At 41.1% G+C, this 56,353-nt stretch carries 61 protein-coding genes, 1 tRNA gene and 3 pseudogenes (2 of these 65 only partly in view); 33 read left to right on the top strand and 32 right to left on the bottom strand.

All coding sequences use genetic code 11. The annotated features are described in order from the left end of the window. Positions 1 to 237: the 5' end (the start) of a threonine--tRNA ligase gene (thrS, locus tag HWQ40_RS33660; protein ID WP_292786581.1), read on the bottom strand. 1,599 nt of this gene lie to the left of the window's left edge; the window shows 237 of its 1,836 coding nt (coding positions 1-237); the start codon lies at positions 235 to 237; its stop codon lies beyond the left edge, outside the window. Positions 238 to 850: 613 nt separating this feature from the next. Between thrS and HWQ40_RS33655 the strand changes: the two genes are divergently transcribed. From HWQ40_RS33655 to HWQ40_RS33645, 3 genes and pseudogenes are all read left to right on the top strand, one after another. Further along, on the top strand, positions 851 to 1,168 hold the full coding sequence (locus HWQ40_RS33655; protein ID WP_292786558.1) for a DUF2605 domain-containing protein: 318 nt from the start codon (positions 851 to 853) through the stop codon (positions 1,166 to 1,168). Between the two features lie 306 nt (positions 1,169 to 1,474). After that, the gene (locus tag HWQ40_RS33650) at positions 1,475 to 1,804 is read left to right on the top strand and encodes a DUF2973 domain-containing protein (RefSeq protein ID WP_229494151.1); all 330 of its coding nucleotides are present in this window, start codon (positions 1,475 to 1,477) and stop codon (positions 1,802 to 1,804) included. A 153-nt stretch (positions 1,805 to 1,957) separates the two neighbouring features. Continuing rightward, positions 1,958 to 2,155: pseudogene (locus tag HWQ40_RS33645) on the top strand (hypothetical protein); the annotation flags it as partial. A 2-nt stretch (positions 2,156 to 2,157) separates the two neighbouring features. Here HWQ40_RS33645 and HWQ40_RS33640 read toward each other — a convergent pair. The 4 genes from HWQ40_RS33640 to HWQ40_RS33625 form a co-directional block, all read right to left on the bottom strand. Then, a complete protein-coding gene (locus HWQ40_RS33640; RefSeq protein ID WP_292786578.1) occupies positions 2,158 to 2,403 on the bottom strand; it encodes a hypothetical protein in 246 nt (81 codons plus the stop codon). Positions 2,404 to 2,449: 46 nt separating this feature from the next. Further along, positions 2,450 to 2,725, bottom strand: a complete 276-nt coding sequence (locus tag HWQ40_RS33635) for a hypothetical protein (RefSeq protein WP_229455123.1) — start codon at positions 2,723 to 2,725, stop codon at positions 2,450 to 2,452. A 458-nt stretch (positions 2,726 to 3,183) separates the two neighbouring features. Next, on the bottom strand, positions 3,184 to 4,707 hold the full coding sequence (locus tag HWQ40_RS33630; protein WP_292786550.1) for a chlorophyll a/b binding light-harvesting protein: 1,524 nt from the start codon (positions 4,705 to 4,707) through the stop codon (positions 3,184 to 3,186). 83 nt (positions 4,708 to 4,790) lie between these two features. After that, complete coding sequence (locus HWQ40_RS33625; protein WP_292786548.1) at positions 4,791 to 5,849, bottom strand: chlorophyll a/b binding light-harvesting protein; 1,059 nt, start codon at positions 5,847 to 5,849, stop codon at positions 4,791 to 4,793. A gap of 388 nt (positions 5,850 to 6,237) precedes the next feature. Between HWQ40_RS33625 and HWQ40_RS33620 the strand changes: the two genes are divergently transcribed. The 4 genes from HWQ40_RS33620 to HWQ40_RS33605 all read left to right on the top strand — a co-directional run bounded on the left by HWQ40_RS33620 (position 6,238) and on the right by HWQ40_RS33605 (position 7,613). Then, complete coding sequence (locus HWQ40_RS33620; RefSeq protein WP_292786546.1) at positions 6,238 to 6,534, top strand: BrnT family toxin; 297 nt, start codon at positions 6,238 to 6,240, stop codon at positions 6,532 to 6,534. Continuing rightward, positions 6,524 to 6,808, top strand: a complete 285-nt coding sequence (locus HWQ40_RS33615; protein ID WP_292786544.1) for a hypothetical protein — start codon at positions 6,524 to 6,526, stop codon at positions 6,806 to 6,808. Before HWQ40_RS33620 ends, HWQ40_RS33615 begins: the two co-directional genes overlap by 11 nt. Positions 6,809 to 6,941: 133 nt before the next feature. Continuing rightward, entirely contained in the window at positions 6,942 to 7,253 is a 312-nt protein-coding gene (locus HWQ40_RS33610) for a hypothetical protein (RefSeq protein WP_292786541.1), read from the top strand. A gap of 18 nt (positions 7,254 to 7,271) precedes the next feature. After that, positions 7,272 to 7,613 (top strand): DUF1877 family protein, encoded by a 342-nt coding sequence (locus tag HWQ40_RS33605; protein WP_292786539.1) that lies wholly within the window; start codon positions 7,272 to 7,274, stop codon positions 7,611 to 7,613. 181 nt (positions 7,614 to 7,794) lie between these two features. Here the strand turns inward: HWQ40_RS33605 and HWQ40_RS33600 are convergent, their stop codons facing one another. Further along, on the bottom strand, positions 7,795 to 10,086 hold the full coding sequence (locus HWQ40_RS33600; RefSeq protein WP_292786538.1) for an amylo-alpha-1,6-glucosidase: 2,292 nt from the start codon (positions 10,084 to 10,086) through the stop codon (positions 7,795 to 7,797). A gap of 1,229 nt (positions 10,087 to 11,315) precedes the next feature. On the opposite strand from HWQ40_RS33600, the gene HWQ40_RS33595 reads away from it, so the two are divergent. From HWQ40_RS33595 to trpE, 3 genes are all read left to right on the top strand, one after another. Then, complete coding sequence (locus HWQ40_RS33595) at positions 11,316 to 13,325, top strand: DICT sensory domain-containing protein (RefSeq protein WP_292786535.1); 2,010 nt, start codon at positions 11,316 to 11,318, stop codon at positions 13,323 to 13,325. Between the two features lie 152 nt (positions 13,326 to 13,477). Beyond that, on the top strand, positions 13,478 to 13,903 hold the full coding sequence (locus HWQ40_RS33590; protein WP_292786532.1) for a photosystem I reaction center subunit II PsaD: 426 nt from the start codon (positions 13,478 to 13,480) through the stop codon (positions 13,901 to 13,903). Positions 13,904 to 13,998: 95 nt separating this feature from the next. Next, on the top strand, positions 13,999 to 15,528 hold the full coding sequence (trpE, locus tag HWQ40_RS33585) for an anthranilate synthase component I (RefSeq protein WP_292786530.1): 1,530 nt from the start codon (positions 13,999 to 14,001) through the stop codon (positions 15,526 to 15,528). Positions 15,529 to 16,003: 475 nt separating this feature from the next. On the opposite strand, the gene HWQ40_RS33580 is transcribed toward trpE, so the two are convergent. Together HWQ40_RS33580 and HWQ40_RS33575 are read right to left on the bottom strand one after the other, a co-directional pair. Further along, a complete protein-coding gene (locus tag HWQ40_RS33580; RefSeq protein ID WP_292786528.1) occupies positions 16,004 to 16,243 on the bottom strand; it encodes a hypothetical protein in 240 nt (79 codons plus the stop codon). A gap of 69 nt (positions 16,244 to 16,312) precedes the next feature. Further along, on the bottom strand, positions 16,313 to 16,525 hold the full coding sequence (locus HWQ40_RS33575; protein WP_292786525.1) for a chlorophyll a/b-binding protein: 213 nt from the start codon (positions 16,523 to 16,525) through the stop codon (positions 16,313 to 16,315). 666 nt (positions 16,526 to 17,191) lie between these two features. Here HWQ40_RS33575 and HWQ40_RS33570 point away from each other — a divergent pair. Beyond that, entirely contained in the window at positions 17,192 to 18,154 is a 963-nt protein-coding gene (locus HWQ40_RS33570) for an orange carotenoid protein N-terminal domain-containing protein (protein ID WP_292786522.1), read from the top strand. A 611-nt stretch (positions 18,155 to 18,765) separates the two neighbouring features. On the opposite strand, the gene HWQ40_RS33565 is transcribed toward HWQ40_RS33570, so the two are convergent. Together HWQ40_RS33565 and HWQ40_RS33560 are read right to left on the bottom strand one after the other, a co-directional pair. Continuing rightward, positions 18,766 to 19,221, bottom strand: a complete 456-nt coding sequence (locus HWQ40_RS33565; RefSeq protein ID WP_292786520.1) for a nuclear transport factor 2 family protein — start codon at positions 19,219 to 19,221, stop codon at positions 18,766 to 18,768. 34 nt (positions 19,222 to 19,255) lie between these two features. Beyond that, positions 19,256 to 19,387: a hypothetical protein gene (locus HWQ40_RS33560; protein ID WP_292786517.1), complete on the bottom strand. Its 132-nt coding sequence runs from the start codon at positions 19,385 to 19,387 to the stop codon at positions 19,256 to 19,258. Positions 19,388 to 19,458: 71 nt separating this feature from the next. Here HWQ40_RS33560 and HWQ40_RS33555 point away from each other — a divergent pair, with 71 nt between their 5' ends. Beyond that, entirely contained in the window at positions 19,459 to 20,046 is a 588-nt protein-coding gene (locus HWQ40_RS33555; RefSeq protein ID WP_292786514.1) for a Uma2 family endonuclease, read from the top strand. 2 nt (positions 20,047 to 20,048) lie between these two features. Here HWQ40_RS33555 and HWQ40_RS33550 read toward each other — a convergent pair whose 3' ends face one another. The 4 genes from HWQ40_RS33550 to HWQ40_RS33535 form a co-directional block, all read right to left on the bottom strand. Further along, a complete protein-coding gene (locus HWQ40_RS33550; RefSeq protein WP_292786511.1) occupies positions 20,049 to 21,983 on the bottom strand; it encodes a type I restriction enzyme HsdR N-terminal domain-containing protein in 1,935 nt (644 codons plus the stop codon). A 339-nt stretch (positions 21,984 to 22,322) separates the two neighbouring features. Then, complete coding sequence (locus HWQ40_RS33545; RefSeq protein WP_292786509.1) at positions 22,323 to 22,727, bottom strand: biopolymer transporter ExbD; 405 nt, start codon at positions 22,725 to 22,727, stop codon at positions 22,323 to 22,325. A 442-nt stretch (positions 22,728 to 23,169) separates the two neighbouring features. Next, the gene (locus tag HWQ40_RS33540) at positions 23,170 to 23,574 is read right to left on the bottom strand and encodes a biopolymer transporter ExbD (protein WP_292786507.1); all 405 of its coding nucleotides are present in this window, start codon (positions 23,572 to 23,574) and stop codon (positions 23,170 to 23,172) included. Next, complete coding sequence (locus HWQ40_RS33535; protein ID WP_292786505.1) at positions 23,561 to 24,229, bottom strand: MotA/TolQ/ExbB proton channel family protein; 669 nt, start codon at positions 24,227 to 24,229, stop codon at positions 23,561 to 23,563. The genes HWQ40_RS33540 and HWQ40_RS33535 overlap by 14 nt, the downstream gene beginning before the upstream one ends. Before the next feature lie 349 nt (positions 24,230 to 24,578). On the opposite strand from HWQ40_RS33535, the gene HWQ40_RS33530 reads away from it, so the two are divergent. Then, a complete protein-coding gene (locus HWQ40_RS33530; RefSeq protein WP_292786503.1) occupies positions 24,579 to 26,105 on the top strand; it encodes an energy transducer TonB in 1,527 nt (508 codons plus the stop codon). 192 nt (positions 26,106 to 26,297) lie between these two features. Here the strand turns inward: HWQ40_RS33530 and HWQ40_RS33525 are convergent, their stop codons facing one another. Then, on the bottom strand, positions 26,298 to 26,456 hold the full coding sequence (locus HWQ40_RS33525; RefSeq protein ID WP_292786500.1) for a hypothetical protein: 159 nt from the start codon (positions 26,454 to 26,456) through the stop codon (positions 26,298 to 26,300). 250 nt (positions 26,457 to 26,706) lie between these two features. Here HWQ40_RS33525 and HWQ40_RS33520 point away from each other — a divergent pair, with 250 nt between their 5' ends. After that, a complete protein-coding gene (locus HWQ40_RS33520; protein WP_099099597.1) occupies positions 26,707 to 26,952 on the top strand; it encodes a hypothetical protein in 246 nt (81 codons plus the stop codon). Between the two features lie 10 nt (positions 26,953 to 26,962). Then, entirely contained in the window at positions 26,963 to 28,003 is a 1,041-nt protein-coding gene (locus HWQ40_RS33515; protein ID WP_292786497.1) for a hypothetical protein, read from the top strand. A gap of 121 nt (positions 28,004 to 28,124) precedes the next feature. On the opposite strand, the gene ilvA is transcribed toward HWQ40_RS33515, so the two are convergent. Next, positions 28,125 to 29,636 (bottom strand): threonine ammonia-lyase, biosynthetic, encoded by a 1,512-nt coding sequence (gene ilvA / locus HWQ40_RS33510; RefSeq protein ID WP_292786494.1) that lies wholly within the window; start codon positions 29,634 to 29,636, stop codon positions 28,125 to 28,127. A 404-nt stretch (positions 29,637 to 30,040) separates the two neighbouring features. On the opposite strand from ilvA, the gene HWQ40_RS33505 reads away from it, so the two are divergent. From HWQ40_RS33505 to HWQ40_RS33495, 3 genes are all read left to right on the top strand, one after another. Continuing rightward, on the top strand, positions 30,041 to 30,346 hold the full coding sequence (locus HWQ40_RS33505) for an RNA-binding protein (protein WP_104905435.1): 306 nt from the start codon (positions 30,041 to 30,043) through the stop codon (positions 30,344 to 30,346). A 185-nt stretch (positions 30,347 to 30,531) separates the two neighbouring features. After that, a complete protein-coding gene (locus HWQ40_RS33500; RefSeq protein WP_292786489.1) occupies positions 30,532 to 31,056 on the top strand; it encodes a hypothetical protein in 525 nt (174 codons plus the stop codon). A 259-nt stretch (positions 31,057 to 31,315) separates the two neighbouring features. Continuing rightward, positions 31,316 to 32,344 (top strand): aldo/keto reductase, encoded by a 1,029-nt coding sequence (locus HWQ40_RS33495; RefSeq protein WP_292786487.1) that lies wholly within the window; start codon positions 31,316 to 31,318, stop codon positions 32,342 to 32,344. 134 nt (positions 32,345 to 32,478) lie between these two features. Here the strand turns inward: HWQ40_RS33495 and HWQ40_RS33490 are convergent, their stop codons facing one another. Beyond that, the gene (locus HWQ40_RS33490; RefSeq protein WP_292786484.1) at positions 32,479 to 32,874 is read right to left on the bottom strand and encodes a hypothetical protein; all 396 of its coding nucleotides are present in this window, start codon (positions 32,872 to 32,874) and stop codon (positions 32,479 to 32,481) included. 538 nt (positions 32,875 to 33,412) lie between these two features. On the opposite strand from HWQ40_RS33490, the gene HWQ40_RS33485 reads away from it, so the two are divergent. The 7 genes from HWQ40_RS33485 (at position 33,413) to HWQ40_RS33455 (ending at position 36,204) form a co-directional block, all read left to right on the top strand. Then, positions 33,413 to 33,847, top strand: coding sequence for a hypothetical protein (locus tag HWQ40_RS33485; protein WP_292786482.1), 435 nt, complete (start codon positions 33,413 to 33,415; stop codon positions 33,845 to 33,847). 99 nt (positions 33,848 to 33,946) lie between these two features. Next, positions 33,947 to 34,189, top strand: a complete 243-nt coding sequence (locus tag HWQ40_RS33480; protein ID WP_292786480.1) for a hypothetical protein — start codon at positions 33,947 to 33,949, stop codon at positions 34,187 to 34,189. 46 nt (positions 34,190 to 34,235) lie between these two features. Continuing rightward, on the top strand, positions 34,236 to 34,547 hold the full coding sequence (locus HWQ40_RS33475; protein WP_292786576.1) for a tetratricopeptide repeat protein: 312 nt from the start codon (positions 34,236 to 34,238) through the stop codon (positions 34,545 to 34,547). A gap of 103 nt (positions 34,548 to 34,650) precedes the next feature. After that, positions 34,651 to 35,013, top strand: coding sequence for a hypothetical protein (locus HWQ40_RS33470; RefSeq protein WP_292786479.1), 363 nt, complete (start codon positions 34,651 to 34,653; stop codon positions 35,011 to 35,013). After that, a complete protein-coding gene (locus HWQ40_RS33465) occupies positions 35,013 to 35,447 on the top strand; it encodes a PIN domain-containing protein (protein ID WP_292786477.1) in 435 nt (144 codons plus the stop codon). The genes HWQ40_RS33470 and HWQ40_RS33465 overlap by 1 nt, the downstream gene beginning before the upstream one ends. Before the next feature lie 185 nt (positions 35,448 to 35,632). Next, complete coding sequence (locus HWQ40_RS33460) at positions 35,633 to 35,887, top strand: type II toxin-antitoxin system ParD family antitoxin (RefSeq protein ID WP_292786474.1); 255 nt, start codon at positions 35,633 to 35,635, stop codon at positions 35,885 to 35,887. Next, on the top strand, positions 35,887 to 36,204 hold the full coding sequence (locus HWQ40_RS33455; protein ID WP_292786471.1) for a type II toxin-antitoxin system RelE/ParE family toxin: 318 nt from the start codon (positions 35,887 to 35,889) through the stop codon (positions 36,202 to 36,204). The genes HWQ40_RS33460 and HWQ40_RS33455 overlap by 1 nt, the downstream gene beginning before the upstream one ends. A gap of 64 nt (positions 36,205 to 36,268) precedes the next feature. On the opposite strand, the gene HWQ40_RS33450 is transcribed toward HWQ40_RS33455, so the two are convergent. Both HWQ40_RS33450 and HWQ40_RS33445 read right to left on the bottom strand, forming a co-directional pair. Then, positions 36,269 to 37,069: a Uma2 family endonuclease gene (locus tag HWQ40_RS33450; RefSeq protein ID WP_292786469.1), complete on the bottom strand. Its 801-nt coding sequence runs from the start codon at positions 37,067 to 37,069 to the stop codon at positions 36,269 to 36,271. 64 nt (positions 37,070 to 37,133) lie between these two features. Continuing rightward, the gene (locus HWQ40_RS33445) at positions 37,134 to 38,360 is read right to left on the bottom strand and encodes a hypothetical protein (protein WP_292786467.1); all 1,227 of its coding nucleotides are present in this window, start codon (positions 38,358 to 38,360) and stop codon (positions 37,134 to 37,136) included. A 357-nt stretch (positions 38,361 to 38,717) separates the two neighbouring features. On the opposite strand from HWQ40_RS33445, the gene HWQ40_RS33440 reads away from it, so the two are divergent. The 4 genes and pseudogenes from HWQ40_RS33440 to HWQ40_RS33425 all read left to right on the top strand — a co-directional run bounded on the left by HWQ40_RS33440 (position 38,718) and on the right by HWQ40_RS33425 (position 41,085). Continuing rightward, entirely contained in the window at positions 38,718 to 39,308 is a 591-nt protein-coding gene (locus HWQ40_RS33440; protein WP_292786464.1) for a chromophore lyase CpcT/CpeT, read from the top strand. A gap of 236 nt (positions 39,309 to 39,544) precedes the next feature. Next, positions 39,545 to 39,615 (top strand) — tRNA-Cys (locus HWQ40_RS33435). Positions 39,616 to 39,922: 307 nt separating this feature from the next. Continuing rightward, a pseudogene (locus HWQ40_RS33430) lies at positions 39,923 to 40,045 on the top strand (hypothetical protein); the annotation flags it as partial. 122 nt (positions 40,046 to 40,167) lie between these two features. Beyond that, positions 40,168 to 41,085, top strand: a complete 918-nt coding sequence (locus tag HWQ40_RS33425; RefSeq protein ID WP_292786461.1) for a site-specific integrase — start codon at positions 40,168 to 40,170, stop codon at positions 41,083 to 41,085. 299 nt (positions 41,086 to 41,384) lie between these two features. Here HWQ40_RS33425 and HWQ40_RS33420 read toward each other — a convergent pair whose 3' ends face one another. The 11 genes and pseudogenes from HWQ40_RS33420 to HWQ40_RS33370 all read right to left on the bottom strand — a co-directional run bounded on the left by HWQ40_RS33420 (position 41,385) and on the right by HWQ40_RS33370 (position 50,265). Then, on the bottom strand, positions 41,385 to 44,555 hold the full coding sequence (locus tag HWQ40_RS33420) for a type I restriction endonuclease subunit R (protein WP_292786459.1): 3,171 nt from the start codon (positions 44,553 to 44,555) through the stop codon (positions 41,385 to 41,387). 866 nt (positions 44,556 to 45,421) lie between these two features. Beyond that, on the bottom strand, positions 45,422 to 45,652 hold the full coding sequence (locus HWQ40_RS33415) for a DUF433 domain-containing protein (RefSeq protein ID WP_292786456.1): 231 nt from the start codon (positions 45,650 to 45,652) through the stop codon (positions 45,422 to 45,424). 7 nt (positions 45,653 to 45,659) lie between these two features. Beyond that, positions 45,660 to 45,914 (bottom strand): DUF4926 domain-containing protein, encoded by a 255-nt coding sequence (locus tag HWQ40_RS33410; protein ID WP_292786454.1) that lies wholly within the window; start codon positions 45,912 to 45,914, stop codon positions 45,660 to 45,662. Beyond that, positions 45,914 to 46,123, bottom strand: a pseudogene (locus tag HWQ40_RS33405) (DUF6883 domain-containing protein); the annotation flags it as partial. The pseudogene HWQ40_RS33405 and the gene HWQ40_RS33410, both read right to left, overlap by 1 nt. Before the next feature lie 149 nt (positions 46,124 to 46,272). Beyond that, positions 46,273 to 47,466 (bottom strand): restriction endonuclease subunit S, encoded by a 1,194-nt coding sequence (locus HWQ40_RS33400; RefSeq protein WP_292786449.1) that lies wholly within the window; start codon positions 47,464 to 47,466, stop codon positions 46,273 to 46,275. Continuing rightward, positions 47,456 to 47,755, bottom strand: a complete 300-nt coding sequence (locus tag HWQ40_RS33395) for a type II toxin-antitoxin system RelE/ParE family toxin (RefSeq protein WP_292786446.1) — start codon at positions 47,753 to 47,755, stop codon at positions 47,456 to 47,458. Before HWQ40_RS33395 ends, HWQ40_RS33400 begins: the two co-directional genes overlap by 11 nt. Next, entirely contained in the window at positions 47,752 to 48,018 is a 267-nt protein-coding gene (locus HWQ40_RS33390) for a type II toxin-antitoxin system ParD family antitoxin (RefSeq protein ID WP_292786443.1), read from the bottom strand. Before HWQ40_RS33390 ends, HWQ40_RS33395 begins: the two co-directional genes overlap by 4 nt. A gap of 107 nt (positions 48,019 to 48,125) precedes the next feature. Continuing rightward, a complete protein-coding gene (locus tag HWQ40_RS33385) occupies positions 48,126 to 48,419 on the bottom strand; it encodes a type II toxin-antitoxin system RelE/ParE family toxin (protein WP_292786440.1) in 294 nt (97 codons plus the stop codon). Beyond that, the gene (locus tag HWQ40_RS33380) at positions 48,416 to 48,673 is read right to left on the bottom strand and encodes a type II toxin-antitoxin system ParD family antitoxin (RefSeq protein WP_292786437.1); all 258 of its coding nucleotides are present in this window, start codon (positions 48,671 to 48,673) and stop codon (positions 48,416 to 48,418) included. The genes HWQ40_RS33385 and HWQ40_RS33380 overlap by 4 nt, the downstream gene beginning before the upstream one ends. Positions 48,674 to 48,704: 31 nt before the next feature. Then, entirely contained in the window at positions 48,705 to 49,697 is a 993-nt protein-coding gene (locus HWQ40_RS33375) for an N-6 DNA methylase (RefSeq protein ID WP_292786434.1), read from the bottom strand. Continuing rightward, the gene (locus HWQ40_RS33370; RefSeq protein ID WP_292786431.1) at positions 49,681 to 50,265 is read right to left on the bottom strand and encodes a type I restriction-modification system subunit M N-terminal domain-containing protein; all 585 of its coding nucleotides are present in this window, start codon (positions 50,263 to 50,265) and stop codon (positions 49,681 to 49,683) included. The genes HWQ40_RS33375 and HWQ40_RS33370 overlap by 17 nt, the downstream gene beginning before the upstream one ends. Positions 50,266 to 50,327: 62 nt before the next feature. On the opposite strand from HWQ40_RS33370, the gene HWQ40_RS33365 reads away from it, so the two are divergent. From HWQ40_RS33365 to HWQ40_RS33350, 4 genes are all read left to right on the top strand, one after another. Further along, positions 50,328 to 50,474, top strand: a complete 147-nt coding sequence (locus HWQ40_RS33365) for a hypothetical protein (RefSeq protein ID WP_292786428.1) — start codon at positions 50,328 to 50,330, stop codon at positions 50,472 to 50,474. Positions 50,475 to 50,595: 121 nt separating this feature from the next. Further along, entirely contained in the window at positions 50,596 to 50,925 is a 330-nt protein-coding gene (locus HWQ40_RS33360; protein ID WP_292786425.1) for a hypothetical protein, read from the top strand. Between the two features lie 87 nt (positions 50,926 to 51,012). Beyond that, on the top strand, positions 51,013 to 51,180 hold the full coding sequence (locus HWQ40_RS33355; protein WP_292786422.1) for a hypothetical protein: 168 nt from the start codon (positions 51,013 to 51,015) through the stop codon (positions 51,178 to 51,180). Positions 51,181 to 51,563: 383 nt separating this feature from the next. After that, positions 51,564 to 52,403 carry a DUF928 domain-containing protein gene (locus HWQ40_RS33350; protein WP_292786420.1) on the top strand — a complete coding sequence of 280 codons (840 nt, stop codon included), beginning with the start codon at positions 51,564 to 51,566 and terminating at the stop codon, positions 52,401 to 52,403. 39 nt (positions 52,404 to 52,442) lie between these two features. Here HWQ40_RS33350 and HWQ40_RS33345 read toward each other — a convergent pair whose 3' ends face one another. Both HWQ40_RS33345 and HWQ40_RS33340 read right to left on the bottom strand, forming a co-directional pair. Further along, entirely contained in the window at positions 52,443 to 55,067 is a 2,625-nt protein-coding gene (locus tag HWQ40_RS33345) for a CHAT domain-containing protein (RefSeq protein WP_292786417.1), read from the bottom strand. Continuing rightward, positions 55,033 to 56,353: the 3' end of a filamentous hemagglutinin N-terminal domain-containing protein gene (locus tag HWQ40_RS33340; protein ID WP_292786414.1), read on the bottom strand. The gene runs 3,833 nt beyond the window's last position; the window shows 1,321 of its 5,154 coding nt (coding positions 3,834-5,154); its start codon lies beyond the right edge, outside the window; its stop codon occupies positions 55,033 to 55,035. The genes HWQ40_RS33345 and HWQ40_RS33340 overlap by 35 nt, the downstream gene beginning before the upstream one ends.

The following is a 56,353-nucleotide window of genomic DNA, read 5'->3' as shown; positions in this document are numbered from 1 at the left end:
TTTGAGATCGTTTTCGCTAAATGGTTCTGGATTATCGAAGTCGTAGTAAAAACCGTTTTCAATCCAAGGACCGATTGTAACTTGTGCCTTGGGAAACAGCTTTTGTACTGCCATTGCCATTACATGGGAAGCAGTGTGGCGAATCTTTTTTAAGTTCTCTGATTCGCTGGTACGCGGTAAATAAATTTTTTCAACTTGTTCTGACTGTTGTGACTGATTTGATAAATTTGGCGACATTGGCTGCTGAACCGTTGGCGAAGTGATTACAAAAGGTGATTTATCTGAATCTGTAGGCTTATTCAACTATAACGACTTTGATTAACTAGTCATTGGTCATTTGTCATTGGTGCATACCCCGTCCCTTGCAATGCCATGAGTAGTTCGACAAAGCTCACGTAAACTTGCTTTCACGGTGGGCAGAAAAACTTTGTCTTTCATCGGATTAATTCAAACTATGTTAAAGAGTGGGCGTGCTTTCTCTTGGACTAATGACTAATGACTAATAACTAATGACTTTGCGTAGCGGTTTGATTCTGAGTCCTGAATTTTGACTCCTGAATTCTTCTTCAATCCAAAGATAAAGATAAATTTTTGATTTGTTATCTGAGTGTCAAATTCAGGATTGCCCGTGATCGCTAAATTATCTTATGAATTGCAACTTGATGTCATATATACCTATAGATGCCTGTCCAAAGGCACTGTACAAACCAGATATCAAGACTATATAATAAATTCTGTACCCTCTGTTACAAAATTTTATATCAAGAAATTATGAGAAAAACCGAAAAAGTATTAAGAAACGTAAATAACGTTAATATTAGTAAGCAAGTTTGAAATATGCCTCTCATTTATGTCAGACTCAAATTTACCAGGGACTGAGTTGCTGAAAACGGTTTTAGATCCGCTGCTGGAAGATTTTCAGCATTGGTTTACGCGATCGCGCCATTTACTCGAAACTGAGGAACTATCATTTATGACTCACCAAGAGCAATCTGACTTGCTCTTGCGGGTTAAGCAAGCACAGGATGAACTAAATACGGCAAAGATGCTATTTAATGCAACTGATAAACAAGTCGGAATTGATATGGCAACATTAATGCCTTGGCATGAATTAGTAACAGAATGCTGGAATGTCGCAATGCGCTTTCGTCAAGGACGTGAAGTCTAAGCGCTAAATTTCGGCAGACTATTTAGCGATGTCTCTTGAATTACCAAGGAAGCGTCTACGCAAGATGGTAAATCAGTCGTTAAAAAGATAGTAGAAAATTCTTAACAATTTCTTAACATTAACGAGATTAGCAAAATAATGTATCATATGCTACCGTAAGTGGAATAACGGTTGACAAATAGCTCCATATAAATGTAAGCGCATGAAAAGTGCGTAGAATACTCGTCTTAAGTGTGAGTACAGTATCGGCGAAACAAAGCGTTACAAAATAAAGTTTTAAAAATTGCTGTTCTGGAGGAAAATCCAATGTTACATCTGCTTTACATTCTTGCTTTTACAATCCTTGCATTTATAGCTGTTGGCAACTTAATTCGTAACTTGATTATGTTCAGTTTTGATCGGGAGCGAACTTACCCGACGAATTCCTCGCCAATGAATAATCAAGGCAACTATGGTTATTATTCATCGAAAAAACAGTTTGTACCCCATCCAGAGTTATTAGATAACGCGGGAAACTTAATTAAAGAGCCACTTTTGGTAATGCGTTCAATTAACGTTGAAGATGCGCGTCAACATCTCGATGCACTTTACGAAGCATCCCCAGGACATAAAAGAGAAAATTCAGAAGAAGCATAAAAGTTAGGAGTAGAGACGCGATTAATCGCGTCTGTTAGGAGTTTGGGTGTAAATTATTGTTGTTTTTACATCGTTAACCCTTTTCTTAGCAGAAATTTATTCCCATATCAATCCAGTGAATGTAGCTTTTTTGCATTTTGTTAAAAATACTCAATTGGTGGACGACCAAACTCATCGTTGCAAGGACTGCGCTCGCAGGCGGATACAATTTTCATTGCTGAAGATGTGATTGAGGATTTGAAACGAGTAGCACTGTTGTTAGGATTTTCTGCTTATCAGCCATTAGTTCGTGCTTATATCGAACAAAGACTTAGAGATGATCTTGAGCCACTTGACGGTAGTACTGTTTCTATTTAGAGAATTTCCAATTCTTTTTTGGCACTTTTCAACTGTCTCCAGAGGATGTGAATTTGTTTGTAAGCCTCTTCTGGGGAAAGTTTACCACTAGTTTGGAGGCTACAAATGTAGTTTACCCGTTGAGAAAAATCTTGAAGATTAGCGTTAAATACTAGATACTCTGGTTTAAATTGCCCATAATATGGACTACGAGGATATAGAAAATCACATAGTTCGGATAGCAAATCAGATTGTCGGTTTATAAGTATTTAGAGTGTTACGGATTAGAAATTATCTAATTGAAAAATTTTAACAAAGCTTTCGCCGACCCTTTTGACAAGCATTACAGAAAGAAGTTTGAGGTTCAAAGTCAAGACAGCCGAACGCTTCCTCAGAACAAGCTTTAATTGGATGTACAGTACACTTAAGGCGATAGTCGTTAGTGAAATATTCACAAGCATGACAAGGAATTTGATGTAGCTTTTTTAAATGATTTATCCCTTGTTTGAAGGTAAACCAGATACTCAAAATAAAGAAAATCAAAGTGGCCCAAGCAAATGAAGCACAAAAAATTGTAGCCAGCATAAGTTATCCTCCTAAAGATTAGAAAAAAGTGCCCGCGGTCAACTGCTTTTAACCGCAGGCATGAAATATTATTTAGCTGGTGTTGAGTGAAACTAAATTAACTAAGTCAGTAGGTAGACATGAATCAATATGTCATTGCCTAAGCAATCTAATTATTAACTTGATGCAATGAGCGCCAAGAATGCCAAACTTAATCTGTGAACGCCAATACACCAAGGAAGAACTTAGCTCAGATTCATAATAGCGATCGCCTTCCATTAAATAAGGTCGCCATCCTTGCAGAACCTCGCGTTCTTAAAGGTAAAGTTACAGGATAGATTGGCACGTGTAGCCGTTTAAACAAGGAGTGAGGCCAGAGCGAGCAATCTAAATCTTGCTCTAAGATACTTACTAGATACTTTATTGTAAAGACGTAGAATGCTACGTCTTTACATCATGGGTACTAAATCACTAGATGATTAAATCGAGTTAATTGCGATCGCACCGAATAAAGCAACACTAGTCAATAGCAGATAAGCGAAGATTGCTCCACCAATTCCACCAATCAAAAAGCCCTCAGTAAATTGACTCCATTCAGCAACAGTATTGATGCTCTGTGGCACTTTGGCAACTATTGCAACCGAAACCGGTCGTGAATAGATTTCCTGTTGTCTTTCGTAGCTAGTAGTGCCATAAAGCGAAAAACCAATTGTCAGGATGATAATCAAACTGCCTGTGGCTAGTAAACCAACTAAGTTGCCCACATTAGAATTGCGTAATAAACCTAATGAACCTAATGTTGCAAAGGGGCCAACTAGCCAGTAACCATGAGCCATGCCAATTTCTAATCCCCGCCACAAAGCAGATATACCAGGGCGGTAAAGTGGCAAGTATTTGAGAAACTTCAGCGTCAGATCAGAAGAATTGACTACGGTTACTTGATTACTCCTTTGGCGCTCTACACGTGGAGGCTGAACCATATCACCATTTTTAAAATCAAATCCGCCTGCGATCGCACGAGCGCGAAGAGCGTGCCAAATGTGACCTAACAGAAATATGAGCGCTAGGACAAAATGGAAAGTTACCAACCAACCACGAGCAGAAACTATACCAGCAGAAGTTTCTATAGCTTTAACTGGGCCATAAAAAACTTCGGGATAGACGGTGTTATTGACTGAAGCAAAGTATGCTGCTAAAAAGCCCATGTATGCTACAGCACCAATGCTGTAAGATAAATACGCTTCCCCTGAGTAAATCAAAACTCGGCGTGCCCAAGCAAATGGCTTAGTCAAGATGTGGAAAATACCACCGCCAATTAACATCAAACCAACCCAGATGTGACCACCGACAACATCTTCCAAGTTATCGACAGCTGCCATTCCGTCTGGTCCCCAAGCCCCAAATAGGTAGCCAAAGATGCGGAACGGGTTAAGTGTCGGATGATTAATTACCCTGACATCTCCACCGCCAGCAGCCCAAGGGTCAAACAGTCCACCCCAAAACACCGCCTTGGCAACTAAAGTCAAAGCACCCAAACCTAAAAGCGTTAGGTGAATGCCCAAGATGGTAGTCATCTTGTCCTTATCTTTCCAGTCATAGCCAAAAAAGCCAGCCCAAGTGGGATTATCTTGTAACACCTCTGGCCCCAACAGAGAGTGGTAAATACCACCAGCTGCGAGAATCACTGAAGGTATCAGATGTAAGACGCTGATTACAAAGTAGGGATACGTGCTAATAACTTGCCCACCAGCACCGACACCCAAACCCAGAGTTGCTAGATGAGGCAGTATAATTAACCCTTGCTCATACATTGGCTCATTAGGGTTGAAGCGCGACAATTCAAACAGCGTCATCCCTCCAGCCCATAACAAAATCAATGCAGAATGGGCAATATGAGCGCCTAGTAATTTTCCCGATAAATTAGTGAGACGAAAGTTACCAGCCCACCAACCAACATCAGGTATTTGTTGCTTATATGGGCTATCTTCAATTACTGCTGTCATTTTCAAAACTCCTTGAGAATATTTAGCAATATTGTTGAGCTTATGCTTCCAGGCAATTGCAAATCCATTGCATTAAATTGAATTTAGCTAATTGGTTGCGGAATTACCGCCTCCTGACTCACCCTACCTTTGCGAAAATCGAACCCACGCGCCCGCAAGGCGTGCCATATATGACCTTGGAGAAAGAAAAAAGCTAACCAAAAATGGGCATTAGCTAACCAAGTCCGGGCAGTTACAAGGTCAGGGTCAAGTGATGAAAAGTACGGCACGATATTCTGTCTAACTACAAGCGCCGGCCCATAAAAAACTTCAGGATAAACAGTGGTGTTTACCGATACAAACAGAGTTGCAATAAAACCCATCAGTGCCAAAGCGCCCAGACTGTAAGAAAGGTAAGCTTCTCCAGACCAAACAAATAGTGGATGCGTCCAGGTAAAGGGCTTAGTAGCTATGTGGAAAAGTCCACCGAAAATCAATATCGCACCAACCCAAATATGTCCACCAACCACATCTTCAAGGTTGTCAACGCCAGCAATCCAAAATTTCCTAATTGCGCCAAACAGATAACCAAAAATGACGGCTGGATTTAATGTCGGATTTGTAATCACCCGCACATTTTCAACATTTGGGTCGTACAAACCCCCAAAGTACATTGCTTTGGCGACTAACAAGAATGCACCACAACCCAGTAAAACCAGATGTATACCAAGGATTGTGGTCATTTTACTGGTGTCTGACCAGTCATAGCCAAAGAAAGAAACTCTACCTTCCAATTTTTCCGGGCCACGCAGGGAATGAAAGATTCCTCCGAAACCCAAAAAGGCTGAGGAAATTAGATGCAAAGCTCCAATTACAAAGTAGGGATAAGTATCCACGACTGCACCATTTACGCCAACACCCCAACCTTCAGTAGCTAGATGAGGTAGCAAAATTAAGCCTTGCGAGTACATCGGTTCTGCTGGATTAAAGTGGGCTAGCTCAAATAAAGTCATAGCTCCTGCCCAGAAAACGATCAGACCAGAATGAGCGACGTGAGCGCCGAGTAATTTGCCTGATAAGCTGGTGAGTCTGGCGTTACCAGCCCACCAAGGCGAGTCAGTAAGGTCTTGCTCCACCGACAGCGGACTTGTAGAAGTTGTCATTTTACATCTACCTTCTATTGAGAATATTATTCAATAAATCTTAAAAAAGAGTCTACACTAAAATCTCAATAAATGAAAGAAACTCTCATTAATAATTTTGAATGCAAATGAGAAATTACTTACATCTCAATACGTTTGGTGTTGGTGATATTTGACTCTGGGAGATTCCCCTAACCCTATCAGTAATACTTAACATCATGGATAATTTGTCAATAAGTAATAGTGCTTAAACTGCCTATCGTATTATTTATTGGGTTGAGGAAGACAAGAAACAGGTAAGCATTGCAAGGCTCTGGCACACATCAAGATTCAGTCTTGAATTGTAATTGTAAACTTTTACAAAAAAGCGTATTGACAACGTAAATACATCTTGCCTAGACTATGAGGTATGGATGTTTTTTTCGTGCTTAATGGTGTCACCTTCCTTTGGAACGAGGAGAAAGCTCGGATTAATCCTAGTAATCATGACGGCATTACATTTCAGCAAGCCGTAGAAGCTTTCTTCGATCCGTTTCTAGTGGTGGTTGACGCAAGCCGCAATGATGAGGAGCGAGATGCTGTAATTGGCTTGGACAGACGATGGAATCTTCTTTACGTCGTCTACATTGAGCGTGAAAACGACATGATTAGGATCATTTCGGCTCGGAAAGCGACGCCCAAGGAACGTGAATACTATGAAAGCTGAATTCTTAAAAAAGCGACTCGATAAAAATCGTCCAATGACGACAGTGACAATTCGCATTCCCGAGGATGTGATTGAGGATTTGAAGCGAGTAGCACCATTGTTAGGGTTTTCTGGTTATCAGCCATTAGTTCGTGCTTACATCGGACAAGGACTCCGATCTGATCTTGAGCGACTTGAGGGTGATACTGTTTCTACATTGATTGCCAGCCTGAAACGGCATGGTGTGAGTGATGAGATAATTCGTGAAGCACTCAGCGAAGCGACTGGGGGGTAGTTTTAAATTCTCTGTTCGCGGTCAGCAGTTAAACAAGACAAGGTTCTGGCACACATCAAGATTTAGGTCTGAATTATAACTGTATGACATTTCATTTGAGCAGATATAGAAAATATCCTGGAGCAGATAAGGTATGGGAATAGAGGGAAACTTCAAACAAATACCCGCACCTCTTTTAGAGATAGCGAAACAAGATTTGTATGTATTGGACTTGTATCTTCATGCAAAAGAAGCTTTAGAAACCGGAGCAGTTCAACATCTGCCTGCCTACTTAAAAAAACTACTTAAAAAAAAAGGAATTAATCATAACCAGGACGCTCTTATTGCTGAGGAGCAATGGAGAATTGGAAGACTAGAGATTGATTCTTGGCACGCAATCCACTACTTGCTAACTGAGGATATATCTTCGTGGGAAGAATGTCAGATACCTTTTATTGTTGCCTGAAAAAAGGAAAACAACCGATTGCTAATCAATGCAGTGATGGGCACAACCTCAATTGAAGGAACAAAAGGTAGTTTTAAAGATTTCGGCCCTGTAAAATATCTTGTTCCCTCAGAAACTCAGCAAATCTCCGAAGCGCTGCTTCAAATTTCAGAAAAAGAGTTTACTAAGAGATATGAAGAAGCTTGTGTGCTGAATCCAGATGTTTACAGAACATTATGGGATGAGGAAGTAGATGAATATTGGTATATATTTCAGTGTATTTCAGAGTATTACAGGATAGCTGCTGAAGAAACCAGAGGTATGCTGCTCTACCTCGGTTGTTTTTACGGGGTTGATTTCATGTGGGAAATGCAAGAGTAATGTCGCAGGCTGCTAACAATTCGGTTGAAACGGACTGAAGGAAACCCCTGGAGTTGATGCAAAAGTTATCTGCGGCGGCTCAATTTTGACATTATGCCACCGAGCGATGTCTACGACGGGCGTAAGTGCCTCACTAAGCATAAAATAGGGAGTGGTGAATTTCCTACTCCCTACTCCCTTCCTATGCTTCGATAACTACCCTTAGATTGCCCCGTTTTTTTGCAACACGACAAGCAGTCGTAGTCCCAGAACGCTCGAATTCTAAATCGAGGATGGTGGGGCCGACTCGCAAATTATGAAATGACAGGCGATTAATCGATTCTGGCAAAGCCGGGTCGATTATTCGCAAGCAGTTATTTTGAGCGTCAGGCACCAAGTTGACCATCATTTGCAGTAGTTGGAAAATACTACCAGTAGCCCAAGCTTGGGGAGTGCAGGCAACTGGATACTGCACAGGGGCATTATCACCGTTCCGTTCGTAGCCGCAGAAAAGTTCTGGAGGACGTTGATAGGGTTGCTGCTGAGTCATATCGAATAAACCTTGGAATATTTCTAGGGCTTGATCGATAAGACCGAGCGATCGCAATCCCATTGCAATCAGAGCGTTATCATGGGGCCAAACCGAACCAATGTGATAACCCATCGGATTATAAGCCGGTGACAAACTACTTAGAGTCCGAATGCCCCAACCATTAAACATATCTGGTGCCCGCAACCGTTCTGCTACACTATGAGCTTTTTCGTCTGTGAAGAGTCCCAAATGCAGACAATGACCAGGATTTGAGGTAATACTGTCTACTGGCTTACCTTCTCCATCCAAAGCCAGGGCGCAGAAATCTTGGTCTTCCACCCAAAAATCTCGATTAAACCGAACCTTAAGATTTCTCGCCTCTTCTTGCCAACGATCTGCCAAATCAAGCCGCTTTTTCATCCTAGCTATTTCTGCTAGGCGCATTTTTGCAGCATAGACGTAAGCTTGCACCTCACACAGGGCAATTGGGCCGTTGGCTAATTCTCCCTTGCGGTCTACAATACAGTCGCCAGAATCTTTCCAACCTTGGTTAGCAAGACCGCGTTTCGATGTACGGAAGTAGCTGAGGTAACTGGTTTGTTTAGTATTGCGATCGATCCACTCCATTGCAGCTAGAGCATTCGGCCAAAGTTGCTCTAGGAGTTCTTGATCGTGAGTCCAAGCATAATGTTCGGCATAGAGCAGCAGCCACAAGGGAGTAGCATCAACTGTACCGTAGTAGGGTGTATGGGGAATTTCTTGACAACGAGCCATTTCTCCCAAACGTAACTCGTGCAAGATCTTACCCGGTTCTTCTTCGCGCCATTCGTCGTCAATTCTACCTTGGTATGTCGCCAGTAATATTAGAGTTTCCTTAGCGATTTGCGAGTTTAACATTAGGCTTTGAGAAGCTGTAATCAGCGAATCTCGCCCAAATAGTGTCGAAAACCAGGGTACTCCAGCGGAAACAGTCTTATGCTTCCCAAAAGACTGGCGCAACAAATACATATCTTGTTCAGCCCGTTCAATCACTCGATTGAAGGTACTCTTATCTGAGCTAATGCGAGTAATTTGTTGTACCCAGTGTTGCTCCTCCATCCACTCAGCAGCTTTTGCCTGTCCTAAGGTAGTGGCGGCGCTCACGGTTGAACTAGACTGGTTGTTCCTCAACATATTCACTCGGTAGCCCAGCTTTTGAGTTTCGTGAGAAGCCAACTCTAGCTGCCAAACCGCAGTGTAACCCTTGAAATAGTCTGGTTGCCGATGCTGGAATAAAATCCGGGATTCCATCACTGAGCCGTCCAGACCTTGATAGGCGAGTGTTAAAGATTCTTCTCTAGAGGCAGATGGCTCTTTAGGTACTGGTGCAACACCATCGACGTGAGAAAATGTTCCTTCCTCAGTCGTCGGTTCTACTAGGCGTAAAAGCCGACCTCGTTTTTCTCTGTCATAGCCCCGGACTTCAAATAAATCAACAAAATCCGCATCAAAGCTGATGGTTAGTTCAAAATTGACAGTAGTTGTGCTGTAGTTAGATACTTCTATTTCTTCAAATAGTGCCCCATTCAGCACGATTTCTCGGCGAATTCCGATAGTCTCGGCTTTTAGACGTTCGTCGATTCTGGGGGTGGTACACAAAACTGAGAGTGAAAAACCTTTCTCAGCAGTACTACTGAGGAGTACAGGCGATCGCCCTTCAATTTGTAACTCCAAGCGATTGAGAAATCTCGTATCACAACAAAACAGTCCCATACTGGGATTACCATCGTTGAGGGAACAGCCAGAAATATTCCCGATAGTATCTGTCACAAAAAATAAATCATCATCTTTAACCGTTAGTGTCGGTTGCGATCTTTCAGCCACAACACAAGGCCACTCCGGAATCGGTAATTGTTCGGCAGGAATAAAAGTTTTTCCATCCAGAAAAATTTTTTCTGGGGTCATTAGCGTATCCGGTGTCATTAGACAAAGTTCCGTGTACAGGTCTATATTTTTGTGGTCTTTTGAGTAGAAGTCTCTTACCCAAGAGGCAGAGGGAAAGAATAAATACCCTTTTGCTTTGAGACAGAGCGTCGCAAAAAGAAAGATTTGTGTCGAGACACGTAGTTTAAACAAAGGACAGCGTATCGTAGAGAGAGAGAAAGTGCGGAGTCAGATCAGCAATCTTGCCCTGCTTTTACAGCGCTTTTCAAGTAATTGAACTACACTACTCCCTACTCCTTGTCTTAGTTTTGGTCTAAATACCTGAAAACCTCTGTAAATATACGGTTTTCTCTTTGCCCCATCCTCTCTGCTTCTTGTTCATCCTCACAACTTCCGAAAAAAGACGCTCTTTAAAACTCGTTTGAGCTATTCGAGCCAAAATAATCCTGACATATTGCTGACAAAATGGCAGCACTCATATCCATATAAGCATAAGCAAATCTTCTTGAACGAGGCAGGAGGCACACTGCCCTCAGCAATAACTGCCTTTGTCGATAAATTTATATTTTATAAGTTTGAGGTCAAGACTGAAAACTGAGAATTTTGAGATAATTTATTAGTCGTTGAACTTTCAAAGACACAAGGTATCTAGTATACTCTGTGAAAATGTGAAGCTGACGGTTTTTGTTGGACATAGAGAAAATTGATTCTTTACTAGTATACGATTTTGTCTTAAATATCTTTGGTATTTGATTAGACTAATTTATGATAATTAATTAATTAATTAATTGATTAAGTTTAATCACTAATTATTGATTAAGTTATGTGAATGTCACAGTCATGATTTTTGGGTAAGAAAATTTCTTTAGCAAGCATAAATCAACGTCGGCAAAGTAGGCGATGTCTACGACAGGCTATTTTGCCGATGCATGGACTGTAAATCGATCGTCTGTGGTTATTAGCGAATACAGTAGTTAAAACCATACAATAATTAATGTTTTAGTACTTATTCCTGAAAGATTTTACCTGTGCAAGCAAAAGCATCAGTTGTCGAGAATGTATATTGGGCGTAATAGGTTGTCAATCAAGAAATCAAGTGTACCCACGCCCTTTAGTTGGTAACAAAGTGTTGCGACTGCTTTGGCGAAAAGCGCTTTTTAGCGTTCTTTACATATTGCAGCTGTCTATTTAACTTGAGAGTCCCTTGGAATTTGTACAATGCAGCTGTGACGTGGATCTGATCGAGGTTGAGCGTTTAACAATAATTCATGAGCATTTCGACTTCTGTGCTGAGTGATCTGCTAAAGTCCCTACCCTACTTGCGGCCCCAGCTATATTTTAAGGCTTCACTAACGGCGCTCTCCCACGCGATGGAAGATCAAGTTTTGGCTGCGACTTTAGCACAACCCCTTGTAATTGCTAGTTTCCAGCGAGAGCGATTCTACCGCCAAGAAGCTCATCGCTACCTGCGACTAGCCTTGCGGAGTAACCAAATATACGTATTATCTGCTCCAGAAACGGATTTCACCAACAGTTCGGAAGACTACGAAAAAGTGGCTTTTGAGCCAACGGATGGCTTAAGTCAGGAGTGGCATTTGGTAGTGATCGCTGACAATTATGCTACTTGTCTAGTTTGCCGAGAAAACCTTGGTTCTCTTGCCAAAAACAAGCAACTACCGGAACTAAGCCCTAATCTGGATATAGACACAGCCCGAAGATTTGAGGGAATTTGGACATCAGAAAGGGGAGTTAGCCTCAAAGCAGCCGAATTGCTGTTAGATAGGGTTTTGGTTTACAGACCAGAACTAGCAAATAAAATTCAACAGGCACGTCAGAGGTTTGGCATCGGGGAGCCGCGAAACCACTCGGGAGCCGAACAGGTAAACGAGTATGCCTGTGACATTGATACAGATCCCTTTGTGCAGCGCTTAGTAACTTATTTGCAAGCTAGTCAATACAAATTGCACAAAGCTTACCGTTCTATTGCTGCCCAAGCACGAAAAGAACGATTAGTCAACTCAATTAGTACTGCCATTCGGCGATCGCTCGATCCTCACGAAGTTCTCCAGGTGGCGGCACAAGAATTAGGGCAACACCTAGAAGCTTGTCGCTGTTTAATTTACCGCGCTCAAGCCACAGATAGCCAAGCGATAATTGAACACGAGTTTTTGACTCCCGGTGTTTTATCTGTTTGTGGGCAAACATGGGAGTTAGAGAAAAATTCTCTATTTCGGGACATCGTGGAACAAGGCGAAGGTGTTTGTGTAAGCGATACGCTGAGTGACCCTCGCGTTACCAAATCGCCAGGACTTTCCACGATCGCCAAAAAGTTTGCCATTCGTTCTTGGCTGATGGAACCAGTATTCTATCAGGGGCGATTATTGGGGATTGTGGAGTTACATTACTGCCAGATGCCACCGCACGAGTGCCAACCTGGAGAATTGGATTTGGTAGAAGCGATCGCTACCCAAGTAGGAGCAGCTCTTATCCAAGCGGAAGCTTACGCTAACCTAGAAGAACTTAACCAGCAGCTAGAAGCCCTAGACCGCACCCGCAGCAACCTCATAGCCATCACCGGACACGAACTGCGTACCCCCCTATCCACAATTCAAGTGTGCCTGGAAAGTCTCGCTAGCGAACCGGATATGCCCTTAGAGTTGCAGCAGGTCATGCTCAACACCGCTCTTTCCGACTCAGAGCGGATGCGAAAACTGGTACAAGATTTCCTCACACTTTCCAACTTGGAAAGCGGCCGGGTGGAATGGCATCCAGAATCCCTCACCTTACAAGAATGTGTGGATTTAGCACTCAGCCGAAATCGCACGCGTTCCTCAATGGAAAAGCCGCCCCAAATCAAGACTCAAATTGCCGAAAACCTACCTTTAGTAAGAGCTGACGGTGACTGGCTAGTAGAGGTACTGGCAAAACTCATGGACAATGCTTTGAAATTTACGCCACCTCAAGGAGAAATCACGATTAAAGCGATTTACAACAGCCGTCAAATGGTCGAGGTAACTGTGGCTGACACTGGACGCGGCATTGAACCGAATCGTTTAGAAGTAGTTTTTGACCGCTTCTATCAAGAAGAGGGAGCGCTGCGCCGCACCACTGGCGGGACTGGACTTGGTTTAGCAATTTGCCGTCAAATTGTTAATGGCTGGGGTGGGGAAATTTGGGCAGAGTCAACTGGCAAAGACCAGGGTAGTCAGTTTCACTTCACTATCCCGATTGTTCGGAGTAGCCAAGAGGAAAAGCGGACAAAAGTCAAGAGTAAATAGGTATTGAGCATGGGGCATTGGGGATGGGGCATTGATTTTTGACAAATGACTAATGACAAATGACTAAAAACTGTTACAGTCTATGACGCGATCGCAATATGATCCTGGTTGCAGTGTTAGGATTCCCTAAAAACGTTGAGAGAATCATCTTTATGGCAGAAACACTCTCTGGACAAACCCCGCTATTTGCTGGCAGCACTGGTGGTTTGCTCAATAAAGCAGAAGTTGAAGAAAAGTACGCTATCACTTGGACTAGCCCGAAAGAGCAAGTATTTGAATTGCCTACAGGTGGTGCTGCTACTATGCGGAAAGGTGAAAACCTGCTGTATATAGCTCGTAAAGAATATGGCATCTTTTTGGGCGGTCAGCAACTTCGTAAACTCAAAATCACAGATTATAAAATTTACCGGATTTTACCCAACGGAGAAACTACTTTAATTCACCCAGCTGATGGTGTCTTCCCCGAAAAGGTAACTGAAGGTCGTGACAAAGTGCGTTATGTAGACCGTCGTATCGGACAAAACCCCAGTCCCTCTAAAGTTAAGTTTAGCGGTGTTTATACCTACGACGCTCCATAACTAGCTGTTAGTAGCTAATGGGTAATTAGTAATGGGTAAATGGTAAGTGAATTACCCATTACCCATTACCAATTACCAATTATCTTTGAAAAATAATGATGTTTCCGGATTTCTCCCAGTTTTGCACCCTAGCGCAACAAGGCAACTTCGTCCCGGTATATCAAGAATGGGTAGCGGACTTAGATACGCCCGTATCTGCTTGGTATAAAGTTTGTGCAGGTCAGCCCTATAGCTTTTTGTTGGAATCCATAGAAGGCGGGGAAAAGCTGGGACGCTATAGTTTAGTGGGCTGCGATCCGGTGTGGGTTTTGGAAGCAAGGGGCGATCGCACGACTCAAAAAAACCGCGATGGTTCGCAGGTTGTTTTTGCTGGCGACCCTTTTACAGCTTTAGCCGAATGTTTAGCACCTTATCACCCAGTGAAATTACCAGAGCTACCGCCAGGAATTGGCGGTTTATTTGGGTTTTGGGGCTATGAATTGATTCAGTGGATTGAGCCGCGTGTGCCCATTTATCCACCAGATGAGCGGAATATACCTGATGGATTGTGGATGCAGGTAGACCACTTGTTGATTTTTGACCAGGTGAAGCGGAAAATTTGGGCGATCGCTTATGCTGATTTACGTGACCCGAATGTAGATTTCAAAGCAGCATATCAACAAGCTAGCGATCGCGTCACCCAAATGCTCGAAAAGCTATCTTTACCCCTATCGCCGGAAAAAACTCGATTGGAATGGAAACCGCCAGGGAGCAGGGGAGCAGGGGAGCAGGGGAGCAGAGGAGCAGAGGAGCAGAGGAGTAATTTTACTCGCCCTGATTTTTGTGCCAGCGTTGAAAAGGCGAAAGATTACATTAAAGCAGGTGATATTTTCCAAGTAGTAATTTCTCAGCGACTATCAACACCATACACAGGCGACCCTTTTGCCCTTTATCGGTCGCTACGTCAGATAAATCCTTCGCCTTACATGGCTTACTTTAACTTCCAAGATTGGCAAATCATCGGTTCCAGTCCCGAAGTGATGGTGAAAGCCGAAACCGATTCAGATGGTGGAGTAATAGCGACGGTACGCCCAATTGCTGGGACGCGTCCGCGAGGTAAAACCACTAAGGAAGATGCGGCCTTTGCTCAAGATTTACTCCAAGACCCCAAGGAAATTGCCGAACACGTGATGCTTGTGGATTTAGGGCGGAATGATTTGGGGCGTGTTTGTCAAAGTGGTAGCGTCAAAGTTGATGAATTAATGGTAGTTGAGCGCTACTCCCATGTAATGCACATTGTTAGCAATGTTGTGGGGAAATTAGCACTTGGTAAAACAGCATGGGATTTACTGAAAGCTTCCTTCCCAGCAGGTACGGTAAGTGGCGCACCCAAGATTAGGGCGATGGAAATTATCCATGAGTTAGAGTCTAGCCGTCGGGGTGTTTATTCCGGTGTATATGGATATTACGATTTTGAAGGACAATTAAATACTGCGATCGCAATTCGCACAATGGTAGTGCATGATAGTACGGTCAGCGTACAAGCAGGTGCAGGTTTGGTAGCTGATTCTGAGCCAGAGAAAGAATACGAAGAGACGCTAAATAAAGCTAGAGGTCTATTAGAGGCGATTCGTTGTTTGCGTTGAAGTAGGGACTGAAGAAGGAAATAGGGTACAGATTATTCCCTGTCACCTGTAACCTCTCCCCTAACCCCAATCCCTTTTACTGTTTGTATAGTTGCTTTCGCATACAATTAATTGCACACTGGTTTTTGTTGCTTAATTGTAAAACCGGGCTTGATATAAGTACAGTAACAGTTCGATCTGCGGTATGAGCATCCAGACCAGACTTTAAAAGTTGATGTACCAATACCCTCCGATTTTGAATTACATAGGTTTTACTTTGAACAGCAAGATGTTTGGAAACAATTTGTGCTACTTCTAAGCCCACGTATCCACAATACCGTGACAAATTGGGAAGCTTTATAAATCCAATCAACATCAAACTTTTTCCAAAGCTAAACAGAGTTTTTTAAACTTATTGAAAATTTAAAAGAAGTCCTGGTATCTAAATCCAAGACCTCTGTTGAAGTTACTACACACTAGAAATGAACAAACTTACTCATCCTAATTGGCTGAAGTAAATCGCCCAAATAATTCCAGTTACTCCAACGGCAATTAAAAGGTTAGTGAAAAATCTGCCGAACTCAATTTCTTGTCCCAATCCTTTGTCATCTTGACCGGCAGTAAAAAACAATGACCAGGCTTGATTTGCATTGATAGTCTCAAAGTTGTTGAAATCAGGTCTAAAAACAACCGGTCCAATTAAATCCTTTTTGGGATAATCAAAATCAGTTTTCATAAGTAAGTTTGCCTCTAAATTGCTTTATTCGTCAAGTGAAGAAAATTAAGAAATCTCAAAGTGTCTTCTTTAAAGGCTGGTTAGCCATCCAATCAAACCATGTCCGGTGATAACTTCTACAGCTATGAGTGAAACAAAAGCAATCATTGCCAAACGGCCATTGAGTTTTTCAGCATATTTGGTGAATCCTATCCGTGGAGTTTTATCAACATAAACTTTGGGTTCAATCGCAAATCTGTTGGGTTGACCGCGTTCGTTAATCGTAAAACCTTTACTTGTCATTTTTTACTCTTTGTTTTTGCTATCTGTAAACGAATATTAACTATTGTAAATATTTTTTGCAACTACTTGACATATAAATAAAAGTAGTAACAACCGTACTAAATAAGTAGGGTATTTCGGATTTGTGTGAGAACTAGGCGATGTCTACAGTCGGGTGTGATGCTCGATAGCGAAGTGTCTTTAAGGATTATGGAAATTTTATGCCCACAAAAACGTGCGATGTCTACGATGGGCTACACCTATGCTCTTAAAAGTGAATGCACACAAAAGTACCAATTACGTTAAATCTAGCTTCAAGAAAACCTATTGTCTCTATAAACAGAAGTTATCAATGAATAACTGAGAAAGTATTGCTTATTTGTAACAGAATTGTTATGTTTCTTTACATAAAGATACAAAAGCAGCATCAATGCGTTAAACCACCGTTAATCAAGGCTTTTTAAAAAACTATGCAGTTAAGCCTGCAATGTGCTTTGCCAAGTATCTAAACTCAATGGCAACAGCATCACTATGCCTTTATTAGAGCTATGTCTACAACAGGCTTTCTAGTGATGCCAAAACTACTGAGTGCCTTTATTAACATTTAAACGCATTTCTTTTCTGTCTTTGCACATTTGATTTTTCACATTTCGGTAGAACTGTAATTTTCTTTTTGGAATTTCTGCTATGTCTTTTACCATCCAGTCGGCTCAAAGTATTTTTCCCGGCACCCTAATTGCTGACCTTGTTCCAACCGTCGTCGAATCATTCTCTAAGCTCAATGCTGAAGATCAACTAGCATTACTTTGGTTTGCTTATACCGAGATGGGTAGAGGCATTACAGTTGCTGCTCCTGGGGCAGCCAACATGATCCTCGCACAAGGTTTAATGGAACAAATTAAGCAGATGCCTTTTGAGGCTCAAACGCAAGTCATGTACGATTTGGCTAACCGTGCTGATACTCCCCTCTGCCGTTCTTATGCATCCTTCACCGTGAATATCAAGCTGGGCTTCTGGTATCAGTTAGGAGAATGGATGGCCCAGGGAATCGTTGCTCCGATCCCACAAGGTTACAAGCTTTCTCCTAAAGCTGCTGATGTGTTGCAAGCCATCCGCAATGCTGATTCTGGTCAACAAATCACCATCCTACGCAATACCGTACTGAATATGGGATTTGACCCGAACGCTCCCGGAAGTTACAAAAAAGTCTCAGAGCCTGTGGCTCCTCCCACTGCACTAGCGTTTCGGACTAAAGTCACCATTGAGGGCATCAACAATCCTACGGTACTTGGCTATATCAACAACATGAATGCCAATGACTTTGATGCTGCGGTTTCTCTGTTTCGTTCCGAAGGTGCTTTGCAACCTCCCTTTGAGAGACCAATTGTTGGTCAAGACGCAATTCGCGCTTATATGCGTGAAGAATGCCAGGGATTGAAGATGCTCCCAGAGCGTGGCGTATCTGAGCCTGTGGAAGATGGCTATACCCAAGTTAAAGTCACCGGTAAAGTCCAAACCCCTTGGTTCGGTGCCAGTGTGGGAATGAATATTGCATGGCGGTTTTTGCTAGATCCCCAAGGCAAAATCTTCTTTGTAGCGATTGACTTGCTGGCTTCTCCTAAAGAACTGCTGAACCTAGTACGTAAATAGAGGGCTAGATTAGTTGCTGCTTAAGCGTGGATGAGTGAAGGAGCGTAGGCGTAGCCCGTCGTAGACATTGCCACGCTTAAGCAAAAGAAACTATAGCGGCTTCTTTGGTATCTTCATGCTGCGATCGCTATTGAAAACAACCGATTCCATCAGCGATCTTTTAAAAGATTATTAAATAATTTTCAGGTGAATAGCTAAAGTTATAAAGAATTAAAATCTTACTTTAGACAAGTTTATATAAACAATATAACTATATCTCTTGGCTAGGTAGTGTTTATACTTGAGAGAGAGAGTTTTTCACCCAACTGTTAGCTATTCTAGTTTATGTAAACAAACAACACTGTATGGGTGTTATGCCGCTGTGGCCCAGTATCAGACATCGAAGGAGAGCGACCGCAGATGTTTGAACAGTGTAAATTAAATGCGTTGACGGTGTGGAGTTTTTGTCGCTTCCTCCACTTTATTATCACTTAGGGAAGGTTAAATTCTTCATCAGAGCGGTCTGAAGTGGTAGGCGTCTTGTGTTTTTTACATTACAAGTTAATTTTTGATACTCCAATATCCTTAATTCAAAATAAATTAGGGATATTGGAGTTTCACGACTAGTGGAACTATCTGTTAGCTGGCGTTTCTGTGTCAAAATATTCACGCCAGCGACTAATTTGACCATTCCTGAAATCTACAACAATTACGTCATCAGCTTTATTACGATGACCTGTCGCCTCTTCTGTATCTTCGTAGTACCATTCTACTGCTGCCTGATTTACTCCAATGATAATCCGCTGGATGTCTATTTTGATATTTGAATACTGTTGTTTAAAATGGGTAAGTTCTTCTCGAATTCTTTCTTGCCCACGCCAGGATTGACCAGGCACGATTAGTTCTCCATCAAATGTAAACAATTGTGCAAGAGCATCGACATCTTGAGCAACCCATGCATCTTTAGCTTTTTCTATTAATATTTGGATATCTTGTTGGTTCATAGACTGACTAGCAAATAAAGGTGTGCTAAAAGTTAAGCTAACAAATATAATTCCTAACACTAGCCATTGAGATAACCAAAACATCTAGATTTTTTTACCCTCTAACTAAAGTATCAAGCTATAGACCATTAGTAAAATTTAACCAGGAGTTGGTTGCATTGCGATCGCTCCTGCGAAAAGCCAGGTTTTGATTGGATGCAGATGTCTGTAGCGTTAATGTTAATTCTACAACCAGAACTGGCGATCGCACTCCATTATCTCATTATGCGATCGCACTCCACACAGCACTACACTAGAAAGATAAGATGCTCAGAATAGCCTATGAACGCCACGACAACCACTTTCCCTTCTACACTCAAATTGAAAATTGACTTGACTGATGAGCAATTTTTCCAGATGTGTCAGAAAAACCGCGATTATCGATTTGAGCGTACAGCATCAGGGGAATTATTAATTATGCCACCTACAGGTAGTGATACTGGCAACCGTAACTTTGATATGGTTGTTGAATTAGGAATCTGGAATAAACAGACTAAATTAGGCAAAGGTTTTGACTCTTCAACTGGTTTCACCCTACCTAATGGTGCAGAACGTTCTCCTGATGCTTCTTGGGTGAAAATTGAGCGATGGAATGCTTTAAGCCCAGAACAACAAGAAAAATTTGCCCCCATTTGTCCTGATTTTGTAGTAGAGTTGCGATCTCGTACTGATTCCTTGAAGGAATTGCAAGAGAAAATGCAGGAGTATATCGAAAATGGCACTCAATTAGGCTGGTTAATTGATCGGAAAAACAAGCGAGTGGAAATTTATCGTTCAGGTAAAGATGTAGAGATATTAGACAATCCTGCTAGTTTATCAGGAGAAAATGTACTACCTGGGTTTGTGTTGGATTTACAGCAGATTATGTAGTTTTATTGGTTAGGATAGATATAGCGCATTTCAAAGCGACTTTGTTCCCAAAGTGGTATTAAAGCCTGTTTAGCAGAATTTAACTGAGATTGCGAAAAAGATATTTTACCATTTTCTATAATCCAAATAAATATTCGAGTGATTAAATCTGCCTTAAAACTATTCTCGTATTCATTATTATTTATTCTTACTACTTGCCGATCTAAGCAATCTATAGCATATTTAAAACCCAAGTTTTTCCAATCTATAGAATTGCTATAATTTTCTTCTGACGGATTTTTCCACTCAACTCGCCGCAAATTTCCGAAAATATAGTCTATGCCTGTTATGGAAGAATCTGTGTTACGCACTAAATTTGTATAGGCTTGGTAATATGGTTTCAATTGCGAAACTGCAATATTTTCCACATAGATATGTAGCCAAGATTGTATATCGCGAAGATAAGGTACTAAATCTCTGATATTATCAATTTCTTTAATCAGCGCACGTTCACTTCTGTAATTTGTTATTTTTGCTAGCAATTCAGCTTCAGATAATTGAGACTTTTCTGAATAGTAGTTAATAACCTTGGGAATATATTTATCTAATAACCACTGTTTGGTATATCTAGCTGTCCAAGTTCCTCGTACTCCAATATTTTGTGGACATAAGCTAAATTTAGCTGTTTCAATAGATTGTAAATTAATATTATTTAGCTCGTAGATTATGTTAACTTGATTGCTAGGTAATAAAGATAAATCTCTGTCAAATTTGGGTAATACAAATGCATGATCACGAATTCCTCGACTCACTCGAATTGATATATTTTCTCTATGAAATAGATGCCATTCTGACTTGCCTTTTTTATAATCAAATTCATTAGCAAACTGCTGCATCAACTGCCATAATTCTTGTACTACAGAAAAAAGGATAAAACCGCGAATTTCTGAAAAGTTTACGAATTCAAAATCCCATGTTTCTAGAGCATTCTCAAATTCAATTATTAAATTTTGATATTCTTGACAAATTTCATCAACACACAAACACAAATCTGTTGCTTCTATTTTTGATAAAATAACTGTTATTTGACCCAAATTTACTGTAAAATTATCTTTATCTAATTCTTTCAAAAAACGACGACAACCCCAATCAGGCTGGGTATGTAATCCAGTCATTAATTGACCTAAAATATCTTGATGATTTAAGCGAATTTTTAGACCTTTAAAAAGAATACTACTGAATTCTATTTGACAATTACCTTCTCCAAAAGCTTTGGGTAAATTACAGGCGATCGCTACTTTTGGTTTAACAACAACTAAGTGGCAGCCTTCCCGCATTATAGAAGGCTCAAAATCACATTTTTCTAAAAAAACCTGTAAATCTGGATTGCGTACGATTAATTTTTCTATGAAGTTAAATTTAGTATACGTAAAAATATCGGTTGTATTTTTATCGATATTTTTAACTAAATCAAAATTGAGTTTATTATAAAATTTTGAGGCAACATCGTTATTTTTTAAGGTATCTATATTTAGATCAAATACTAATTCTTCTTGATTGTAATGCAGACACTGAAAAACCTTGATTTCATATCCATTAGTGACAATAAAAAATAGTGTTTTAAAATGATTACTATAAAATTTAGCTTGTTCAATAGCCTCATTTAACTTAGTTTTTTGCGGTTCTATCGCTTCCACAAAAATCAGTGATGTATTTGTATTTTGTTTTTTAACGTCATCTGTTGCAAAATAAATCTGAGCAATTTCTGGATTTTTGGCGTAGTTTTCTGATTGATATGTTTTCAAAGAGTATTCACGATGACATATCTCTGGATAGCAGAGATAGTGAAACATTGGCAAAATCAACTTTTCTTTTACATCATCTTCATTTCGTAAAACATGATGGTCAAAACCTTGTATCCATGTAATGAATTTTTTAATTGACTCTGGAATAGTCATCAGATAATCTACCTGCTTGTATAAATTTGCTATGCCTTATTTTGTTCGTGTAATTAGCAATTTATCAAGTCAGTTTGGATTATGTCGTGATTGTAGATACTAGAATAGAACGATTCGGCGAAACTTAACCTTGGCAAAACCTATACCAATAAAAGTTACTGCCGTTAGAATTAAACATCTGGTGAAAATCAGGTAGGCAAAATTAATTAATTGTGTATAACAAGAATTTTGGGCAACGCATAATAAATTGCTGGGGATGTCTATTAGACAAGAAGGAGTTAGGAGTCAGAATATAGAATTTTCCTGACTCTCTGAACTTCTGATGCCCAATATATCTATTTATTCTCTTTGGGTAGCGATCGCTAATTTAGCTCCCGGAACCTGACGTACCCGATCCATCACCGCCACCACCCGACCATAATCAACTTTTTCATCAGCATTAATAATCACTAACACTTCTGGGTTAGAACCAACTAAAGTCCGCACTTGCGCTGTCAAATCATCAACTGCAATTGGTTTACGGTTCAGGCTTACCTGTTCTTTTTCATCTACCGTAATGGTAATTTTAGTAGGAGCTTGCTGTTGTTTAGCTGTGGCGGCCTTCGGTAAATTTACTGGCAAACCTTCTGAACGTGTTAAAAACAGAGTTGACATAATGAAAAATGTCAAAAGGGCAAAAATCACGTCAATCATCGGTACGATGTTGATCTGTAGCGGAAGCTCTGGTTCATCTGGTATACGCATAAGTTTTTTCTTTTCAAGAATATTAAAAATATAATGATAATTTTTTCAACTGTAATCATCATAATTTTGATTTACCCAAGCGCCACATTTTTTTAGTAAAAATTATCCAACATCAAGGGGAGCTATTCGTTTAAGCGGGTTTCCAGACTTGAAGCGACTGGCGTTATTTCATATCTCTGAGGATTATGCAAGCATGACAGGAGCTGCTTTCTAATTACAAATGTTTGACAGCTACCACTTTTTAATTCATTCACACTAATAATAGTCATTAGACAAGAAAAAGTTTGCAGTTAAGAGCCAGAATATAAAGTTTCCGTTAATTCTGGCTGCTAGTGTTGTTAAAATGGTTGGTGAATTTGAAGCAAGCGATTTTAATTGATGGAAAGATGTTAGCCTGGGTCAAAACATCTTGAAGTATTGAGATAAACAGTATTTATACTTGTTATCTTTGGGTAGCGATCGCTAGCCTTGCACCCTTCACCTGACGTACTTGATCCATTATCCCTACTATTTCACCGTGCAAAACTTTTTGATCGGCATTAATAATCACCAATGTATCTGGGTTAGAACCAACTAAAGTCCGCACTCGCGCTGCTACATCATTAACTGCTATTGGATCGCGATTTAGGCTTACCTGACCTTTTTCATCTACCGTGATGGTAACTTTAGTGGGAATTTGCTGTTCCTTCGCCGTGGCTGCCTTCGGTAGATTTACTGGCAACCCTTCCGATCGTGTTAAAAACAGCGTTGACATAATAAAAAATGTCAAAAGGGCAAACATTACATCAATCAGAGGTACTACATTTATAAATGGTGCTAAATCTGGTTCATTATCATCTAGATCCATAGGACTTCTCCTGTTGTTCGTGGCGATTGAGTTGGTCATAACGGTCAAGGAACAGTATTTCTAGCTGTCCGCCGTACTCTTGAATCATTGTTATCTGCCGCTGGTATAGTCCCCGGAAGATGCTGGCTCCTAAAAGCACAAAGATAGCCACAACCAATCCTGAGGCGGTAGCAACTAAAGCTTCACTAATACCACTAGTGACTGCACTAGTTTTAGTACCTCCGACATCACCAATATTCAGTCCAGCAAATGAACGAATTAATCCTAAAATTGTGCCGAGAAGTCCCAACAGAGGCGCTAAACCGATAATCGTGTCAAATACAGGTTGAAATCGCTTGAGCATAGGGATTTCTGCTTGCGCCTCGCTTTTCAAAGCCAAACGAAATTTTTCTGGAGTCGGTCTTTCTAGCTGTAGTCCAGCCAGAAAAATGCGTGCTATAGGTAAATCTACGTTTTTTTGCAGCTTATCCACAGCACTAACGAGATTATCAAGTCGATAAAGATTTAAAACCTCTCGCACCACCCGGTTTTGACGCTTACCAATCTGTATCCAAAACTTCGCCCGCTCAATCATTAGTGCCCCTGCCAACACCGAAAACGCCAGCAGGGGCAACATGACCACACCGCCTGCTTCAAACAAATTCTGAATTCCCATGTAGTGCCTCTAAACGTCATCAACAATACAAAATTAGACTACCAGAATCTAGCTAAAAAATGAAACTTTTTCTCAATAGAGTTTAAGATATAATGATAATTTTTTCAAATTTAATTATCATTAATTTTATTTAATACTTTTTTAGTTTCTATAAACTAATTTAATTAATCCATCACACAAAAATTAATTTTATCTAGAAGTCGTCATAATCAACAGTATTTTTCAAAGAGATTTTTATTATTAAGTATGCTGTTCGTAACACTGTCCGAAATAATTTTAATTTTTTACTTGATATTTGCAACCATGCATTCTAAGATGACTAAATTAGTGAGAATAGGTAGCAATAGCTATGAGCTTTTCCGGCACTACTGTCGAGCAACGTTCCAAAGAAGTTGAGGCTCTCAAGTCTTTTCTGACTTACAGTCTAATAGGTTCACTGGCGCTGCATATCGGCGTACTGTCCTTAGGCATAGGTAATTATTTGACGAGAGTGCCCACGGGAGAAGAAGAACCAATAGAGGTGGCGATCGTTGATGCTCCGACTGCGGAATTAGAAAAACCAATCGCAGAGATTCCAGAAGAAATAAAAAAAGAACCAGAAGTTGTCCAAAAACAGCCTATAGAAACCCCACCAGTAGAAAAAATTCAGCAGCAAGAACAGATTACAGCAGTTGCTCAGAAGCCACAGCCGATAAATACGCCGCCAAAAGCAATTGCTACCAAGCCAGAAGTGGCTGTGAAATCTGCATCCGTTCCACGATCTGCTATATCTGAAGATTCCAAAGCAGGTTCGGCAGGTGGCGGTGGCGGTGGTGGTGGTGGCGGCGGCTCTGGTGTTGGTTTAGGCTCAGGTAGTGGTATTGCTGTAGGTACAAGCAGCGGTACTGGCCCTGGTGGAGGTACTGGTACTGGCACTGGCGGTGGCATTGGCAGTGGGACAGGCACTGGCACTGGTAGCGGCATTGGTAGTGGCACTGGCAGTGGAATTGGCAGTGGCACTGGCAGTGGCATCGGTAGTGGAATTGGCAGTGGCATCGGTAGTGGAATTGGCAGTGGCACTGGCAGTGGAATTGGTAGCGGCACTGGCAGTGGTATAGGCAATGGAGTAGGAAACCGTCCGACAGTAGCAACAGCGCCAATAGTGCCAACACCTCCAAAAATTAACACTTCAGGTAATGCTAATGGTCGTGCAGCCTGCCGCGAATGTAATGCCAAGTATCCAGAGGCAGCAAGACGGCGAGGAGTTGAAGGCAGAGTAGAAGTAGCTGTCGATACTGATGCAGACGGAAATGTTACCAATGTGCGGATTGCTCGCTCTAGTGGAAACCGCGACTTGGATGAAGAAACCAAGAGACAAGCGCGTGAGTGGAAATTAAAACCCGCAGAAGGTGGTAGACAAGGGGTATCTATAGCCACTGAATTTGCCATAAAAGGTTCACGACGATCGCGCCAAGTTCAAGAACGGCAAGCACAAAGACAAGCACAAGAGAGAACCCAGCAGACAGCAGCTGCCAACTCGACACAGGAAACTCCAAGACGTAGGCGACGAGAGTTGACACCACCCTCATCTAATGAAGCTAGAGCCACAAGACCAGCAATATCTGGATTTAGTCGGCGACTGGAACCTCAAAGAACGGAAAGTCCTGCTAGAAACTCATCATCTGAAGCTAGAACAACTCGTACTCAAGGAACTGCAAGAGAGTCCCTACGCCGTATCCGGCGCGAGCAAACGGCTACCGATTCATCACAAAAGCCACAAGAAACTACAAATCGGCGGCGGCGAAGAGATAACACTAGCCAGAATAAATTGCGGGACTCTTTACGCCGTTTACGCCAACAACCTCAATCACAACCTGCTGCTCCCAGTCAGCAGTAGTCTGTCAAGTTGAAATTGATGGGTTAGTAATCAGCGCTTGAGCGCTTAACAAAGGATTCAAGTCCTGATTACGAACTTATTGACCCAGCAGAAGTTTGCTTGACAGACTACTACTAGAGGGATAAAACTTATTAGAATCATACTTTGATTAACAACGATCGCCGCCTGCTGTTTTTAGGAGGCGGTTGTTTTTTAGATAGAAATGGCTTCATTAACCATTACCCATCTAGCATGAGGAAGAGGGGTTAGGAGTGCGGTAATTTTATGATGGGCGATTAGATCGGCTGGCGATCGCTTGATTTGCCAGTCAATAGTAGTGGAAGTAAATAATTCTGCACTTTCCCCTACCAACTTTTCTGATGAGGGCCATGTAAATCGCTGCGCCTAAAAAATGATAGTAGTCTTTGCTGATCACCAATTATATGCTGAGAGATATAGTCAATGGCTAACTTTCTATTTGCTTATCTGCACTTTACGCTAGGCGTCAGATTCACTGATTTCAATAAAACTTCTACACAAACACACACTGATGCCGTTTGATTTGCTTGAATAGCTATATTGATAGGACATTGATAACGTCGGCAATTCACAATTCCTGATTATGGCAAGTAAATTCATTGATGTTAGGGAATATACTGTCAGGGCGCACAAAAGACAGATTCATACTCGTGTTTTCCAGTTTGTCTGTAAAGAGTGTAACGATCTGACAAAACGCGAGACTTTCGGCCCTCGACCTTTATATTGTGAGAGATGTCGCCCTCCCCAACCGCCTAAAAAATCCCAGCCAGCCTCTCACAAAGCAAAACCCAGAGCAATGTCTTATAAAAGTGATATCGATTTAAATTGATTAAAGCCCTATGACTCAAAATGGACAATTAGAACCGCCTCCAGAAACCTTTTTCTCACCACTGTTGGAATTACGAGACTATTATGCTCGCCTTACAGAAGAGTATGAACGCCTCTTTGTGCAGGCGCGATCGCAGCTCGATCATGTAGAAGCGTTGTTGTCTAACTGGTCTTTTTCTGATGCCAACAAGCAGATATCAAGATTAACGACGGTTGATGAAACCTCAAATCTTTCTCCAGAAGGTTCTCTGCGGTTTTTATCACCTCTTGATGACATCGAGGAAATCAACTTGGTGGAGTCTTTAGAGTCAGTACAAAAAGACTCAGATCGAGTTGAGATAAATAATTCCTTTTCTGCTGCTGTTGATACAAAAGAGAGTCAATCTCAAACGACATCAACAGATCCAAAGACCGCCCCAGAGAACAACGATAGTTCAACGAAGGTAGTGGAAATTCCGATGCTACCTCAGTATCAGCACGCTATCTCCCGAATGGAAGCCATAAAACAGCTATTGCAAGAACAAATAGGTACTGTTTGTCATATCGATTTTATCGTGCGATCGCTCTATGGAGAGTTAGATTCCCATCTATTCAAAGTAGTTAAAGGTAGAGTGCAATCTTCCCTCACCCAAGGCAGAGAAAGGAATTACTGGGTAACTATTCCCGATGAGCCAGGTTGTTATACTCTGGATTTAAATTTGGTAGCCCCAAGTAATCGCAATGGTGCTTCTAGGAGTATCAAGAACAAAAATAAGAAGCCTTTCGTTCCCCCGACAAAAACAGTACCGATGCTCAAAGCCTTTGAGGGTCAATTCTTAATTGATGCCCTCACCTCTCTGTTGGAACAAAATCCAGGTAAAGTTTTCAGCGTTGCTGAAGTCATCGCCGGAATTTATGGAGAACTAGATTCTCAGCAAATTAGAGAGATCAAAAATAAGGTGCTGAATGAACTATCTAGAGGCTATCGGACAGGTAGATTCGCTAGGGTTCCTAATCAAATCGGCTTTTATACTTGGGACTCAAATCTGATATTGAAGGGGAGTTCTCGTTAAATTGGGCATTGGGCATTGGGCATGGGGCATGGGGCGGATGGGGCATGGGGCATGGGGCATTGTTATACTGCCCCTCTGCTCCCCTGCTCCTCTGCCCCTCTGCCTCTTCCCCATTCCCCACCTATCCCAAAAATAGCTTGTATGCCGGATTTTTGTTTTCATCCCAATAGCGATAGCCGAGGTGATCGAGAAAAGCTTGCCACTCTTCCATCTCGTAGGGAGGAACTTGGATACCAACAACGATTCGTCCGTAGTCTGCACCGTTGTTGCGGTAGTGAAAAAGACTAATATTCCAGTCGGGACTCATGGAAGTCACAAATTTCATCAATGCGCCGGGACGTTCGGGAAACTCAAAACGGTAGAGCAATTCATTGTTAGCTAGGGGAGAGTGTCCACCTACCATGTGCCGCAGATGTAGTTTAGTTAGCTCGTCGTCTGTTAAATCAAGGGTTTCAAATCCTTGCGCTTCAAAGTTTTCTACCATCTTGACAGCATCAGCACGGTTTTGAATTTGCACACCGACAAAAATATGGGCTGTTTTTTCATCGGCAATACGATAATTAAACTCGGTCAGATTACGGTTGCCAATACATTCACAAAACTGGCGAATACTTCCCCGTTCCTCTGGAATTGTGACTGCAAAGATCGCTTCGCGGCGTTCGCCCAACTCTGCGCGTTCTGCCACAAAGCGGAGGCGATCGAAATTCATGTTTGCACCACAGGCGACAGCAATTAAGGTTTGTCCCTCGATTTGTTCTCGTTCGGCGTAGGCTTTGGCAGCTGCGATCGCTAATGCACCTGCTGGTTCTAAAATGGATCGCGTATCCTCAAACACGTCTTTAATCGCAGCACAAGTATCGTCTGTACCCACTAAAATAATTTCATCTACATACTGCTGACATAAACGGAAGGTTTCTTCACCTACTTCCCGCACTGCTACGCCATCAGCAAATAACCCCACTTGGGACAAGCGCACCCGATGTCCGGCTTTGAGCGATTGAGACATGGCATCAGCATCTACTGGTTCAACACCAATAATCTTGATTTCGGGACGCAACCGTTTCACATAAGCCCCAATCCCAGAAATTAATCCGCCGCCTCCAATTGCGACAAAAATCGCATGGATGGGTTGCTGATATTGCCGTAAAATTTCCATCCCAATTGTTCCCTGTCCAGCAATTACATGGGGATCGTCAAAGGGATGAATAAAGGTTAATCCTTTTTCTACTTCTAATTCACGCGCATAGCTATAAGCATCATCATAAGTGTTTCCATGTAATATGACTGCTCCGCCCCTCATTCTCACCGCATCCACCTTCACTTGGGGTGTGGTTACTGGCATAACGATAATCGCTTTGGTTCCCAAACGATTGGCTGCAAGGGCGACTCCTTGAGCATGGTTCCCCGCAGATGCTGCAATTACACCCTTTGTCAATATATCTGGCGGTAGTTGCACCATCTTGTTATAAGCACCCCGCAGTTTAAAGGAAAATACTGACTGCATATCCTCACGTTTCAACAGAAGTTGATTATTCAGCCGCGCGGACAAATTTGGAGCATACTCCAGTGGTGTTTCCTGGGCAACATCATAGACACGGGCAGTCAGGATTTGGATGAGGTAGTCGCAAAACATGGGCGTCAAGCTGTTAGCAAATGCTGGATGGAGATTAATTTTACGTTACAAGCGATCGCACTGGTTTTATTGAATTGTTCTCTCTCGAAATTTTGATTGCACAAAATCTAAAAATTACTAATTAATACTCTTTGAAGAGAAATAAGTTCAGTTATGGAAATTTTTTGATGACTGCAAATTTCATGCGATCGCTGGTAGGTTGATTTTAAACGAGTTTTGCCAACTATCCGAGTATTTAGATCTACAGATTAAGTATACTGCTGCTTAAGAACATAACTTCTCAATTTATGTTAAAGTATGCGTGGAAGATAGAAATTCGGCTGTACAGTTTGTTTTTATATATACTTGTATTACAGACCTCTCCGGATCTAAATCTCTACATCCCCTGATTCTGGAGACATTATATGTCAATTTACGTCGGCAATCTATCTTATGAGGTTAAAGAAGATGACCTCCGGCAAGTCTTTGCAGAATATGGAACTGTAAAAAATGTTCAATTGCCTATCGACCGAGAAACAGGACGCATGAGAGGTTTCGGGTTTGTGGAATTGGAATCAGACGCCCAAGAACAAGCGGCAATTGATGCGCTTGATAATGCTGAATGGATGGGTCGAAGCTTAAAAGTTAATAAAGCCAAGCCCAAGACAGACGGCGGTTCCTCTGGTGGTAGACGAGGAAACTATGGTGGTGGTGGTGGTGGCCGCTATTAAAAACTAAAACCAAAAATTTAACTCTAAGGTCTTGAGGGCAGACAAGGGGTCTGCCTTTTTTGTGCTTCGGTTAAACGAAGAAAGGCAGAGAGCAGGATGCAGGAGGTTTTAGGAAATAATTTTTATGAAGCCATGCGTTAGGGTAGCTTACCGCAGGTATCGTTTTTTTAATAGGTATAGCAACCATGAACCCCGAAGCTAAACATATTGTTAACGAACTAAGGCATAAGTTCTACTCTAACTTTGCTGCTGTTATGAATATGCCGGTACTTATAACTGGTACATCTTATAGTAGTAATTCACCGATCGCATCTTGGATGGATCGTAGACAGAGACTAAACTATATAAATGTATACGCTTATACAGCACCCGATGAATTTGTCCCATTCCGCCCATTCATTCTGCGACTGGCTATTAACAAGAGTGCTGGTAGAGTGACAACGATTAGAAAAGGACAAGTCTGCCGTGGTCTGAATTTGTTGTGGGATTTCGAGTTAACTGTACTACCAAAAGAAATCTTAGACTTTCTTCCCTGGATAGTTAACTTAGTTGAGGCCCAGGATAAAGGTTCGCCCTTGTTGCTAGAATCACCACCCCATTCATTTGAATTAAAAATGTCAGAGGCCAGATTATTTAATAACGCCTGGACTGAAACAGCTTGGCTCTTAGCAAATTCGACAATATCCCGTAATAGTAGTCTGTCAAGTTGAAATTAGACTTCTTGCATGAATCAAAACCCCTCACCCTAAATCCCTCTCCCAAGCTTGGGAGAGGGACTTTGAAATTGGCTCCCCTTCTCCCAAAATTGGGAGAAGGGGTTGGGGGATGAAGGCAAATTTTGCATTTGTGCAAGAGGTCTATTGATGAATCAGGATTACAGGGAGATTATAACTATCTCAAATTTTCAGGAATGATTGAGGACTGCTATATATGCCTGATAATTAATAAGGCAATCTACAAACAGCAAAGATGCAGACTCTCCAAAAACTCTCACTCCCAAGCATGGGCTGCGGCACTTGGGCCTGGGGCAACCAACTGCTTTGGGGATATGACGAAAGTATGGATGAGCAGTTGCAAGCCGTCTTTAACCTTTGTGTAAGCAACGGTGTAACTTTATTTGATACAGGCGATTCTTACGGAACGGGGAGATTGAATGGTCGGAGTGAGTCACTTCTGGGACGATTCAACCGAGAATATGTAGGTTCAGGCAAAGAAAATATTTGTATTGCAACTAAGCTTGCTGCTTACCCGTGGAGATGGACACGTCAATCAATGGTAAGGGCTTGCCAGTCATCTGCCCAACGCTTGGGAAGAAATGTTGATTTGGTACAGATGCACTGGTCAACAGCAAACTATGCTCCTTGGCAAGAAGAAGGACTTTTAGATGGTCTTGCCGATTTGTATGAGCAAGGACTGGTCAAAGGAGTGGGATTATCCAATTATGGGCCGAAACGGCTTCAGCGAGTGCAGAAAAAATTCGCTCAACGAGGTGTTCCGATTACAACTGTGCAAGTTCAATATTCTCTGTTGTCTACATATCCTGTCACTCAACTCAAGCTCAAAGACCTTTGTGATGAGTTAGACATTAAATTGATTGCCTACAGCCCTCTAGCTTTGGGACTACTGACAGGAAAATACTCTGAGCAAGGCCCTTTGCCTAAAGGCATTCGAGGTCTGTTATTTAAGCAAATATTATCAGGAATGCGTAGAGGCGTTCGCGCAGCGTCTTGTAGAGAAGCGGCTTCTGCTAGCAAATCGCTTTTGGAATGTTTGCGAGAGGTAGCACAGTTCAGAAACAAAACTATGTCACAGGTAGCAATTAATTGGTGCATCTGTAAAGGAACCATTCCCATCCCTGGAGCAAAAAGCGTAGAACAAGCGAGGGAGAATCTTGGGGCGTTGGGTTGGCAATTAGACGCTGGTGAGATTGCAGAGTTGGATAAGGCGGCGGCGAATACAGACAAAAAAATGGTACAAAATATCTTTCAAACTAAGTGATTCAAGGTCGCTGAATTAGAATATGAATCATTGCAAACAGGTGTTTTGACCAAGACTGAGATGGGAATGGTGTAGTTCAATTATTTGAAAAGCGCTGTCAAATCAAGACTTTTGTTAGGAGTCTATTGATGAGCTTATGCAGTTTGGGTATTATTATTATAGACTTCATCTGTACTAGCTTTTAAGCGATTGACTAAGCTTCTGCGGACGCGATCGCTTTTGCGAACACCACCCGCCATCTCATATTCATGGCTGTCTTTGCCGTACTTAAAGGCAACTCCCAGGAGCATTTTTTCAGTCAGTTCGCTCAAACTTTTTTCCAACTCTTTCATCTCACTTGTATAAGAGTCAATCACAGCCAGAGTCGTATTATAAGTATCTATTTTGCTACGGTATTGCTGAATCATTTGTGTAAGATTTTGCAAGTTCCGAGCATCTCCAAAATCCATGCTGGGATCAATGGCTTTGAGTCCGGCGATTCTCAATTCAGCTTTTTCTAGAACGCGATATGTACGCTTTTGGCGAGGCATAATTATCTTCTTTTTATGGTGTTCTAGAGCTAGCTTGCCCTACTAAAGCCTAATTTTGGTTGGGTAAAATCCACAAATATTGGTATCTTATGTAACTATAGTCTCAGCAATATCAACTAAAATAATGATGTTTGTAACGAAAATCGTCGTGATGGTAACTAAATTCGTAACACTGTAACGAAAATTATGATGTTTGTAACAAAAATCGTCGTGGTAGTAACTAAACTCGTTATTTTAGTAACAAGTTCGTAACACTGTAACGAAAATTATGATGTTTGTAACAAAAATTGTCGTAGTAGTAACTAAACTCATGATTTTAGTAACTTAAAGCGCAATGTTAGTGGCGATGTTAGTAACGGCAACTGGTTTCAATTCCAAAAAACCTAGATATCAGACGCAATGAATAGAGAAAATAATGCTGAACTATGCAAAATCTGTAACGCTGAGTTAAATCTGGGTTTTTTAACTTAGCTGCGGAATTTAGAACAAAAGCGGTGTGTTAATAATTAGATAGCATATACATAGTCAAGGCAGGATTATGATATTTGAAACTGCGGCGATCGCTGTTGGCACTATAATAGCCACCAAAGCCTTAGAAAAAACAACCGAAAAGGTAACAGAGTCTTTAGTGGATAAGACTGGCAAGTTTCTCGTCACGCTGAAAAAACAGTCTCCCCATACTGTAGCAGCGATCGAGAAAGCACCAGAGCAACCACTCGATTATGGTAAGGCTCTGCTAGAGGTGGAATCTGCGGCTAAAGCTAATCCTGAAGTGGCAGAAGCAATAAAAGAATTGGCAGAAGCAGCTAAAGCTGAACCAAATCCTAAATTTATCCAATCTATACAAGAATTTGCCGATACGCTGAAGTCGCAACCGCAACAGCCAAATAGTATTAACTATCAAAATTTGGCAGATGAGATAAAGAATGTTTTCCAAGGCAATACATTTAATGCCCCAGTCACCTTTAACTGACCAAAGTCGTCTGACGGGGAACGGACAAAGTTAAGCCCCACAAAATCTATTCCTTATCGCGGTTCTGTTAATTTCGTCGGGCGAGAAACAGAACTGACAATGGTGCATGAAGACTTGCAGCGCGGAAATTATGTAGCAATAGCGGGAATGGGTGGCGTGGGCAAAACTGAATTAGCTACCCAATACGCCAGACGATACGAACAATATTATGGCGGGATTACCTGGTTTAACGACAGAGAAACCAATCTTGCCGCCGAAGTTTTAGAGTTTTTTCAGTTGCAGTTAGGTTTTGAGATTCCCCAAGAACTAGGAGGAGAACTTTTAAGGACAAGGATTATATAAATTAGCAGAACCTTGGTATGAGGATGGCGTAAATGTTTGCAAAGCTCTGTTTGCTGGCGACCATCCCAATGTGGCTACTAGCTTGAACAATTTAGCAGGACTCTACAAAAGCCAAGGGAGGTACAGCGATGCCGAACCACTATACAGTGATGCTTTGGCAATGTGCGATCGCATTTTAGGAGTTAATCATCCCACTACCGCGACAATTCGACAAAATCTAGCAATCCTGCAACGCCAGTCTACTCCCCGTCCTATCCGGAAACGTCGGTTAGGTCAATTTGTGCAAACCTTAAAGGCGATATTAATTTTACCGTTTTCTCTGTTGTGGCGATTGGCTAAAAAATTAATTCGTAATTAAAAGAGCGGGTTCAGGCGATAGAGTTTGCAATCTAGTAGTTTAGAGCGATCGTCGAAGACGTTGCCGAAGGCATCGCTTTTCTCTCATCAACACAAATAAATGCGTGAGCGTAGACTGTGGTAGGCGATCGCCTTTTACAATTGGAGTATTAATTGTATTTACGTCTATGAACTTTCCTCCCCAACTCCAACAAAAGATTGAAAAATGGGCAAGCAGTCAGGGAATTTCGACTGAGCAGTTTGTTTTGCAAGCTATTGCAGAAAAAATTGACACGCTGAGTCAGCAAGTCACTGAAAAATATACTCAACAAAACTCTGAGATGACCAATGTACTGCCTCTTAACCAACCAAACATTTATCGAAAAGAAGGGATTTTAGTTGTAGAGGCAGAATTACCAGAAAACTTTGATGTTAATACCTTTATAGATGAGTTGAGAGAAGAACGCATTCAGGATCAAATAACTTAATGAAAGTCTTGTTTGATACTTCTGTGTTAGTTCCTGCATTCATTGTCAATCACCCGCAACATTCTGTTTGCTTTTCCAAGATTAAAGCTGCAAAATCTGGGCAAATCCAAGGGTTTATCTCAACTCACAGTTTAGCTGAAACATATTCTGTCATCACCCGCTTACCCATTCAGCCGCCTATTAGTCCCCAACAAGCTGAGATGATTATTGTAGATATGTCACAGTATTTAGAGGGAGTTCCACTGCTTTTCAATGACTATCAGGCTGCAATCGCTCAAATGGCAACCTTAAATCTTCCAGGTGGCGGTATTTTTGATGCTTTAATTGCTCAAGCTGCTTTAAAAGCAGAGGTAGACGCTTTGTTGACCCTGAATCCAAATCACTTTACTCGTTTGGGAAATGCAATCGCTCACATTGTGCAAGTCCCCGATTAAATGCGTAGACGCTTCTTTGGCTTGTCGTTAGACATCGCTTTTCTCTCATCAACACAAATGCGTAGGCATAGCCCATCGTAGACATCGCCTACAATGGGGCAAGCTAATCGCAGAAATTTCTTCAAAGACAATGCCTAATAACCTTGATAACATGGAAAAAATAGTTTAACCTCACTGCCAAGGTTATGAGTAACATTAATATTTCCTTGCCTGAGTCGATGAAAGCCTTTGTTGAAGAACAAGTGGCTCAAGGTGGCTACGGTTCAGTTAGCGAATATCTACAAGAGTTAATCACTCAAGACCAAAAACGCAAGATGCAAGAACATATAGAAGAACTTTTAATTGCAGGACTTGAAAGTGGAGAGACAATAGAAGTTAATGATCAATGGTGGCAGCAAAAACGCACACATTTGATCGACCAGATGCATCAAGAGAAATAATGACAAAGCGGATAGTCATTACACCCAAAGGCAGTTTAGATATTGATGAGTATTTTGCTTACATTGCCCAAGACAACCCCGACACCGCTCTTTTATTTTTTGACTCTGTAAGAGAAACTTTTGCACAGTTAGCAAGAATGCCTGGAATGGGTAGCCGTTATCCTCTGGATAATCTTCGTTTACAAGGTTTACGTAAATGGGCTGTTAAGGGATTTAAAAAGTATCTAATTTTTTACTTTGAGCAAGATGAAAGCATTCAAGTTGTGCGAATTCTCTATGCAGGGCAAGATATAGAAAGGATTTTAGAACAGGAGTGATATTGATTAGCGATCGCTTGTATGATTGCGTTGGTGGAGCGATCGCTTCAACAAATCCCACAAATCATCCATCCTTTTCAGTATCTATCTCAGATACATTCAAACCTGTTAACCTCGCTACCTGTTCTACTGTCATCCCAGACTCAAGTAAGTTGTGTGCAGTTTGTAATAACTGCAATTCTGCCTTGTCTGCCCTTTGGCGTTCTTGTTCTGTCCTTTGGCTTTCTTGTTCTGCCCTTTGACGTTGCTTTTCTTCAGGAGTTGGCAGCAATTCTCCTGCCAAAATTGCCCAGCGTAACCAAGTAGTATCAATACCTTTATAACTTCCCTGCCACAACTGCAATCCTAACCCTAAGGATTGACTCACCAACTGATTTTGAGCATTTACTACAATAGGTTGATAAGCTCCTTTTTCAATAGAGAAACCAGCCAAATCATTAGGGTTAAAAGGGTCATACCAGAAATATTCTGGCACACGCATTTGATTTTGATAAATTAGTTTTTTCTCATTTTTGTCTGCTTGGGCTGTGCTATCAGAAAGCAATTCAATGACTATATCTGGTGTTTTCCCCTCTTCCCAAACCACCCAACTGCGACGTTCTCCTTTCGGGACTCCCAACACAGCAAAAAAGTCTGGCCCTTTAAAGTCTTTGTTTCGCACCTGGGCCAGACTGTAGTAAACAAACATATTACCGCCGATAAACCCATCTTCTCGTTCTTCCAACCAAGGTATCAGAGCATCGATCAGCAAATCCATCTGGGCTTTGTGTCGTGGGCTTTCCATCGGAATACCGTCATCGTCTGGTAATTCTGCTTGAGTGGGTGGGAGTTGAATATCTGGTGCAGCTAGGGTAGTTTCTGACATAGCTTTTCACCTTGTGGGTAGGCGTGGCGGGTATTTTTATGTTAAGCGATCGCAGAAATTTCAGTTAATTTGCTTTCGATAGTTTTTCAATTTGTCCAGTAAAGTATGCTTCTTCATGTTTGAGTTGTTGCGCCAGTTTTAACCCTTGTTTAAAAGCTGTTAGTGCTTGAGGAAATTCTTTGCGTTCTAGATACAATTGCCCAATTTGGTCATAAGCTTGCATCATTCCGTAAAAGTTGGCGGCTTGCCCCTGTATCTGCACCAGAATTTCGCTAGCCTGCAAAGCCTCCTCTGTTTGTCCTTGGGAACGATACAACACAATTAACTTCTGCAAAGCATCACCAGCACGAACGTACTCCTTTAATTGCCAAGCAGTGGTATAAGCCTCTTGATAATTTTTAAAAGCTTCTAGCAGTAAGTTAGGATCTTTCTTAGCTAAAGATTCGTAATCTGAAGCGATCGCTAGCTTTAATTCTGGTATTTCTGTAAGCTTATTTTCATTGACATAAATTTCTGCTAGTTTGTTAAGTACATTCAATGACTGTTGCGGTTGGTTTGTCTGCTCGTAAATATCAGCCAGCTTTTGCAGATATGTTACTTCGTTGACACGATCGCCAAGAGATGTAGCTAAACTCAACAATTCCTCATAGATTGGTGCAGCTTTGCGATAATCAAACCAACTTAAATGCAGTTCTCCAATTGTTTTGAGGGTTTCTAATACTGCTGTTTGATCTTTTTGTTGTCGCACTACTAGCAAAACTTGGTCGTAAGCTTCTATAGCCAGTTTAGACGAGCGCACATTTTTGTAAGCTTCACCTAGCGATCGCCACAATTCTAGATCGATTGGGGCAGTTTTTTTCTGAGATTGGGCTTGCTTTTGAATTGCTTGCAATCGTTGCGTAATATATTGTACTTCTTGTGCGTCATTTAGCTTCCAAGCGATCGCCCCAACTCTAGATAATGCTTGCACCTCTGCTAATGAACCTAAAAAGCGCCGCAATCGCAATTCTCGATTCCAAATTTCAAACGCCGCAATCGGTTCACCTGCTTGCAGTTTCGCCGCAGCTTTTTGATTTAACGCATCCAAAGCTGGTTCTAACTTTTGGCGTTCTTGGAGAGTTAACGGCTGTTTATCCTTGGGCGATCGCGGTGACAGTGGATCGGGTGTGGTAATCTCTAGAGGGCTAGGAGGAAATTTATCAGGTGGTTTCGGCGGTTTACTCTCTGCCAGTGTTAAGGAATTACTAAAGAGTATAGTGGCAGTAGCGATCGCAATTAAGTGCCTGAGCATGGATACTTTACTTTGGCTTGAGTGAGTTAGATGAGATAATTAGAGATTATCCCCATCCCTATTATTGACTAACTATTCTCCAGCTTTACAAGAAAAGCCTACCTGAGAGCTATATCGCTTCAGCATACAGATAAAAGACAGTGTGCGGATTTTGTAAAAATAAATGCTTAACGAGTTCTAGTTATTAGATACAAGATGTCAGCAGTTTAACTTGTACTGAAGCAGCCTGATTTTCTCCAGTCAAAGCATCCATCATAGATATAATTTAAAAATTGCGATCGCAATCAGGATTTTTGAGTCTAGGGAGTGTCAAAATAATCCTAGATAATATTCAAGCAACTAGTCGATCGTTTTGTAATGACTCATTCTACTGATATCGCCACCTTAGCCCGCTGGATGGCAGCTGACTTTAGCAATCAAGAACAAGCTTTTGAAAATCCGCCTTTTTATGCCCATATCCGTGTGTGTATCCGTCCCCTTCCCTTGGAATTGTTCTCAGGGGTAAGTTTGTTTCTCGAACAAGCTTATGATTTTTTGCTCAATCAACCCTACCGGATGCGGGTAATGAAGTTGATTCCGGCAGAAAACCACATTGCGATTGAACACTATACCGTTAAAGAAGAAGAAAAATTTTACGGTGCATCTCGTCAACCCGAACGCCTCAAAGAGTTGTCTGTTGACCAATTGGAAAAAATGCCAGGTTGCAACATGATTGTAGAGTGGACAGGTAAGAGCTTTAAAGGCAGAGTTGAACCTGGTAAAGGCTGCATAGTGGTTCGTGACGGCAAAAATACTTATCTGGATAACGAATTTGAGATTGACGCTAAAGAATTTTTCAGCCTCGATCGGGGAAGGGATTTAGACACCGATGAACGTCTCTGGGGTTCTATCGCCGGCCCATTTCACTTTCTCCGTTGGGGTAGTTTTGCCGATGAAGTAAAGGTGTAACAAATGAGGAGTGAAGAATTACAACTTTCTTTAATCAGCTAAGAGTTGTTTGTGCTGTGGTCAACTTGTAATCGCCACTTTTTAGCGATCGCCTAAAGACTACCAGAAACATCCAGTTAACCTACTATTTCTACCTCAGAATCCTATGCTATCATGGTTTAACTAGCGCCCTATGACTACTAAATGGGTACTAAGATACCTTAGCAACATTAAAGTAGTCCAGGGAATCTTGCTGTGGCGGCATAGCCAAGTGGTAAGGCAGAGGTCTGCAAAACCTTCACCCCCGGTTCAAATCCGGGTGCCGCCTTCAAAGAAATATAAGCATTACAGGGCTTTGAAGCCCTTTTTTAATGGTAGTTGTAGGGCTTGTTTCCAGAGCCTTCCAATATTTTTGGGGTAATTTTGGGTAGTTTGGGTAAAGAACTGGGGTAAAACTGGGGTAAAAATGTAAGGTAAAGGTTTTTACCCCAATAAGTATTTCTGGGGTAAAACTGGGGTAAATTGCAAGGATAAAGGTCTTTACCCCAGTTAATTACCCTTATGGAATCCTAAAAATCTCAAAGTATTGCCCATCGGCGTTCAGTGCAGATTAAGAACTCTAACGGCAGTCTCCAATTAGTTTTTCTCATCCTATTGTTACGCCGACGGGAGAGCTAAAAACCAAGCGTTTCTACCTTTCGACAAGGCACTACGATACACCTTTAGGAAGACACCAAGCATCGACTTTAGCGGCAACAATCCAGAGGTCTATTGACTATGGAGAGTTTGATGCCAGTTTAGCTAAGTACAAACCAGCAGCTTCATTAAGTACCGTTAGCCCAATTACGCCAATTAGTCTTCAGCTACCCTCCAATATGACTTGGGAGAATTATGGGAAAAATATGCTGAGTTTAAAAAACCACAGGTTAGTCCTTCTACTTATGCGGTTGACTACCGCAAGTATCGCAATCACATTGCTAAATTACCAACTAAAATTTTAGATGATGCGATCGCAATTCGAGACTATTTACTTGCAAATCTCAGTGCTAATGCCGCCAAACGTACTTTGACAAATATAAATGCTTGCTGGGATTGGGCACTCAAGAGTCAGCTAGTTGAATCCAATCCCTTTCAAAGTATGGCAAAAGATATTCAAATGCCGAAGTCAGAATCAGCAGAATATGAAATTAATCCCTTTACTAAGGAAGAACGGGATAGCATAATTCAAGCATTTGAGGAGAGCAAACTCTACAGTTACTATGCTCCTTTAGTAAAATTATTATTTTTCACTGGGTGCAGACCATCAGAAGCGATCGCTCTACAATGGAAGCATATCAGTGATAAATACATTACCTTTGAGCAAGCAATTACCATCAGTACTAAAGGGCTAGCTCTCAAAGATGGATTAAAAACCCAAAGCCAAAGACGTTTTCCGATTAATAATCAGCACCGTGAAATTTTAGACTCTATCAAGCCAGAGAACTGTAACCTAGATTATTTTATCTTTAGAAGCAAGAAAGGCGGCATAGTAGACTTTGGAGATTTTCTTAATCATGCTTGGAAATGTTACAAAAATCATCGTGGTACACATATAGATGGCATCGTAACTCACCTTGTAAAACAGGGTGTAGTCAGCGAATATCGCAAACCTCACCAATGCAGACACACTTTTATTACTCTTTGCCTAGAAGCTGATATTGATGCGAAGGATGTAGGAAGGTGGGTTGGTAACTCTCCAGAAATTATTTACAAGCATTACGCAGGTAATAAACGTAACCTACAGGTGCCAGAACTATAAACTTGTTGAATTAAAATATAGGCGATCGCCTACTAAGCAATTACATCAGAAGCTCAAGCAGTATTTAGAAGAGTACAACCCCAATCGCCGCAAGGAGTTCTTGTTTCCTGATCGACATGGGTCAGGACATATCCACGAAGTCAGTGCTGATAGAAATCCTCAGAGATACCTGTGTTAGATGACGACCAAAAACAAGGGTAAAAAACTAGCTAGTAGTCTCTGCTCTGCCTCCTGTCCGGGTTATGTTTACTTCTGTGTCGCTTAGTTCTATTCCTATGCAAGGGATTCTGTATCCGAATTTACGCACCAGTATTATAGATACTACCTTGCCCAGAATAGTTCTCATAAATGTGCTGATAAACTTCCTGACACTTCTGTTCATACAGTTCAGTAGAATAACTCTGCGGTAACCGATCCAAACTATCCTTAATCGCTACTTCCACCGATGCTCTGGTTTGCTGTCTCTTCTTCCAATCCAAAACTAACTTCTCTTTTTTGAGAGTTTTGAGTAATTCTCTTGCAACTTGTTTAACTTCCTGTTCCTCTTGCTTAGTCAGTTGAATTTCTGGTTTAGTCAGTAAGTCAAAAATTGCTAGTTCTTCTTCAGTGAGATTTTTTGCGATCGCTCTTTTATCTTCAACGCCCAATTCTTGAGCAAAGTTAATCAAATCATTGAAGAATATCTGCACGTTGCGTGAGTCAGCATTGTGTTCTGCAATCATCTGCTGGAATTTCTCCAGGTAGTTGATGCGAGTTTTATTTAACCTCACCATCTGCTGGAGTTTTTGCGCGATCGCTGTTTTGAGTTTTTCTGTCTCTGTTCTCTGGTAGTCAGTACTAGCAAATTTATTTTTTAACGCTACAAAGTCGATTTGGCTTAAGTCGATGCGTTGACTGTGGGATTCTGTGATGACAAACTCTCCAGCAGTGATGGACAGATCCAACAGTTCCTCCACTTGTTCCATCACTTCGGACACATCAACTTCTGGTACTTCTGCCAGAATTTGGTCTTTGATTGCCTGCAAATGAGCATTAATAGCGGTAAATTCATTGGCAGCAGGATCTGGGAGGATAGCTTTGTAGAGTTTGTTAGCGTTACCTGCTAGGGAAAGATAAGTTTTTTTGGCCTCATCATTAATAATGATGCATTCCACTGCATCTGCCCAAAACTTGGTGCGTGCAAAACCTTGTGCTGACTCCAGTACAGCAAAATCAATGCCTTTTTGCGTACAGAATGTTGTGGTTTGGGCGATCGCTTCTCTTAATTGTGCCACTAAAGCTGTTTTTGCTTTAACTGGAGTATCTTCTTCTTTAATCCCACCACCAGATGCGGAACCATAAATGGTTAGTGCTTTCTGTAAATCTCGGAAGACACCAATGTAATCAACAATTAAACCATTAACTTTACCTGGGAAGACACGATTTGCTCTGGCAATGGTTTGCATGAGAGTATGGTTCTTCATGGGTTTGTCTAAGTAAATGGTGGAACAACTGGGGACATCAAATCCAGTCATCCACATAGCGCAGACAAAGATGATGCGTAGGGGATGAGATGGATCTTTGAATTTTTCATCCAGTGGGGGAGATTCACTCACTAACCTTTGACGGTGAGGCGTAATGTCTAATTCTTTTTTCTGAAATGCTTCTACTTCGTTTTGAGACTGAGATATGACCACTGCCATATCTGTTTCTGACATATATTTAATTGTGACTGATAATTTTTTGCGTTCAAATTCGCTTAAATTAGATTCAGCAAGTTGATTTTTAAACTGCTGGAGGTGTTGTTGCCAGTGGTGCTGGACTTTGTTGTACATTTTGACCGCAGTAAATCTGTCAATGCTGACAATCATTGCTTTACCCTGGTATCCTCTACCCAGCAAGTGGGTGACAATATCTTGAGCAATTTTCTCTAATCGGTCATCTCTGGTAATTAATTGATATTCTCTGGCACATTGTCTTTCTAGTTTCTTCTCTTCTTCCTCATCCATTGTTGCTGATTCGATGATTTCTGCTATATCTTCATTGAGGGCATCATTGGTAAGTTGCAATTCGGGAATTCTGTTTTCATAGTAGAGGGGAACTGTGGCGCTATCTTCTATTGATTGCCGGAAGTTATAAATGCTGATGTAATCACCAAAGGTTTTTTTGGTTTCTTGCTCTCCTAACATTAGAGGTGTACCAGTGAAACCAATGAATGCTGCATGGGGTAAAGCATTCCTCATGTTGAGAGCGAATGTGTCATACTGACTGCGGTGTGCCTCATCTGCAATGACGATAATATCTGACCTATCAGAAATTTGGGGATAGGTTCCGCCTTTTTCAGTGCGGAATTTTTGAATCATCGTGAAAATGTAGCGATGATCTTCATGCAGGAGTTGTTTGAGGTGTTCTGCACTTTTAGCGCGGACATTTTTTTCGATTTCTGTCACTGCACCAGCATAGGCAAAGTTTTTGTAGATTTGTTCGTCTAAGTCTTCTCTGTCAGTGATTATCACAAATGTCCAGTTACCATAGAGTTTTCGCACCACTTTTTGGGAGAAGAAGACCATTGAGTAACTTTTACCGCTACCTTGGGTATGCCAAAATACTCCTAATCTGCCTTGATTGGATTTAATTTCCTTTACTGCGGTAACTGCTTGGTTAACTCCTAAATATTGATGATTTTTCGCAACGATTTTCACTAAACTGCCTTTAGCAGCGTAAAAGAAGATGAAATTTTCAACTAGATCCAGTAATTTGGTAGGTTCACAAGTACCTCTAATTATCGTGTCTAGAGAAATTATCCCTTCTTCTCCTTCAGAATTTATCTTCTTCCACTCCGAGTAATGTTCCCATTTGGCAGTTAAGCTACTAATGCGACTTTTTTTACCATTGGAGAGGATGATAAATGCGTTGTACCAGAAGAGTTGGGGGATAGTTTGCTTGTAATCTGTGAGATTGTTTTTATAGGCAAGTTCTAAGCGTTGGTGATGTGCTTTTAGTTCAATGAAAACTAAAGGTAAACCATTCACAAACCCTATTAAGTCTGTTCTTCTGGTGTAAATCTCTCCTGTCACCCAGAATTGAGACGCGAGAAAAAAATTATTATTTTCTGGCTGATTCCAGTCAATGACTTTGACTGTTTCTGTTTGGTCTTCACCCTGATCATTTTTAAAACTGACTTTCACTCCATCTTTGAGGAGTTGATAAATTTCTGCATTCGCATTGGCTAAACTCAACGTGCTTCTGTCACGAGTTAATTCTTCAATGGCCAGTTGGATAGCTTCTGTGGGTAAGTCAGGGTTTAAGTTTTTTACAGCTAACTGGAGTTTGGGAATTAAAACTACCTCACCCTTTGTCTCTCTTCCCAGTGTGCTGTTTGTACCAAAGGTTTCATGGTAACAATTGGCTGTTTCCCATTGTAGTTGAGAGAATAGTTCAATGGTGGCATTCTCTAGCGCTGCTTCTGAGTCTGGGTGAGGTGGACGCATAGGTATGGAGTATAGATTTACTCCATTTTTAACTCAAAAGTTCGGCGTTGGGGATTGATGGGGTTAAAGAACGTAGACGCAAAGCCTCAACCCAATCTACACAGCTTGAATCGCGGTGTGACAAAGTTTGAAGTACTCCAAAACGACTTTTAAGTACCTCAACACGACTTTTAAGTACCTCAACACGATGTTGAAGTACCTCAACACGACTTTTAAGTACCTCAACACGATGTTGAAGTACCTGTTGCTTATACCAAATTGCCTTTGGTTGTCATTTTTAACGCAATATTGAAAGAGATCGCTTAGACATCGAGATCAAAAGATTTGCGATCGCACTTGAATTACACTCAATACGGTTCAGTTAAGGATAATCGTAGGTTGGGTTGAACGAAGTGAAACCCAACAAACCACCGAAAATGTTGGGTTTTGTTCCTCAACCCAACCTACGCAGTTTAAGGTTTTTGGCGCTAACTGAACCGTATTGGAATTACACTGGGTGCATCAGCTTGAGTCATTGCCAGCAGTGTACCAAAATCTAAGTCATGGTGACAAACAATCTAGTCGTTTGTCAGTGCCCATGCCATGATTACTTTGTCTGTAGCACTGGGATTACCAATTGTTGATTAGTGGACAGCTTCAAAACCCTCACTTTCTAAGAGGATGTTTGAAAAGTATTTTTCGTCACATCAAAGCTTCAGAAACCTAACCCCCCTAGCCCCCTTCCCTACGAGGGAATGGGGGTTTCAAAGCCTCTCTCCGCTTCGGGGAGAGGTTTGGAGAGGGGTTTCAAGTATACTTTACGACTTTTAAAACATCCTCTAAGACTGGAACCCAGTCAGGAGAAAGATTCATATTAAGTAAAATTTTCATGCCCAAGCAAGGGGTACTTCAATTTCTTCTACCCGCCATGCAGCATAAGCTAAAGCTTCATAAATATCCTCACGTTCTAGGTATGGGTACGCTTTGAGAATATCTTCTGGGGTATGTCCTGCTGCCATTAAGCTTACAATTGTACCTACAGTAACACGCATACCTCGAATGCAAGGTTTGCCACCCATGATTTCTGGGTTGAATGTGATTCTTTTTAGTGGTTTCATAAAGTGATTACTTTAATTCTGCTAATGGGCGAATGGCTAATACTGCATCGCTGGGCATTTTTTCTACTGCTGACATAGGAACAGTAAAAACAGCGATAGAGTCACCTGCTGCATTAAAGACTTCTAATACATAGCCATCTTCACCACCGCTTGGATGAGTCACATCATCAATTAGCATGGCGACATCACCCTGTTTGAGGTTGTATTCTGGGAAGTCTCGACACAGAGCAATGTACTGATATAGTTCCAATTTCATCATCATTAGTCCTTTTTTGGTTTCAAGGTAATAAAACGAAAGCTTCCGTCATGTTTTGATTCTAGCCAAACTGTAATAACTGCTAAATTTTGACCATTTACTCCTTGTAGGTATCCTGCAATAGTGTAAAAAGTTCCATATTCATTAGTATTATCTTCTACAACTTCATTGGTGGTGGCGAGTTGTCGAATCGCTGTCAATAAATCTTCTGGGTTATTTTGTGTAAATTCTGCTTAAGCTAAAAATTTTGATTTATCATCTTTGATACGGGGGACTAAAAGATAACGGGTAAGTTTTTCTTCGGAAATGATGAGATTATCTGGAATTTTCACAATTTAGTTTTTATCTAATTATTTTTAATTGGTTAAGCAGCTATATCTTCTGTAGTGATTTTTAGGTGTTCTACGTCGATTTCTCCTGAGATGAGTTTGGGGAGGAGTAAGTCACGGGTTTTGCGGAGGTTTAAGTTTTTTGAGTGAAAGTTTTGTTTTTGACTCAAAATATCTGCACAAAACTTGTGAAATTGGTTTAGTAGTTCATGAGGAGGAATTATTAATTCAGCATTTTTAAAATCTGCTGTATTTACTGCTGGATATGCTGAACCAGTTGCATTATTGGTTAAATAATCCACAAAGTTATCTGTTGTTAATGCATGATAAAGATACGTATATGGTATTTTTTTTGCTGTTATTACTGCAAATCCAGTTGAAACAATTAGATTTTGTATTGGATTAATAATTAAACTGTATGACCTGCGGTTAGGTCTGACAGTAGACCAGATAATATCTCCATGTTTTACTACTCTACGCGCACGACTAGAAGCTTCTACAAAAGCAATAGTTTCAATATTATTTATTTGCCCAGTATTAACAGAAGAAATATCTACATATTTAATTTCTTCTGGTGCATTTCCAGATTTAATACTAGATAAATTGATGTCTGCAACTTGTTCTAATTGCTTTAACTCCCACCCTTCAGGAATTAACCCCAATTCAGAATCAACCATTTTGGTGTGTTCCTGACCAGGGAAGCGGAATTTGACAAACCACTCATGGTAGAGGGTTTGTGCCATTTCTTCTAATATTTTGATGCGTCTTGTGTTGTTTTCTATTAGGTCATCATACGCTGAGAGTATGGCGGCGATTTTCTTCTGCGTGGGGAGAGATGGATAAGAAATAGGTAATTCATGAATATGATTTCTATTTAGAGTTGGATTGGCAGAACCACAATCATATTGTTCAAGGTGCAATGTTTGTAGAAAATAGTACGCGAACTTCTCATCATTACCATGAAAATCTTTAACCCATAATGTTGTATCAGTTGCCCAAAAATTACTTTTAGCAAAGAAGACAGTACCAAGAGTTCCCTTTCTACCAATCACTACCCCTGGAGCTTTTACCTTATATTCGTTATGTTTTCCACCCAATCCTGAGGAAAATATCACATCATATTCACCTGGTTGTAATTGTCTTTTTGTGATATCAAAACCTCTTTGAAAAGTTAGAATTTTGCCTAAAGTTATATTTTTCCATCCTTTCCTGAACAATTCACTCTTCATCTGCAAACAAAAACTCCAAATCTCGATTACCACTCACGACACGCAAAATTTCTACCCCGTCATCAAGAACTTGATAAAGAATTACATATCCATCTAGGGGTAAACCACGCAATGAGGGTTTAATATGAGCATAACTACGTCCCATGCTGGGGAAGTTAGCTAAATTTTGGCACTTTTTATTAAATTCTCTAAATAACTTTTCTCCTGCTTCCAGATTTCTTGGGAGAAAATAATCAGCAATTTCGTTTAAATCTCGACTTGCAGATGGTGAGATAATGTAATTACTCATTCCTGACCCTCACGCGCTTTTTGGAATCTGTCGAGTATTTGCATCACTACAGTCTCACCATCCAACCCTTCACCGCGCTCAAGTTCTGCAATTGCAACATCAACTTTTTGCCGAGTTTCTTCTACCCATTCCTGATACTCCTTATCCTGTTTTTCCAGCAATTTCAATGCTTTACTAATCACTTCCTCAGCATTTGCATATCTACCTGTAGCAATTTGCGCTTGAATAAATTGCTCGATTTCTGGTTTAAGTGTGATATTCATAACTATTACCTCAGCTAAAAAACTTGAATGTATTCATTTTGTTCTGACTCGTCACCTTCTCTACAATTATTGACTCTGACTTAGTAACCAAACTCAAAAATTTATTCTTAATCCTCAAACAAAGATTCTAAATCTCTATAACCACTGGCAATACGAGTAACAAGAATTTCATCCTCACTGGGATAGTAAAATATCATGTAATCATCCACAACAAAACCGCGTAAATTTGGTACAAGTCTTCCGTAACTTTTCCCCATATTAGGAAAACCTGCTACTAACTTACACTTTTTACGAATATCATCAAAAAGCTTACTAGCTGCTTTTGGGTTACTGCGAGCAAGATATTCACAAATTTCATCTAAATCTCGAATTGCTTCATCTGAAAATGAATAACTACTCATTCTTCAGACTCCTCAGCAATTTTCCGAATTTTTTCTTGCAACCTAGCAAAAACAACTTCGCCATCAGTTACTTGTCCTTTAGAGATTTGTTCAGTTCCCACAGCAATTTTTTGACGTAATTCTTCAATACGCCGTTCTCTTTCTTGAAGCAACTTAAAAGCTTCATTTATCACATCTTCTGCACTAGCAAACCTACCCGTTGCAAGTTGCGCTTGAATAAATTGCTCGATTTCTGGTTTAAGTGTGATATTCATAACTTTTACCTCAGCTAAAAGAAGGGATGCATTAACTTTGTTCTAACAATTTCGCCACATTCTCAGCAATTCTCTCCTCTAATTCCCTCGCCTCCAGATTCAAAACTTCCAATTCCTCATTCAATTCTTCCAATTTCTCAGTAAAATCAAAATCTTCCACTACTCGTTCCGCAACACCCACATAACGTCCAGGGTTTAAACTCCATCCCTGCGCGGCGATTTCTTCTAAAGTTGCTACCTTACAAAGTCCAGGTACATCAATATATTCCCCTTGGGGGAATTTCTCCGCCAGCAATGCTTGGCTACCATCGGTAGTCTCTACTGCTTCACCTCTGTACAATCTGACAATATTCGCTAAAAATTCAATCTGTTCTAGGGTAAACTCCCGATGGGCACGGTCAATTTGACGGTAAATGTGCCTAGCATCCAGAAATAATACCTTATCTCTGCGGATAGTATCTGCTTTCCCCTTATCCAAAAACCACAGAGTACAGGGTAAGGTAACAGTGTAGAAAAAATTAGAACCAACAGCAATCATCACATCCACTGCATGAGATTGAATAAGTTTCTGCCGAATCTCTAACTCTGTACCTCGCGCATCACTGGCAGAATTCGCCATGACAAATCCTGCCCTACCTGTTTCATTCAATGCACTCCAGAAAAAATGAATCCACAGGTAATTAGCATTATCTGCTTTGGGCATTCCAAATTTGCTAACACGCGGATCTCCCTTGATTTTTTCTTTGTCCACCTTATCGACATTAAAAGGTGGGTTAGCCATCACAAAGTCAAATTTATCTACAGACTTGTGAATGTCTTCATAATAAGTATTGCTCTGGCGAATATCTCCTGCTAGTCCATGTACAGCTAAGTTCATCTTGCATAAGCGGACAGTTTCACCTACTTTCTCCTGCCCATAAATACTAATTTCTGTGCTGGGGTTCTTCTTGTGTCTTTCTACAAAAGATGCACTTTGAACAAACATACCACCACTTCCACAAGCAGGGTCAATAAATTCGTCCATGATATGGTTCAATTACTTCTACAATCAGTTTTACTACAGAAATAGGGGTAAAGAATTCTCCCCCCTTCTGTCCCTCAGTCATCGCAAATTTACCCAGGAAGTATTCATAAATCTTCCCGAAAGCATCCCCTGATAAATCTGTTCCTAATTCGACTTTGTTAAAGTTTTTCAGCAAGTCAAATAACAGGTCATTTTCGAGGCGATTGTAAGTTTTGGGCAGAATATCCTTTAATTCTTCATTCTCTGCTTCAATGGCACGCATAGCATCATTGATTGCCTTGCCAATATCTGCTCCTCCTGGTAAATTCAGCAGTGTGGAGAATCTGGCAGCATCAGGCAAATACATTACTCCCTTTGCTTGGTAGTCTGCTTTGGTAATCCCACGTCTTTTACTACCTGCATTTTTCAGTTCCTCCTCAGCATGGGTAAATTTCCAATCAGCGTAACGCAAGAAAATTAACCCCAGTACCGGGATGGAATACTCACTGGACTTTAGCTTGGAGTTAGCGCGTAACTCATCCGCTGCTTCCCATAAACGTTTCTCTAGGTCAGTAGTGTTAGCAGCCATAGTCAGACATCAGATTACCAAATCTACTCATCATAGGATAGTTTGTATGTTACTACCACTCAGTGAGCTACCAAGTTGAGCAGAAACCAGCGAGAGGCACCTTAGACAGAAAAAAGGCGATCGCCTTTTTTGATTTCAGGCAGAATATGTTCTGTGCGATCGCAGTTTTCATTCCCCTAAAACTGGATGATGTATTGAAATTGAGCTAAAAAACTTGCAATATAACCTGGGAATGCTTGATATTTAATCGCTAACATAGAAACTGCGATCGCTTATTCTCGGTATGATAGCTCTATATGTTGTCACCCGTGCATTATTAAAGTTGTCGCTATGATTGCAGCCAAAACACCCACTCGCAGACACTGGGAACTGTTTGAGGTTTACAAAGCTAAGGTTGCTATCAAAATGGAGCCTGAAGAATTCCTAAAGCATTGGGCTGTCAACTACGAAGAACTTGCCGAATTGTGTGGTCGTTCTAAAAGCACAATAGCGCATTGGTTTTCCCAAGGTGAGCATCGTCGGGAACCCTCAGAATCTGACAAACGCCGACTAGCGGAAATTCATGCTCTGTGGATTCAATTTGAAAATGAACCTGCCCACCTCAGAGAGATATGGGCAAGAAAACGACGGCGCAAACAAGACACGAACTGTAATGATTAGTTGTCATCAGTGCATTATTTAATTGTCATGGTGACAACATGAGCTTTATTGTGTGTCATAGTTATTCCCACCTCTGTTAGGTGAATTATGATTACTCAAAGCTTTTTATCCAGCGTCGAAGAATCAAATGCAGCAGTCAATAGTCCAAGCGAGTTTCAGACTGTGCAAGGTAAAGAACCACTCAAACATTTGTTGATTGGTTCTTCTAAAGCTGTAACTAGCACAATCCACAAAATACTTTTGCAAGAGTTATAAACTTTAAAATGCCTGTAAATGCGTTGTTATTTGAGGTCTGCAAAATCTCCACCCCCAGTTCAAATCCGGGTGCCGCCTTCTAAGAAATATAAGCACTACAGGGTTTTCAAGCCCTTTTGTCTTGGGCGTTAAAGGCTTGTTTTCAAAGCCTTCAGAGATTTTTGGGAACAAGGGTAGTAATCTACAGACGCAACAACTTGTTGTGGCTCAGAGGTACGTTGCCACTCAAGCCCCACATTCACACAGACAAGGATTATCGCCAGTTTGTATCGCTAGGGAAAAATGCGATCGCGTCCAAAAATGGTGATGATCAATTTAACCAAATGCTACGTTAACCTTTATGATGACGATAGCAACAATCAAAAATCGTACCTGTTAAGTCAATGAAATGGATCTTAACAACTGCTCTGATTTTGAGCAGTACTACTCAATATTCAACACAAGTAACAGATCAAACTAAACAACCAATTACTAATAAACAGCTTGCACAACCAGTTAAAACACCTGCTTCACCTCAACAACCTACTTCTCGACCAGTTTTTATTTTGCCAAAAGCACCTGCTCCATTAAGTCCTGTATCTGGGCGTAGAGCAGGAATGGGTAGTCGAGATAATTGCCCTGCGGTTTCAACCCCGCTCACTGCCTTAGTACCATTTCAAGAGGAACAAAAGGTTGGCAAACAGACAAACAAGTCAATTATCGGGACTGTAGAGGGACTAACCACTTTAGAACGGCCTACGTTTTGGTTTTATATCCCCTACACTAAGGATTTGTCTAACTCAAGCGCTGAATTTAGCTTACAAGATAGCGCCGAAAATAATGTTTATAGAAATGCGATCGCCCTACCTTCAGAGCCAAGTATCATTGGTATTTCTCTCCCTAGTACTGCTTCATTAGAAGTAGATAAGACATATCGTTGGTATTTAAAAGTACATTGTAACCAAGAGACAGGAAGTATTCCTGTATATGTAGAAGGGGACATTAAAAGAATCAATTTAGATGAGCGTGTTATGCAACAATTAGAAGCCGCAAAGGAGCCTCGACAAAAGATTATAATCTATGCTGAAAAAGGGATTTGGTTTGACGCTTTAAATATGCTAGCACAAATACGCATTTCTAATTATAATGATCCATCTATTGAAAAAGATTGGCAAAGTTTATTGCAATCAATCAATTTGGATAATCTGGCTATGATGCCCCTAATAAAATTACCAATCCGCTAATAATTTTATATCCAGTAAAGTATCTATAAGCCTAGACTTCTACAACCAATTACCAACTATAACGTAGGGTGCCCAGTACATCGGACGGTTATATTCAGGAGCTTCAAGTAATTTTAATTGAGCAAAGCGTAAAGCTTCTGCCGTAGTTTTACCAGTCACTAACTGGCGGTAAAATTCCTCAATAAATAAAGCTGTAGAGTTATCGCCAATTTGCCATAGGGAGGCTAAAGTACTCCGCGCACCAGCACGCAGGGCAACTCCTGCTAATCCTAATGCAGCTCGCTTATCTCCTACTGCTGTTTCGCAAGCACTCAAAACAAGTAATTCAACTGGTTCTGTTAGTTTTTGCTCTCTACTTTTAAGCAAACTATCTAATTCACTCACATTGATGCGTCCATCAGCTGCTAGGATAAAAGTGTCTTTTGCTTTAGAGCTAAATTGTCCATGAGTTGCCAAGTGAACAACTCTAAAAGCTTGAGTGTTAATAGTTTTTGCTAAATTTGTACTGGTAAAATTTTTATCCAATAATGTAGTTGTCGATACGCCTGATTCCTGAATTAATTTCAGTTCAATCTTAACGTTGGGAAGTGGTGCAAACTTTTCATTTTTGGGTGGTTGTGATAGTCCTCCAAGCAGGGCATTTAATTTTTTGTGTGCTAAAGGTTTGGGAGTAAATAGTTGCAGTCCAGGGCTAATAGCTATAGAGTATTTTTGGACTAAATACTCTTTGCCATCATACAATGCAGACATCGGTATATTTCGCAGCAACCCATCTGGAATAAAGACTAGAGTATTAACTTTCCCATTTTGGAGGTCTGTTTCAACTGGTTTAATTAACCAGTTATAAAGCTGTTGAGAAACTGCTTTAAATTGCAGATTAGCATCAGGTTCGACTATTGTCTCTCGTATTTTTGTAATAATTTGCTCTACTTGCTGACGTTTGACTTTAGAAGTTTTATGGATCAATCTTTGATTGGGAAGTTTAATAATAATTTCTAAATAATTATCTAGAATAATCGGGTAGAAAATAGCAGTATTCGGGTTGTCGCGGTCTACTACTTTGTCCAACGCCACAAATTGGTTACTCAAGCAAGCTTCTCGGAAAAAATTGTCGAGTTCTGCGACTTGCAAGGCTTCCATTCGCTGACGTGCTTTATCTAAATCTGGTTTTCCTTGTCCTTTCTCTTGTAAAATCAACTCTACAGACTGCCGATAAAGAGGTTCTATGCGATCGCGAAAATTGAACTGTACCTCTCGATTAACCGCAACTAAATCGCTGCGAAGAGACTGAAGAGTTGTTACAGCAGCATCATAAGCAGATATGGCTGCTGGCATATTTCCCTGTGCTTTGAGCAAGCGTCCTAACTGCCACTCAAGGCGATAAGCTATATCTGAGGCATCAATTTTTTGAGCCATAAACAACGCTTGCTGCGTCAAATCCTGTGCTTCTTGCAATTGTTGGTTCTGCTCGTAAACTTCTCCCAAGCTGCCCAGTGCATGGGATTCGGCACGTTCATCACCGATTATTTTGGCTTGGTGAACGCTAGTTGCCAGAATCTCTGCAATGTCTTTTATGTTACCAATTGTGGTTAAATTCTGAGCAAAATTGATCCGTGCATAAATACCGGCTTGATTGGTAGGCAGATTGGGGAATTGAGATTGGATTGTGGGTATTAATGACTTTGCTTCAGTAATCCGTTCGTTTTCGACCAGCAAACTCAGCTGATTAATCAGGGCTTGAACTTTGATCAGAGGGTTTGGTGCAATTTTGGCAGCGTTTTCATAATGAGCGATCGCACCTTTAATATTACTTAACGACCTAGCAGTATTACCGAGACTAAATTCCGTCAAACTAATTTCTAGAGGCAGTTGCAGACGTTGAGCGATTTCTAAGCTTTGTTGTAAGTTTTTCTGGGATAACTCAAGTTCGCCTAATTGTTGTAAAACATTACCAAGCGATCGCAAAGCTATTACTTTTACAACTGAGTCAGGTTGAGCTTGTAACTGTTTGGATACTTCCTCCAATATATCCAAGCTACGGCGGTAAAAACCATCAACTCGTAGGGCTTGTGCTTGGTTAATCCGGCTGCGCGTTACTCCAGCAGTATCACCTAATTTCTTCCAGATTTGCTCTACTTGTTGTGATTTTTGAAAAGATGCATCAGTTTGTCCCAGTGCTAGTTGCAATTCGCCCTGAATATTTAGAGTTTGTGCAAGAATTTCTAACAATTCAGATTTTGGATTCTTGACATTTAACTTTTGATTTATCTGATCCCAGCCAAGTAAATTTAAGCTATTGTCAATAGTTGCATAAGCTTCTTTCCACGAGCCGAGTTTCTGGTATACAAGACAGAGGTTAGTCAGCGCTGCGGCTTGTGCGAGGTTATTGTTTTCTCGTTGATAGGTACGGACAGCTTGTTGTAAAATAATTACGGCTTCAGGAAAGCGCCCAGCTTGATAAAGTGCTTCTCCTTGCTCAAGAAGTTGCTGTGGTGTTGTGGCTGGGGGTTTATTGATTTGAATGTGAAACCCGTTTGGTGAATTTGTCTTTTGTTGTTTAGCAAATGTGCTAGGAATAATAGTCAGGAAAACAGCAAGAGTAAATAGGACTACGGGAGTTACCGCAAATCTAACGACTCGCTTTGGCAGCTGAAGTTTTGCCATATTTCACACCTCCCTGAGATACAGGACAGGAAGCAGGTGTTTGCCAAGGGCTGTGGGGGTTGAGTTGAGGAACTTGTGCTACTAGTTCTATATTTCCATTGCGATCGATTACCCAGCTAGAAGCTTCCACAATTGGAATTGTAGCAGCAATGGGAGTAGTTGAAACTGCTGTTGGTTGTGCCTGAGTAGTTGTATTTGCCAAGTTTTCTGATTTTGATCTTAATTTCACCCACGCAGACACAGTACTTGAATCTTGTAATGGTTCAGTGGGACTCATGGGTAGTCCGCCGCGTCCTGTTGCTACAAATGTATTTTGGAATTGCCGAGTTCCAGGAGTGCAGGCATTGGAAATTTGCCTAGAAGCATCAACTAGATTAATTGGGAGTTCGACTAAGCCGTTACTAGGATTTACATCAGGTGTGTTGATTTGCACATTGCCGCTCAAATCAGGAGTTGCGCCTGTGGCGGTGATATCGCTTGTGTTTAGCGAAGGCTCATTTCGGGACTGGATACCAAAGATCCCTGCAATATTTTTGATGGTGACATTCCCGCCACGGAAGTTCGCAGAATCTGCTCTAATATCGCTATTTTCCTTGGTAACAGCAACGATGAAGCCATTTTTGTTATCAATTGTGATGTTACCACCACTGATATCATAACCACTGGCGTTAGTGGTTATGCTGCTACCTCGACGTAATAATAGTAGAGGCGAGTTGAGAAAGATATCTCCACCTCCTCCTGTAGTGTCAGCGCTTATTTTTGCACCATTGTTAAGATAGATAGAGTCAGCCTGTACTGTGAGATCACCTGCACTTCCCGAACCAACACTGCTCACAGTTAGTCCACTGGCTGCACCTTGATTGCCTACTTTCGGTTTGCCATATATATCGATATTGTCAGCGCCGAATTGAGCAAGTCGAGCCAAGTAAGTTGGATCGCTGTCTGTTATTGTCGCACTGTCAGTGGCATTAAGAGTGATGCTACCCGCACGCCCACTACCAGATGTGATTGCAGTCAGTTGTCCACCCGACGTTGCATCAATTGTATTCGTATTGATATTAATTGCTCCCCCTATTCCACTGGCTGTAGTTCTGGCATCTACAACTGCGCCCTTGGAAATACTAAATGTATTTGTATTCACTGTTATATTGCCGCCAACTCCAGAGGAATTGGTGCTGGTAAATATGCCGCTCGATACTGCATCTACGAACTGTGGAGGAGAATTGAATCTGGGTGGAATATTGTTTTGAAAAAGGTCGGTGGGAGCCACTGTTGTATTAGTCCCA

It is taken from the genome of Nostoc sp. NMS9 (genome assembly GCF_017114995.1).
Classification (GTDB): Bacteria; Cyanobacteriota; Cyanobacteriia; order Cyanobacteriales; family Nostocaceae; genus Nostoc.
This window is presented reverse-complemented; position numbering and strand designations above follow the sequence as displayed.

Coding starts and splice junctions, on each gene's coding strand:
- HWQ40_RS33655 (WP_292786558.1), top strand. CDS start 851: ATGTCAGACTCAAATTTACCAGGGACTGAGTTGCTGAAAACGGTTTTA.
- HWQ40_RS33650 (WP_229494151.1), top strand. CDS start 1,475: ATGTTACATCTGCTTTACATTCTTGCTTTTACAATCCTTGCATTTATA.
- HWQ40_RS33635 (WP_229455123.1), bottom strand. CDS start 2,725: ATGCTGGCTACAATTTTTTGTGCTTCATTTGCTTGGGCCACTTTGATT.
- HWQ40_RS33630 (WP_292786550.1), bottom strand. CDS start 4,707: ATGACAGCAGTAATTGAAGATAGCCCATATAAGCAACAAATACCTGAT.
- HWQ40_RS33625 (WP_292786548.1), bottom strand. CDS start 5,849: ATGACAACTTCTACAAGTCCGCTGTCGGTGGAGCAAGACCTTACTGAC.
- HWQ40_RS33620 (WP_292786546.1), top strand. CDS start 6,238: ATGGATGTTTTTTTCGTGCTTAATGGTGTCACCTTCCTTTGGAACGAG.
- HWQ40_RS33615 (WP_292786544.1), top strand. CDS start 6,524: ATGAAAGCTGAATTCTTAAAAAAGCGACTCGATAAAAATCGTCCAATG.
- HWQ40_RS33610 (WP_292786541.1), top strand. CDS start 6,942: ATGGGAATAGAGGGAAACTTCAAACAAATACCCGCACCTCTTTTAGAG.
- HWQ40_RS33600 (WP_292786538.1), bottom strand. CDS start 10,086: ATGACACCGGATACGCTAATGACCCCAGAAAAAATTTTTCTGGATGGA.
- HWQ40_RS33595 (WP_292786535.1), top strand. CDS start 11,316: ATGAGCATTTCGACTTCTGTGCTGAGTGATCTGCTAAAGTCCCTACCC.
- HWQ40_RS33590 (WP_292786532.1), top strand. CDS start 13,478: ATGGCAGAAACACTCTCTGGACAAACCCCGCTATTTGCTGGCAGCACT.
- trpE (WP_292786530.1), top strand. CDS start 13,999: ATGATGTTTCCGGATTTCTCCCAGTTTTGCACCCTAGCGCAACAAGGC.
- HWQ40_RS33580 (WP_292786528.1), bottom strand. CDS start 16,243: ATGAAAACTGATTTTGATTATCCCAAAAAGGATTTAATTGGACCGGTT.
- HWQ40_RS33575 (WP_292786525.1), bottom strand. CDS start 16,525: ATGACAAGTAAAGGTTTTACGATTAACGAACGCGGTCAACCCAACAGA.
- HWQ40_RS33570 (WP_292786522.1), top strand. CDS start 17,192: ATGTCTTTTACCATCCAGTCGGCTCAAAGTATTTTTCCCGGCACCCTA.
- HWQ40_RS33565 (WP_292786520.1), bottom strand. CDS start 19,221: ATGTTTTGGTTATCTCAATGGCTAGTGTTAGGAATTATATTTGTTAGC.
- HWQ40_RS33555 (WP_292786514.1), top strand. CDS start 19,459: ATGAACGCCACGACAACCACTTTCCCTTCTACACTCAAATTGAAAATT.
- HWQ40_RS33550 (WP_292786511.1), bottom strand. CDS start 21,983: ATGACTATTCCAGAGTCAATTAAAAAATTCATTACATGGATACAAGGT.
- HWQ40_RS33545 (WP_292786509.1), bottom strand. CDS start 22,727: ATGCGTATACCAGATGAACCAGAGCTTCCGCTACAGATCAACATCGTA.
- HWQ40_RS33540 (WP_292786507.1), bottom strand. CDS start 23,574: ATGGATCTAGATGATAATGAACCAGATTTAGCACCATTTATAAATGTA.
- HWQ40_RS33535 (WP_292786505.1), bottom strand. CDS start 24,229: ATGGGAATTCAGAATTTGTTTGAAGCAGGCGGTGTGGTCATGTTGCCC.
- HWQ40_RS33530 (WP_292786503.1), top strand. CDS start 24,579: ATGAGCTTTTCCGGCACTACTGTCGAGCAACGTTCCAAAGAAGTTGAG.
- HWQ40_RS33520 (WP_099099597.1), top strand. CDS start 26,707: ATGGCAAGTAAATTCATTGATGTTAGGGAATATACTGTCAGGGCGCAC.
- HWQ40_RS33515 (WP_292786497.1), top strand. CDS start 26,963: ATGACTCAAAATGGACAATTAGAACCGCCTCCAGAAACCTTTTTCTCA.
- ilvA (WP_292786494.1), bottom strand. CDS start 29,636: ATGTTTTGCGACTACCTCATCCAAATCCTGACTGCCCGTGTCTATGAT.
- HWQ40_RS33505 (WP_104905435.1), top strand. CDS start 30,041: ATGTCAATTTACGTCGGCAATCTATCTTATGAGGTTAAAGAAGATGAC.
- HWQ40_RS33500 (WP_292786489.1), top strand. CDS start 30,532: ATGAACCCCGAAGCTAAACATATTGTTAACGAACTAAGGCATAAGTTC.
- HWQ40_RS33495 (WP_292786487.1), top strand. CDS start 31,316: ATGCAGACTCTCCAAAAACTCTCACTCCCAAGCATGGGCTGCGGCACT.
- HWQ40_RS33490 (WP_292786484.1), bottom strand. CDS start 32,874: ATGCCTCGCCAAAAGCGTACATATCGCGTTCTAGAAAAAGCTGAATTG.
- HWQ40_RS33485 (WP_292786482.1), top strand. CDS start 33,413: ATGATATTTGAAACTGCGGCGATCGCTGTTGGCACTATAATAGCCACC.
- HWQ40_RS33480 (WP_292786480.1), top strand. CDS start 33,947: ATGGTGCATGAAGACTTGCAGCGCGGAAATTATGTAGCAATAGCGGGA.
- HWQ40_RS33465 (WP_292786477.1), top strand. CDS start 35,013: ATGAAAGTCTTGTTTGATACTTCTGTGTTAGTTCCTGCATTCATTGTC.
- HWQ40_RS33460 (WP_292786474.1), top strand. CDS start 35,633: ATGAGTAACATTAATATTTCCTTGCCTGAGTCGATGAAAGCCTTTGTT.
- HWQ40_RS33455 (WP_292786471.1), top strand. CDS start 35,887: ATGACAAAGCGGATAGTCATTACACCCAAAGGCAGTTTAGATATTGAT.
- HWQ40_RS33450 (WP_292786469.1), bottom strand. CDS start 37,069: ATGTCAGAAACTACCCTAGCTGCACCAGATATTCAACTCCCACCCACT.
- HWQ40_RS33445 (WP_292786467.1), bottom strand. CDS start 38,360: ATGCTCAGGCACTTAATTGCGATCGCTACTGCCACTATACTCTTTAGT.
- HWQ40_RS33440 (WP_292786464.1), top strand. CDS start 38,718: ATGACTCATTCTACTGATATCGCCACCTTAGCCCGCTGGATGGCAGCT.
- HWQ40_RS33420 (WP_292786459.1), bottom strand. CDS start 44,555: ATGCGTCCACCTCACCCAGACTCAGAAGCAGCGCTAGAGAATGCCACC.
- HWQ40_RS33415 (WP_292786456.1), bottom strand. CDS start 45,652: ATGAAACCACTAAAAAGAATCACATTCAACCCAGAAATCATGGGTGGC.
- HWQ40_RS33410 (WP_292786454.1), bottom strand. CDS start 45,914: ATGATGATGAAATTGGAACTATATCAGTACATTGCTCTGTGTCGAGAC.
- HWQ40_RS33400 (WP_292786449.1), bottom strand. CDS start 47,466: ATGAAGAGTGAATTGTTCAGGAAAGGATGGAAAAATATAACTTTAGGC.
- HWQ40_RS33395 (WP_292786446.1), bottom strand. CDS start 47,755: ATGAGTAATTACATTATCTCACCATCTGCAAGTCGAGATTTAAACGAA.
- HWQ40_RS33390 (WP_292786443.1), bottom strand. CDS start 48,018: ATGAATATCACACTTAAACCAGAAATCGAGCAATTTATTCAAGCGCAA.
- HWQ40_RS33385 (WP_292786440.1), bottom strand. CDS start 48,419: ATGAGTAGTTATTCATTTTCAGATGAAGCAATTCGAGATTTAGATGAA.
- HWQ40_RS33380 (WP_292786437.1), bottom strand. CDS start 48,673: ATGAATATCACACTTAAACCAGAAATCGAGCAATTTATTCAAGCGCAA.
- HWQ40_RS33375 (WP_292786434.1), bottom strand. CDS start 49,697: ATGGACGAATTTATTGACCCTGCTTGTGGAAGTGGTGGTATGTTTGTT.
- HWQ40_RS33370 (WP_292786431.1), bottom strand. CDS start 50,265: ATGGCTGCTAACACTACTGACCTAGAGAAACGTTTATGGGAAGCAGCG.
- HWQ40_RS33360 (WP_292786425.1), top strand. CDS start 50,596: ATGATTGCAGCCAAAACACCCACTCGCAGACACTGGGAACTGTTTGAG.
- HWQ40_RS33355 (WP_292786422.1), top strand. CDS start 51,013: ATGATTACTCAAAGCTTTTTATCCAGCGTCGAAGAATCAAATGCAGCA.
- HWQ40_RS33350 (WP_292786420.1), top strand. CDS start 51,564: ATGAAATGGATCTTAACAACTGCTCTGATTTTGAGCAGTACTACTCAA.
- HWQ40_RS33345 (WP_292786417.1), bottom strand. CDS start 55,067: ATGGCAAAACTTCAGCTGCCAAAGCGAGTCGTTAGATTTGCGGTAACT.